This is a genomic window from Rhodococcus sp. MEB032 (assembly GCF_030208925.1).
In the GTDB taxonomy this organism is placed as follows: Bacteria; Actinomycetota; Actinomycetes; order Mycobacteriales; family Mycobacteriaceae; genus Rhodococcus_F; species Rhodococcus_F qingshengii.
Genome location: NZ_JARVSY010000003.1, coordinates 115344 through 171680 on the forward strand (window position 1 = coordinate 115344; position 56337 = coordinate 171680).

Consider the following 56337-nt stretch of genomic DNA (forward strand, 5'->3'; position numbering starts at 1 on the left):
CTCGGTCTGCTCTACGGCGCCCCCGCTGTCGGCGCTGTGGTCGGTTCCCTCACCAGCGGTTGGACCGGACGAGTCCACCGCAACGGCGCCGCGATGTTGATCTCTGTTGCGCTGATGCCTCTCGGCCTGGTGGTACTGGGTGCGTCGGGAGCAGCGATTGTCGCGTTCCTGGGCCTGGCCGGATTCGGCCTCGGCCGCGCACTCAACGACATTCTGAGATTTGCAGTCCTTCAACAGAACACTCCGGACGAATTGCGCGGACGCGTGTCCAGTCTGTGGATGGTGCAAGCCGTCACGGGTACGGCGATCGGTTCGATGGCAGCCGGGTTCCTCGGGCAGTGGCTCGAGCCTGGCGCCGCGCTACTGGTCTTGGGGCTCGCCGGTGTGACACTGGGCCTGGTGCTCCTGGCAGCATTGGGTTCGGTGCGCCGGGTAACTTCGGAGATCAACGAAGTCGATCTCTCCGAAAACACTGTGCCGGTGGGGAATGCTCCGCCGGAAAAGGAAGGTAGTTCATGAACCGAGGAGACCACCTCGCGACCATCGCCGAAGTTCTGGCGGGAACCACCGGCGCAAAAGTGCCGTACCCCATCGGCATTCGCGAACTCGAAGTTGTTCGCAGCGAAATGGTCGGGACCGGACTGTTGCGTCTGACCTTGGGTGGACCGGAGTTGGCGGGCTTCGAATCGCACGCTCCCGACGAGCATGTTCGCCTGGTCTACCCGGATGCAGACGGAACTTTACGTCTACCCGAACGCGACGGATTCAGCCTGAAGTGGCCTCGTCCATTGCCGATCTCGCGTGAGTACACCGTCCGTCGATACGACGCCAAGGCGGGGGAGCTGGACCTCGACTTCGCGCTCCACGAAGGTGGGTACGCCTCTGATTGGGCTCAGGCGGCGACCGTCGGCACTCGGGTGCACGTGGCAGGTCCGCCCGGTGGCGTCGTGGTTCCGTGGACGTACGACCGCTATCTGCTGGCCGGTGACATCACCGCCCTTCCTGCCATTGCTCGTTGGCTCGAGATGATGCCCGCTGCTGCCGCCGGGTGGGTGTTCGTCGAGATCACCGACCCTTCACAGGAAATCGAACTCACTGTTCCGGAAGGCGTCGAGGTGCGATGGCTGCACCGCGGTGACGTCCCAGCCGGTCACTCGGATCTGCTCGAGCAGGCAGTACGGACGGTCACCGTGCCCGAAGGTGAGCGTGTCTACGCCTGGATCTCCGGTGAGGCCACCAGTCTCAAGCCCATTCGCAGATTCGTGCGCGACGAACTCGGCCTGAGTTCGGGCGACCACCTGATCACGGGCTACTGGAAGCGCGGAGTCGCAGACTTCGATGAGGACGAGGACGACCACTGAACATCGGTTGATGCCGGTTTCGGCATCGTCACCGCGACAACGAGTCCGACAATCGCAACGATTGCCGCCACTCCGAAAGCTGTGGCGAATGCCGAGTGCTGGGGAAGGCCGCCGGATGAAGTCGCGCTCGCGATGATCCCGGCGGCAATTTGGGTTCCCACAGCAGAACCCAGCGATCTGGCGATCGTGACTATTGCCGTCGTGACACCTACGCGGTCTGCCGGTGCGCTGTCGGCGGAGATGACGAACACTGCCGTCGACGCGGCGGCAACGCCGGTACCCGCAAGGATCAGCACCACAACGATCTGCCACATCGTGGTTGCAAAGACCCCGACGGCGCCGCTCAGGCCGAGGAAGGCAACCCCCGCTACCGCAATGGCTTTCGTGCCGACCCGTTGTGCGAGCTTTCCGGAGATCACCGACGCGATGACCGCTGCGCCGTAACCGATGCACAGCAGGATTCCGATGGCACTTGTCGATGCACCGCGGCCGAATCCGCTCTCTGCCGGCACGGCGAGTTGTTGCGGAAGTAGATAGACAACAGCGCCGTAGGTGAACCCGAAAACCACGCCGACGACCACGGCGCTCCACATCGAACGATGCCGCATCATCGTCAGGTCGACCATCGGCTCGGTTGTCCGGCTCTGATACCTGGCCCAGATCGTGAACACGGCAGCGGAAGCGAGAACCAGCAGCATCGACGTCGGTGCGCCCCACCCGTTGCTCGATGCGCTCGCCAGCCACGCCGTCAGCGTCAACAATCCAAGAGCCAATCCGCCCGCTCCCGGCCAATCGAGTCGGCCGCCGACGTTCGACATGTGATCTCGTGGTGTGCTCACGGCAAAAGCAATTGCGCCGAGCAAAACGAACGCGGTCGGAACTGCATACATCGCGGTGCGTGAGACGTTTTCCGCGACGGGCCCGGACAATACGACTCCCAGAGCGCCGCCGGCCACAACGACAGCCCCGAGCAAACCCGTGGCCGTCTTCAGTCGGTCCGAGGACAAAGTGCGTCGTAGGACCACGAAGCTCACGGGAAGCAACCCGAGCCCGAATCCCTGGAGAAATTGGCCGAGGACGAACAGCGGGAAGATCGTTGCGAGAGCGGACACGCTGCCGCCCAGGACAACGATTGTCGTGATCGCGAGCAAGGTGGGGCGGGCGCCGTACACGTCGGCTATTCGCCCGGCCATCGGCGTGACGAGGACAGTGCTCAACGTCAGAGCGACGGATGCGAGCGCTCCGACGTCGGCCGTCACTCCGAAGTCTCTCTGTATCAGGGGGAGTGCGGGGACGATGATGCTTTCGAGCGCGGCCACGGCAGCGATCAGCAGGGTCAGGCTTGCGATAGTTGCTACCGGTCGCGGCTGATTGCCGGAGACGCTCTCTGTGGTCATCGTGCTCTCTTTCGATCGGGGAGTGAGGAGCTTATGGACGCGACGAAACGCCGCCCCTCCAAGAGCCCGGAAGGGTTGTGGCACTGGATATATCGGGCTGTGAAGTAGACCGTCTCGTTATTTCGTTACGCGTACCGTTATTGTGGAGAAATGTAATGGGATTCAGCGCACAAAGCAAGAGTCGGATGGGGTGGAAATGGTGCCATGTATCGCCAGATCGCAACGGGCAGACTTTTGCTGCTACCGTCAGTCGGTGTCAGGCGATGTGACGATGGGGCTCATTTCTCGATGAGCATGACGCTGGTCACCAAAATGCTTCTCCGAGCAGGGAGTTCATCTGCCGGACACATCCAAGGTCCCCGTTTGAATGCCGGGTTTGTTAGCTTTCTGCCTGTGACGCGACGTCACGGAAAGTTCACGAATCACGGAGGATCATCATGGGTTCTATTTCAACGATCATCGGAATCTTCGAGCTCTACAAGCTTCTCGAGCCGCTGCTGAGCTCGCTGAGCTGATTCAGGTGTGATTTCGCTGTTGAGCCGGGGCGCCGAGGGACTCGGCTCGACAGCGGATCTCGAGGATCCGGCGCGATCAGGACCCGTGGAACGGATGTCGGCACCGGCAGAATTCCATCGCTCCGGTGTAGTGGTCCATCACCAGGATTTCTGCACACCGAGCGGGCTGCGGTGCGAACCTGAGGCAGCGCTCGATCCACCCACGCTCCAGCGAAGGGGCGGGGTGCGCGCAGTTCCCGCATCGGCCGGGACGTTCGGCGACACGTACGGAACCGTAGTGCTCCGGGGGCATGCCAAACATCTTGGTGGTGCGATGTTTCCAGGGCAATGGTTCGGCTCGAGCGGAAGCTATGTCACGAAAGCCCGGCGGCGATATGCGAGGACCGAACCCGTTGAGCTGCGCTACCTGGCTCCCTGATAATCCGATTGCCCAGACTGAGTTTTTTGGTGCAAGTTGCGGCTACTGCGCTGACGCCCAGAAATTCTCGGACTATCTGGGCAACGATCATGCGGTGGTAACCGCGAACAGAATCCGATCCGGCTCGCGTTGCATACGGGTGATCGCGACGCGGCCTCCGATCCAAGCACCAAGTGCACCAATCGCAACAGCGACAGGGATGGCGAAATAGTTCACCGGGTTCGGTAGCAGCGCTCCTAGTAGCACGCCGGGCGCCGTTGTCGCGGCGAAGATGACGATGGCGAGGATGATCAGTCCGAAGGACGAGCCATTGAAGGATCCACGGGTGTTGAGGGAGAACGACTTCTTCATCTCCGGGACCGGGTAGGGGGCTTTGGCGGATATCGCTACTGCCAGTCCTGCACCGACTCCCATCATCGAAATGCCGACGGCGAGCGGCACGGCCAGTCGGTCGGTCCCGAGGTCCCCGAAGATCCGTACAGCAGCTGTTGCGACGACCACGAAGGGTGTCGTCACGATCGCCCACGCGATTTGTCGGCCCCGGACGTCAGCGGCAGCGGCTTCGGGGATCATCACCAGATGCCAGATCGATGCGCCGTCGAATCCGTACAGATTCGATCCGGCTGCCATTGCCAGGTAGATCAGGAACCAGGCACCCCATGCGGCGGAGAAGGGGATCGATGACGAGATCAGCGGTCCGAAGCCGGAGACCAAGGTCATGATGGCAACGGAGAGCAGTTGTGTTCGTCGGCGCATGTCTCCGTGCCAGAGCGAAAGCTCGCGAGAGATGACGGTGCCCAGTCGGGATGCGCGCCAACCGGTTCGAATGTCGCGGCCCTGGTTCTTCAATTGCACGGAAGTGGCGCCCGCTGATTCTGCGACCTTCCCGTTGAAGTAGCGAACGACCAGGCGTTGCCATGACCACAGCAGTGCGAGATCGACCAGCACCAGGGCGAGGACTGCTCCGGCGGCGAGGAGCCAGGCGCCTCCTGCTGCTGCGTCGACACTGGTGATTCCCCACGCGAACGGGATCGAATGCGCGACCGTGAGCGGCCACGTGACGTCGCCGTCCACGACCGTGCCGAGGCGACTCTGCAGCGGAAATTGCAGCAGATACAGTCCGCCGAAGAACGTGCCGAATGCCAACAGTCCCAGTTCGCGGCTGCGACGACTCCGCAGGAGCTGCGACATCGCCAGCATCGCGACCCGTGAGGTGCCGACAATGAGCAGGACCGTTGCGGGCCAAGCGATAATGGCCAATGGCAGTGCGGCAGGGTGGTGTGTAGCGGCATAAATTGGAATCGCTGCTGCAGCCAACGCGGTAATCGGCACGGTCATACCGACCAGCGACGTCGAGAACAGTGCTCTGGCGAGTCGGACGGGTTCCAGGGGGAGTAGCTGGAAATGTCTGGGGTGAAGATTGTCATCTGACAGACCAGACATGATCGGCATCAAGATCCACATCACGCCGATAGCCGAAAGTGCGAGACTGGTTGTGCCGCTGACGAGATCGGGAGAAACACCGTTCTTTCCCGAAGCTCGTAGGCACAGTAGCGCTGCCCCCAGAACCCCGAACAACGCTGCAATGACCTTGATTACAGCTCTTCCACCGGTGAACTGACGTTTGTAGAGGGTCATGCGCATGCGGAGAACAGTGCGCCACACAGAGACCGACGGGTTCCAGTGTGTCGGTGAAAAGCTGGTGGTGGTCATGCGCGCATCCATGACAGTCCGTCGGGACTGGGACTGCGGCTACCGACCAGGCGAACGAATGCCTCGTCGAGAGTGTTGCCTGCGCGCACCTCGTCGACCGTTCCTGAAGCCACGACGCGACCGTCTGCGATGACTCCGATGTGAGTACACAGTTGTTCGACAAGGGCCATCACGTGACTGGAAAGAATGACCGAGCCACCTGAGTGGACGAACGAGAGCAGAATGCTCCGAATTCCGGCCGAAGAAATGGGGTCGACAGCTTCGAACGGCTCATCCAGTACCAGTAAGCGAGGGCCGTGCAACAAGGCCGAGGCCAACCCGATTTTCTTCGTCATGCCCGCTGAATAATCGGCGATGACCGTTCCACCTGCATCGGCGAGATCGAGCGCGGCCAACAGTTCGTCGCGTCGTGACGCGATGACGTCCTCTGGCATACCGCGCAGTCGCCCGAAATAGGTGAGTAGTTCATGACCGGTGAACTGGGCGGGTAGCGCCAGACCGTCGGGTAGAACGCCGAGCAGACTCTTCGCTGCCACAGGGTCGTTCCACACGTCGTAGCCGTACACCAGGCTGCGACCGTAGTGCGGGCGAAGCAATCCGACAGCCATCGACAATGTGGTCGTTTTTCCCGCACCATTCGGGCCAACCAGACCGAACAACGAACCTGAGGGCACCGCAAGAGAAAGGTCGTTCACAGCAACTTTCGCGCCGAACGCCATGCAGAGGTGTTCCACTTGCAAAGCCATCGGTCCGGGAGGTAACTGTCCTGTCTCGGGGAGAGGGTGCATCGATCGAGGGTAACTGTCCGGAGCCATGTGCGCGGAGACGGAGCGGAGCGATGCAGGCTGCGTGCACCGAATGTCATTCCTAGGTGGGGGTTGCGACATGAGTCGCTGGTTCGCAAGGGGAGCGGATGGCAGGAGTCGAACCTGCGTGGACGGTTTTGCAGACCGCTGCCTTGCCGCTCGGCCACACCCGCATTGATCCAATTATGTTCGTAGTGAACAACAGTCGCCACCATTGTGATCAGGGTGAGTTGATCGCCGTGTGACGGATCGCAGGGACTGCGGGGGAAGTGCCGGGTCAGGCGCGGGAGAACACCGCGACCAGGAATTCGGAATCCTCCTTGAACGGGCGAAGATCCCACGTGGAGAGCAGCAGATCAGCCTCGAGGCCACTCGCGGTCGCGTCGGCGAGAAACTCGGGGAACTCGTAGCCACGGCCGGCACCGAATCCGATGACTACTCGGCCGCTCGGAGCGAGATGACGAGCAAATCCTGACAATACTGCTTGCCTGGTGGACGGCGCGAGAAACGCCACCACATTGCCTGCCGACACGATGACGTCGAAATCCGCCTCGACACCGCGGGCCGGCAGATCGAGTTCGGCGAGATCGCCGACAAGCCACGTCGGTCCGGGGTGGTCTTCTTCTGCGGCAGCGATGAGAACCGGGTCGACATCGACTCCGACAACCACATGCCCGACGTCGTGCAGATAACCGCCGAGTCGGCCAGGCCCGCACCCTGCATCGAGAACCCGGCCACCGCGTCCGAGCATCGCGTCGATCAAACGTGCTTCCCCGACAATGTCCTTGCCGTCCGCTCTCATGGAACGGAAACGCTCGACATATCGTGTGGAATGCGTCGAGTCGGCTGCAGTGATCTCTTCCCACTGGCTGGGGATGCGCTCGTTCGGGGCGTGTGCAGTCATCTTTCGAGGGTACCGACAGCTCACCGGGTGCCGACGACCGTCCCGTCTGCGGCATATCCGACGAGGGTTGGACGAGGGGACGTGAGCGACAGGGGAATCCATCCGTAGAAGCGGTCTTCGGCAAGAATTGTCGGATAGATCTGGCCGTCTGCGGTGTGAAGTTCGGCTCGGACAGCACCTCCCGCTCCTGCGTCGTAGGTCGCCTCGTGCGGACCGGCCTCGTACCCGGCGCCGCCCCCGAATGAATCCGCGCCGTACAAGTCAATTGATCTGCAGCCGTGTCCGAGGCCGATGAATTTCGACGGACCAACCTTGTCGATGTCGGCTGACGCCTCGAAAACCGGGGCGACGCACCTCCAGCCATTGGCGCCGTGGGCGACAAAGACGCTGAACAAGGTTCCGTCAGGTCCGGGAATGGACCCGACCCGCTCGGCGGTGGACGGATCTATTCCGCCGTTGGTTCCCGGCATCGTCTGCCAACCCGAGTACATGTCGGTGAACGCTTTCGGCATCATCCCCGTGGCAGCGGCGCAGCCCACCACCACTGCTGCGCAGATCGCCGCGACGAGAACGATGGCACCGACGCGACGGCGTGGAGCCTTGGTTGCCCCAATGTTGTTTTCGGTAGCCATGATTCGGGTGCGTACGGCATCTTGGACGTTCTCGGGCCAGAGTTCGGCGGAAACCGTATCGCTCGGCCGCAGCTTCTCGAGCGTGGTCAGCAGATCTTTGCTCATGGGGTACTCCCGTGTTCGGCGGCAGCGCAAGGTCGGGCGGTGTTCATCGGGATTACGGTGACGGATTCTGAAGTCAACCCGGCGCGCAATCGACGCCGAGCGCGAAAGAGACGAACATGCATGGCCGGAACCGAACACCCAGCGACCCGCGCGGCTTCGGTGGCGGTCAACCCGTCCCAGGCAGTCAGGAGCAGGGCTTCACGTTCGGTGACGGTGAGTGTTGCCAGTGCTTCGAGCAGTTCCGTGCGTTCGGTGACAGTGACGTCGGCGCCCGGCGTCGATGCCGCAATCTGCTCGATGCGTCCCATCTTCTCGGTGAGCGCGTCAAGGCGCCGAACGCTGCGACGGTTATTGTTCACGGTGTTTCGAGCCACCACCAACAGCCATGGCAGTGCCGGCTCGGGCACTTCGTCCAAGCGTCGCCAGGCAACGAGGAACGTCTCGGAGACAAACTCCTGCGCGCTGTGATGATCAACGTGGCGACAGGTATACGCGAACACCCGACCGGCGTAGGCGTCCCACAGGGCGGTGAACCGGTCTTCGCCGCTCGGCGGCGGTTGTTCCTCGGATTTCGGGGTCATATGAAGAGATGTCCGGCTGGTTGCTGATCCTTACAGCCGCTGAGCTAATGGACGGTTTGGCGTCTTACTCCGGCCGAGAACTCCCACTGTCAGAAGCAACAGAGCGAGGATGTACAGCGTCATGATCCAGATGCCCGCAGCGGCGGGCTGCCACTTGTTCGCCTGGCCGAGCAGGATGAGGGCGTCAGAGGTGAGGAACAGCGCGCCGCTGATACCGGTGATCGAGTTGTACGTCAGTGCGGTTGATGCGGTTCCCACCAGGATTGCGGCGTACACGGGGACGGCAATTCGAAGTTCAGGTTCGAGACCGGTCCAGGTGTACGACACAAGAGCGATCCCAGCGACGGTGTAAGCGCACAGAAACCATGGCCGCCTTCGTATCTCCCGAAGCGCGCCGTGTGAGAGAAAGAATCGGATGAAGCAGAGGTGACCGATCGCGAAGGCTGCCATCCCGATGACAAACGTGGTCTCCCAGATCAGGAACAAATCTCCGAAAGCACAGGCAATCAGCGCAGCAGCAACAATTCGAGGTCCGCGTCGGGCGACAACCCAGGCAGCCAGAATCGGAGCGAGCATGACCTTGGTGATCCCGTCCCAGGGCGCAGCATCAGCGGCATTGAGGATCAGATGGACAATCGCTACCGCTGAAAACCCGACGAACCATGGGGCCCGGATGATGCTCGGCAGCCCGGGGTCGAGGTCAGATTCACGCATCGGCTCAGTGTAGGAAGTCCGCTGCACGCTCGGCGAGGTCGAGCGCCGGCTGGGGGAGTATGCCGAGGATGAGCGTGACACCGGCGCCGAGGCCGATCACGCTGCTGGTCAGTGCACTCGGTACCACGACGGTCGGAGCGTCTGCGGCCGATTCGGTGAAGAACATCAACACGATCACTCGCACGTAGAAGTACGCGGCGATCGCGCTGCACAGGACGCCGACGATCACGAGAGGTGCGGCCCCGCCCTCGGCTGCCGCGCTGAACACCGCGAACTTTCCGATGAACCCACTGGTCAACGGGATCCCGGCGAAAGCCAACAGGAACAGTGCAAACACAACTCCGACCAGCGGTGAGCGCCGGCCCAATCCGGCCCAGCGCGAGAGCGTCGCGACCTCACCGTCTGCGTCCCGAACCAGACTCACGACGGCGAACGCGCCCACGGTGCTGAATCCGTAGGCTAGAAGGTAGAACATCGCCGAGGCCAGGCCGGCATCCGAATCCGCAACCGCAGCGGTCAGAATGAATCCGGTGTGCGCGATGGCCGAATACGCGAGCATCCGCTTCATATCGGTTTGCGTCACAGCGACGATCGATCCGACAACCATCGTGAGAATCGCGACTGCCCACATCAGTGGACGCCAGTTCACGTACTCGTTGGGCAGAGCCACATAGAAGACACGAAGGATGGCACCGAATGCGGCGATCTTGGTCGCGGTAGCCATGAAACTGGTGATCGGCGTCGGCGCCCCTTGATAGACATCGGGAATCCACGAATGGAACGGCACGGCACCGACTTTGAACAGTAATCCCACGGCCACGAGTGCTGTCCCGAGCCACAGGAAGGCATCGGTACCCGACCCGCTGCGTGCTGCGTCGGCGATACCGGAGAGCGTGACCGTCCCGGCATAGCCGTACAGCAATGCGATTCCGAAAACGAAGAACGCCGACGAAAATGCCCCGAGCAGAAAGTACTTGAGCGCAGCTTCCTGGGAGAGCAGGCGACGTCGGCGTGCCAGACCACACAGGAGATACAGAGGCAGTGAGAACACTTCGAGCGCAACGAACATCGTCAGCAGATCGTTGGACGCGGGAAAGAGGAGCATGCCGCCGACAGCGAAGAGGGTGAGCGGAAAGACCTCGGTCTGGGCGATACCGACCTTGACCGCTTCTTGTTCCGCAACACTTCCGGGGACGCTCGACGCTTGAGGGGTGAAACCGCCGAGCGCGTCGTGTTGCGCGATCACCTCGGCGGTGTTGCCCGAGCCTCGCTCGGCGATCAGCAGTACTGCGGGGATCGACACGAGAAGGATCGTGGCCTGCAGGAAAAGGGTCGGACCGTCGACCGCTACAGAACCCATCATCGCCGTCGACCGCGTGCCGGCGAGCAGAAGCACTGCCACGAATGCGGCCGCCAAGCCTGCGACACCGAGGACGAGTTGCACGGGGTATCGAAAACGCCGGGGTGCGAATGCCTCGATGAGTACGCCCACAACCGCAACACCGAACACGATCAACATTGGCGAGAGCAAGCTGTATTCGACACTGGGTGACGCCGTGCCGGCTGAGCCGAGGATGGTCACGTCGTTGAAGGAACTCATTTGTGGGCACCTCCTTCGTGGTCGGCGACGAGCGGGGTCGGAGCCTCGTCGACGACCGTATGGCTCACTGCAGGAGTGATGACGTCCAAGGCAGGCTTGGGGTAGATGCCGAGAAGCAACAAGAGTGCGATCAGAGGGGCGACCACCACGAGTTCGCGTCGAGCGAGGTCGCGGATCGTTCCCTGCTCTTCCTTCACAGGTCCGCCCATCATGCGCTGGTAGAGCCAGAGTATGTAGATCGCGGACAGGACAAGCGCGGCAGTCGCCGCGATAGCGGCCACGTGGTATCGCGAGTACGTCCCGATCAGCACCAGGAACTCACTGATGAACGGCGCGAGACCCGGCAGCGACAGCGTTGCCAGCCCCGCAACGAGGAATGTGCCGGCAAGTACGGGTGCAACTTTCTGGACGCCGCCGTACGCCGCGATCGATCGAGTACCTCGCTGCGAGACGAGGAATCCCGCAATCAAGAACAGAGCCGCAGTGGAGACTCCGTGATTGACCATGTACAGCGCGGAACCCGCCTGGCTCTGGCTGGTCATCGCGAAGATTCCGAGAATGATGAAGCCGAAGTGCGAAATCGACGTGTAGGCGATCAGTCTCATGACGTCTGTTTGCGCGATCGCCAGTATTGCGCCGTAGACGATCCCGATAACGGCGAGCGTGATGATCCACGGTGCAAAAGTCGACGACGACTCCGGGAACAGTTGCAGGCAGTAGCGAATCATCGCGAACGTGCCCACCTTGTCCACGACCGCCATCATCAGCACTGCTGTCGACGGAGTCGATTCCACCGCGGAGTCCGGCAACCAACTGTGCAGCGGCCAGAGCGGTGCTTTCACCGCGAACGCGAACATGAATCCGAGGAACAAGGCGTTGAGCACCCCGGGTCCAACACCGAGTTCACCGCTGTTTGCCGCTGAGGCGATCGCCCGGAAGTCGAAAGTGCCACTGGCGAAAGGACTCTCGTCGCGCGTGGTGACCACGTACAGGCCGATGACTGCAGCGAGCATGACCAGGCCGCCGAGGAGGTTGTAGAGCAGAAACTTCACGGCTGCGCGAGATCTGCCCACTCCGCCGAACCCGCCGATGAGGAAATACATCGGTATCAGCATTGCCTCGAAGAAAATGTAGAACAAGAGAATGTCCAAGGCGCTGAACGAAATCATCACCATGGACTCGACAACAAGGATCAGCGCGAAATAGGTGTGCGGCATTCTCTTGGGTGATTCCGCGTCTGCCGGGACGTCGTTCCAGCCCGCGATCAGTAGTAATGGCACCAGCACTGCGGTGAGAAGAACCAGAACGAGTGCGATCCCGTCGAGTCCGAGTGTGTAGCTGGTGCCGAAAGCCGGTATCCAGCTGTGGCTTTCGACAAATTGAAATTGTTCGCCGCCGCGGTCGAACGCAACTCCGAGAACGGCGGCGACCACCAGGACTGCCACGGACACAGCCAATGCGAGAGACTTCGCAAATTGGTACGACCGTGCCGGCAGAGCGAGGACAACACCCGCTCCGATGAGCGGAAGCAACCAGAGCACCGTCAGCGCGGGGAAGCCGGTATTGGTCACAGAGTCGCTCACCGCCGCTTCGATCACCACAGTGTCACCGCCATCATTGTCGCGACCACGAGTGTTGCTCCGACAAACATCACCAGCGCGTACGAGCGAACAAACCCGGTCTGTAGCTTCCGCGTGAGCGCGGACAGCCCGGTGACGACCACCGCAAAGCTGCCCACGACGCCGCCTATTCCCTTGGTGTCGAACACTTCCAACGACTTGGTGAGTTGTTGTCCAGGCTTCATGAACACCGTCTCGTTGAAGGCGTCACCGTACAGATCGCGGCGAGCCGCACCGGTCAACGGTGAAACCGGAGTCGGTGCCACAAGTGGAATCTCCCGGGTGGCGTACTCGCGATACGCAATCGCGACGCCGGCGGCAACTGCGAGCAGCGCCAGCGCGGTGATCGACCATGCGGGTATCTGCGGTTCGACGTGATGTGAGCCGACAACCGGTTCGAGCCAGTTCTGCAAGCTGGACCCGATGGTCAGGAGCATCCCGGCGCCGACGGACCCCACCGCCAGGATGATCATCGGAGACGTCATCACCGCCGGAGATTCGTGAGGTTTCTGGTTCTCCCAGCGGGCCTTCCCGAAGAAGGTCATCAGCATCACGCGGCTCATGTAGAAGGCAGTGAGGGCCGCACCCAACAGGGTGACGATGCCCAGCACAACACCCTTGACGCCACCCTCGCCGATCGCAACCTCGATGATCTTGTCCTTGGAGAAGAACCCGGCAAACGGCGGAACACCGATGATGGCAAGGTATCCGAGCCCGAACGTGACAAAAGTCAGTGGCATGAACGCTCGGAGCCCGCCGTAGCGCCGCATGTCGGTTTCGTCGTTCATCGCGTGCATCACCGAACCCGCACCGAGGAACAGGCCTGCCTTGAAGAATCCGTGGGTGATCAGATGAAGGATTGCGAAGGCGTATCCAGCTGGTCCGAGACCCGCTGCCAGGACCATGTATCCGATCTGACTCATGGTCGATGCGGCGAGCGCTTTCTTGATGTCGTCCTTCGCGCAGCCGATGATCGCACCGAACAGCAGCGTCACGGCACCGACGATGACAACCACGAGTTGAGCGTCGGGTGCGAGATCGAAGATCGGATTGGAGCGCACGATCAGGTAGACGCCGGCCGTGACCATCGTGGCCGCGTGAATCAGAGCCGAGACGGGGGTGGGGCCCTCCATCGCGTCGCCGAGCCACGACTGCAGTGGCACCTGCGCGGACTTCGCGCATGCAGCGAGGAGGAGCATCAGGCCGATCGCCGTCAGGACACCTTCGCTTGCACCAGACGCGTCGGCGAAGACGCTGCTGAACGAGAGCGAGCCGAACGTGCTGAACATCAACATCATCGCGATCATCAATCCGATGTCGCCCACCCGATTGACGACAAAAGCCTTCTTGGCAGCGGTCGCCGCCGACGGCTTGTGCTGCCAGAAACCGATCAGCAGGTACGACGCCAAACCGACGCCTTCCCAGCCGACGTAGAGCCCGAGGAAGTTGTCGGCGAGCACGAGGAGCAGCATCGCAGCGAGGAAGAGATTGAGGTAGGCGAAGAACTTACGACGCTCGGGGTCGTGCGCCATGTAGCCGACCGAGTAGATGTGGATCAGCGAACCTACACCGGTGATGAGCAGGACGAAACACATCGACAGTTGATCAAGCTGCAGTCCGAACTCGACCTGAAGACTGTCGACCGGGACCCAACTGAACAGGTGCTCGGTGACGGTGCGGTCGGCGGTGTCGCGGCCGAGCATGGAGATGAAAAACACCACTGCGACGACAAACGACGCGAGTGTCATGACGCAGGCGAATAGGTGGCCCCACGCGTTCGTGCGACGACCCGCCAGCAACAGGACAGCGGCGCCGCACAGGGGCAGGGCGGGGAGCAACCAGATGGCGGACGTGATTCCTCCTGACATGTCAGTACTTCAGCAGGTCTGCGTCGTCGACGGATACAGAACGCCGAGATCGGAAGATGATCATGATGATTGCCAGGCCGACGACTACTTCGGCAGCAGCTACCACCATCGTGAAGAAGGCGAAGATCTGGCCGTCCAGATTGCCGTGCATGCGCGCGAAGGTCACGAATGCCAGGTTGGCGGCGTTGAGCATCAATTCGATACACATGAACACCACGATGGCGTTGCGTCGCAGGAGGACTCCCGCAGCCCCGATGGTGAACAACAGGACCGACAGATACAGGTAATTCTCGGGATTCATCGCGCAGACTCCTCACCGGTACTCGGATCCGGGGATCGCGGAGTGAGTGCGCTGCTGACGGAGAGGGTCGAGAACGTTCCGTCGGGCAACAGTGCCGGCATGTCTACTGCGTTGTGACGTGCGTACACGCCGGGACTGGGGAGGGGAGTGGCCGAGCCCTTGTCGGGATTGCTCTCATCGCTGCCCAGGTACGCGAATCGTTGCTGCGAGAGTTCGCGTTGGCTGAGCGTGGATCCGATCTTCTCCCGATGCGCGAGCATCATTGCGCCAAGTGTCGCCGTGATCAGCAGTGCGCCGGTCAGTTCGAAGGCCCAGACGTAGCGGATGAAGATGAGATCGGCGAGAGCGTCGATGTTGCCCTGGTCGAGTCCGGTGAATCCGGTGAACCCCGAGATCGACGCATTTCCGAGGCCGCCGATAAGGAGTAGCCCGAATCCGACGCCGATCACGATCGCGCTGACGCGTTGTCCCCGTAGCGTTTCGACCAAGGAGTCCGAAGAATCCACGCCGACCAGCATCAGGACGAACAGGAACAACATCATCACTGCGCCGGTATAGACGACGACCTGGACGACACCCAGGAACAGTGCGCCCTGCACGATGTAGAAGACGGCCAGGATGATCATCGTCATTGCAAGGAAGAGCGCAGAGTAGACGGCCTTGGGGGCGGCGACCACGCCCAAAGCGCTGATCACCGCAAGGGTTCCGAGGATCCAGAACTGCACCGCCTCGCCGGTGGAGGTCGATGTCATCGTTCCCTCCGCCAGGATCGTGGTCGTGACCGACGCGATCATTTCTCGGTCTCCGGGTTCGGCTCTTGCTCGGGTGCTGGCTGTTCGGGAGCTGCTGTGATGTCGCCGCGGTAGTAGTCGTCCTGAGTTGTGCCGGGACGCAGCGCGTGTGGTGGCGCTGCCATGTCGGGTTTCAGGGGCGCGAGAAGGCGGTCCTTCTCGTAGATCAACCCGGCTCGGTTGTCGTCGGTCATCTCGTACTCGTTGGTCATGGTGAGAGCCCGAGTGGGGCAAGCCTCGACGCAGAGGCCACAGCCGATGCACCGCAGGTAGTTGATCTGATACACCCGCCCGTAACGCTCGCCGGGGGAGAACCGTTCTTCTTCGGTGTTGTCAGCACCCTCGACATAGATCGCGTCGGCGGGGCAAGCCCAGGCACACAGTTCGCAACCGATGCACTTCTCGAGTCCGTCCGCATACCGGTTGAGTTGATGGCGACCGTGGTATCCGGGCGCGGTGGGCCGCTTCTCCTCCGGATAGAACTCGGTCTCGGGTTTCTTGAACATTGTCGAGAGCGTCACTCCGAAACCCGCGATAGGTCCGAGGAAATCAGGCATGGGAGTCCTCCGATGTGTCGGAAACATCTGTCCGCCGCGGCGGTGGCACGTTCTGACCCGGTAGTTTTCGGGTCGGCAGCGTTTGACCAGGTAGGGGTGGAACCGGGAAGCCGCCCGACATCGCATCGAAAGGCCGGGTCCCCGAATCGGGCACCAACGCGGCGGTTCGGCGTCGGCTGCGGTAAGTCCCGGCCAACACGATCAGGAGCGCAGCTCCGAGAACCAGTGCGACGCAGAGAAGTACGACCCAGGTGTTGTAACCCTCGTTGCGGAAGGCACGAACAGTCGCGATCACCATCACCCACACCAAGGCAGCGGGGATGAGAATCTTCCATCCGAGATTCATGAACTGGTCGTAGCGCAACCGCGGAAGGGTACTGCGCAGCCAGATGAAGACGAAGAGGAAGCCCCACACCTTGGCGACAAACCACAGCACGGGCCACCAACCGGAATTGGCGCCGTCCCACAGGTTGAACGGGAACGGTGCGTGCCACCCGCCCAGGAACAGTGTCGTGGCCAGAGCGGACACCGTCACCATGTTCACGTACTCGGCCAGCATGAACATCGCGAACTTGAGTGAGGAGTACTCGGTGTGGAACCCACCCACCAGTTCACCCTCGGCCTCGGGAAGGTCGAAGGGAGCCCTGTTGGTTTCGCCGACCATGGCTGTCACGTAGATCAGGAAGGACGGCAGGAGGAGAAAGACGTACCAGGCACCTTGTTGGGCACTGACGATTCCGGACGTGGACATCGTTCCGGCGTAGAGGAAGACGGCGGCGAAGGACAGCCCCATTGCTACTTCGTAGGAGATGACCTGCGCGGTCGATCGAAGTGCGCCCAGTAGTGGATACGTCGATCCGGACGACCAGCCGGCAAGCACGATCCCGTACACACCGATTGAAGTTACGGCGAGGATGTAGAGAACTCCGACCGGCAGATCGGTCAGTTGCAGGGGTGAAAGGGTTCCGAAGATCGACACCTGCGGACCGAACGGGATGACGGCAAAGGCCATGAACGCGGGCACGACTGCGATGACGGGCGCGAGGAGATAAATCGGTTTGTCGGCGCCGGTCGGTGTGATGCCCTCCTTGAGGGCGAGCTTGATTCCGTCAGCGAGACTCTGGAGCATTCCACGGGGGCCGACGCGGTTCGGTCCGACACGCATCTGCATGCGTGCCATGACCTTTCGCTCCGCGTAAATTGCCACCAGCGGTGTGAGTACGAGGAACACGAAAATGGCGAGAGCCTTGCCGATCACCAACCACCACGGGTCGTGCCCGAACGCCGACAGGTCGACCGGAGCTGCCACGGTCCCGTATTCGTGGGTGGTCATTGCGCTCCAGCCTTCGCAATCTTCACCACGGAACCCGCGGTAACACAGAGCGTTTCGTAGATCGTGCTACCCGGTGAATTGAGTGGGAGCCAGACTGTTCGAGGCGGGAGTTCGGTGATCTCCAACGGTAATGTGATGGAACCGGATTCAGTCGACACCGCAACGTGATCGCCGTTGTCGGCGCCGATCTCGGCAGCGGTCTCGGCAGACAAACGTACGAGTGGGAGCCGTGCCGTACCCGCCAGGTTGGGCTCGCCGTCTTGCAATCGGCCGTTGTCGAGCAGCATTCGCCAACTCGACAACACTGCCTCGCCCAGTGCCGGTGTGGGGATGGTGCCTGACGGGACCTGAGGCGAGGTGGGGCGCGATCCGGACCAAGCGCCGAGGCGGTGTATCTCCGAGCGTGCGGAATCTGCGTCGGGTAGGCCCAGATCGATGCCCATCTCGGCTGCGATCGCGTGGAGAACGCGCTGATCCGGCATCACTCCTGTCGTTCTCAACGCGGTGTCGAACACGCGCTCGCGGCCTTCCCAGTCGAGGAAGGTTCCGGGCTTCTCGGCGACCGGTGCCACCGGGAAGACGACGTCGGCGAGTTCGGTGACTCCGCTGTGACGGATCTCCAAACTCACCACGAACCCTGCTGCTTCGATCGCGGCCCTTGCCTTCGCCGGGTTCGGGAGATCACTCAATTCGACGCCGCCGACAAGAAGGGCAGCAGTCGTCTGCCCCGGATCCAGCAGACTCGCGGCGTCGCGCCCGTCGGATGCCGGGATGGAGGCCCCCCACACTGATTCCACCTCCTGACGTGCTGCCGGGTCCGCAACGGGGCGTCCGCCGGGAAGCAATCCCGGTAGTGCGCCGGCCTCGACGGCGCCGCGATCACCAGCGCGGCGTGGGACCCAAGCCAAACAAGCTCCTGTCGCTTCGGCGAGACGTACCGCCGCGGCGAAGCCGCCCGCCACCTCACTGATTCGTTCGCCCAACAGGATCACTGCACCGGGCTGCCGGAGGAGCTGGCCCTCCTCATTTCCAGGGCGAGCCAACGAATCCATCAGAGCTGCTTCACTTCCGGGTACGGTCCGAAGCAAAGAGCCGCCCATCTTCTGCAGGCCGCGCGTAGCGAATGGCGCGCTGGAGAGCACCGTCGTCTTGCCGAAACGTGCGGCCTTGCGCAGCCGCAGGAAGATGATCGGTGACTCCTCCTCGGGCTCGAGAGCTACCAGCAATGCGGCCGGGGCCGACTCGAGGTCCTGGTACGTCACCGACTCTTCGAGTGTGCGGCCGGCGACGTGTGCTGAGAGGAAACCTGCCTCTTCGGCAGAATGAGCACGGATTCGGAAGTCGATGTTGTTGGTAGCGAGAGCAACTCGCGCGAACTTGCCGTAGGCGTAGGCGTCCTCCAAGGTAGAGCGTCCGCCGACGAGTACGCCTGCGTCACCGCGGGCCTGCGCGAAGGATCGCGCAACGAGGTCGAGTGCCATGGGCCACGACGCCGGAATCAATTCGCCGTCAGCGTTGCGGATCAGGGGAGTGGTGATCCGATCACCTTGGGTCGTGTACGTGAATGCGAAACGGCCCTTGTCGCAGTTCCATTCCTCGTTGACTTCGGGGTCGTCCCCGGCGAGACGGCGGAGAACCTTTCCGCGACGGTGGTCCGTGCGCTGAGCACATCCGTCGGCGCAGTGTTCACACACGCTGGGGCTGGACACCAGATCGAACGGTCGCGCCCGGAATCGGTATGCCGTACTGGTAAGCGCGCCGACCGGGCACACCTGGATGGTGTTGCCCGAGAAGTAGGACTCGAAGGGCTCGTTGGCGTAGATCCCGACCTGTTGAAGCGCGCCGCGCTCGAGGAGATCGATGAACGGGTCGCCGGCGATCTGGCCCGAAAACCGTGTGCATCTGGCGCAGAGGACGCAACGCTCGCGGTCGAGCAGGATTTCGGACGAGAGTGGGATGGGCTTGGGGTAGGTCCTTTTCTCCTCACCGAACCGGGATTCGGTGCGACCGGTCGACATCGCCTGGTTTTGAAGCGGACACTCGCCGCCCTTGTCACACACGGGGCAGTCCAGAGGGTGGTTGATGAGCAGGAGTTCCATCACCCCGCGCTGCGCCTTCTCCGCCACCGGTGACGTGAGCTGTGTGGTGACGACCATTCCGTCCGCAACCGGTGTCGTGCAGGACGCCACCGGCTTGCGTTGACCTTCGACCTCCACGATGCACTGTCGGCACGCCCCGACCGGGTCCAGAAGAGGATGATCGCAGAACCGCGGAATCTGTGTGCCGATCATCTCTGCAGCGCGAATGATCAACGTGCCCTTGGGTACCTGGAGTTCCCGGCCGTCGATGGTGAGGGTGACGAGATCAATCGGCGGTGCCGCATCGGTTCCAGTGGTGGCGTCGGCTGCAGTCATGAGACGAACGCTCCTGTCGCGAGAACGGACCGGCGAGGATCGAACGGGCATCCGTTGCCGTCGAAATGCGCTACGTATTCCTCGCGGAAGTACTTCAGGGAGGACATGATCGGGCTGGTCGCTCCGTCGCCCAACGCGCAGAAGGATTTTCCGAGGATGGTGTCCGAGATGTCGAGAAGTTTGGTGAGATCAGCTTCAGTACCTGTTCCGCCTTCGAGTCGCCGCAGGATCTGCACCAGCCAGTACGTGCCTTCGCGGCACGGCGTGCATTTACCGCAAGATTCGTGGGCGTAGAACTCGGTCCACCGCAGCACCGCGCGCACGATGCAGGTTGTGTCGTCGAATATCTGCAGTGCCTTGGTGCCGAGCATCGATCCCGCCGCGCCGACACCCTCGTAGTCGAGTGGGACATCGAGATGTTCGTCGGTGAAGATCGGAGTCGAGGATCCGCCGGGAGTCCAGAACTTGAGGGTGTGCCCGGTGCGAACGCCGCCCGCGTAATCGAGAAGTTCTCGCAACGTGATGCCGAGCGGCGCCTCGTACTGGCCGGGAGTGGTGACATGACCAGAGAGCGAGTACAACGTGAACCCCGGCGACTTCTCGCTTCCCATCGACCGGAACCACTCCGGGCCGCCCAGGACGATCGACGGCACACTCGCGATGGACTCGACGTTGTTGACGACGGTCGGGCAGGCGTAGAGGCCGGCGACGGCGGGGAATGGCGGCCGCAGTCGAGGCTGACCGCGTCGTCCCTCCAACGAATCGAGGAGGGCTGTCTCCTCACCACAGATGTACGCGCCTGCTCCGGCGTGCACGACGAGATCCAAGTCGAATCCCGAACCGAGGATGTTGCGGCCCAGGTATCCGGCCGCGTAGGCCTCGGCCACGGCGGTCTGCAGACGTCGCAGGACCGGGACCACCTCGCCCCGGACGTAGATGAACGCTTTGGCCGCTCGAATTGCATACGCCGCGATGATGACTCCCTCGACCAACGTGTGTGGGGTCGCCATCATCAACGGCATGTCCTTGCATGTGCCCGGTTCGGACTCGTCGGCATTGACGACGAGATAGTGAGGCTTGCCGTCTCCTGGCTTGTCTTCGGTGCTCTGTGGGATGAAACTCCACTTGAGGCCCGTCGGGAAACCGGCGCCACCGCGCCCACGAAGGCCCGCGTCCTTGACCGTTTCGATCACGGCGTCGGGGGACATGGCTAGCGCTTTGCGTAGGGCTTGGTAGCCGTCGTGACGAAGGTAGCTGTCGAGAGTCCACGAGTTCGGTTGATCCCAGTAGCGACTCAGGACGGGGGCGAGTGTCATGTCACTTCCCTTCGTCGGGAGCGTCGGCTGCTGAGGCCGAGCCGGGTGGGTTGTCGTCGTGAGATCGGCTGATACGCAGTCCGGCAAGAGTTGCCCCGCCGATTGTTTGTGCTTCGGCTGCTTCGATTCGCGTATCCGGGAAACCGGCCAAGGTGCGTGCGGTCTGCCGGAACGAACACAGTGTGGCACCGCGACTGGGTGTCACGCGCTCTCCGGCGCGGAGCGCATCGACGAGTGAGCGCGCCGATTCCGGAGTCTGGTTGTCGAAGAACTCCCAGTTGATCATCATGACGGGGGCGTAGTCGCACGCCGCATTGCACTCGATGTGTTCGAGGGTGATCTTGCCGTCGGACGTCGAGATGGAGTGTCCGCCTTCGTCTCTGGAGCCTGCTGACCCGAGATGCTCTTCGAGTGCTGCGAGGATGTCGTCTCCGCCCATGATCGCGCACAGCGTGTTGGTGCAGACTCCGACCAGATACTCACCCGTCGGACCACGGCGATACATCGAGTAGAAGGTGGAAACGGCGGCAACCTCGGCGCCGGTCAAACCCAGCTTGGCACTGCAGAAATCGATCCCGGCCGGGGTGATGTACCCGTCCTCGGACTGCACGAGATGAAGGAGCGGCAGGAGGGCTGATCGACTGGTGGTCGCCGCGGCGTCGGGCTCACGGTAACGAGCGATGACGGTTTCGGCATCGGCGTCGAGTCGGGCGAGTACGTCAGGCGGATAACTCGATCGTGCGCCAGGGCGTACCAGTTGCGTGGGCTCGTCCGGGCGCGGCCCGAGTTCGATGAACACCCGTGACGAGCCGTTCGGGCCGGTCATCGGTCCACTCCGCCCATGACGGGATCGATACTGGCAACCGAGGCGATCACGTCGGACACCATGCCTCCCTCGCACATCGCCGCTACCGCTTGAAGGTTGGTGAATGACGGATCCCGGAAATGGACGCGGTACGGCCGGGTTCCCCCGTCGCTGACCATGTGCACACCCAACTCGCCACGCGGGGACTCGACGGCGACGTACACCTGGCCGGGCGGCACGCGGATTCCTTCGGTGACCAGTTTGAAATGGTGAATCAGACCCTCCATGGACGACTCCATGATCTTCGCGATGTGCTTCTGCGAATTGCCGAGGCCATCCGGTCCGACAGCGAGATCGGCAGGCCAGGCGATCTTCTTGTCGTCCACCATGACCGGCCCCGGTTGCAGTTTGTCGAGGCACTGCTCGACGATCTTGAGGGACTCCTTCATCTCCTCGACACGGATGACGTACCTTCCGTAGCAATCGGATCCGTCGTACGTCACGACGTCGAACTCGTAGTTCTCGTAGCCGCAGTAGGGCTGCGCTCGACGCTGATCGTGGGGGAGACCCGTGGCGCGTAGGACCGGCCCCGTCACGCCGAGCGCCATGCAGCCGGTGAGATCGAGATATCCGATTCCCTGGGTGCGGGCTTTCCAGATGGAGTTGTCACTGAGCATCAGTTCGACGTCACGCAACCGTTTCGGTAGGACCTTCAACAGTTCTCGTACCTTCGCGACCGACCCGTCGGGTAGATCCTGAGCGAGACCACCAGGCCTGATGTAGGCGTGATTCATCCGCAGTCCGGTGATCGTCTCGAACACGTCCAGAATCAATTCGCGTTCGCGGAATCCGAACAGCATCGCCGTCACGGCGCCCAGTTCCATTCCACCGGTTGCCAGGGCGACAAGGTGCGACGAGATTCGATTGAGCTCCATCATCATCACGCGAATGACGGTGGCTCGCTCGGGAATGTCGTCGGTGATGCCGAGAAGTTTTTCGACTCCGAGGCAGTACGCGGTTTCGTTGAAGAACGGTGACAGGTAGTCCATTCGAGTAACGAAAGTGACGCCCTGCGTCCAGTTCCGGTATTCGAGATTCTTTTCGATTCCGGTGTGCAGGTAGCCGATTCCACACCGAGCTTCCACGACTGTCTCACCCTCGATTTCGAGAATGAGGCGCAAGACGCCGTGAGTGGACGGATGCTGCGGGCCCATGTTGACCACGATCCGTTCGGCCTCGCCGGTTCGCTGGCGAGCGGCCGCGGTGACGATGTCGTCCCAGTCCTGACCCGATGCTGTGACGACGGTTTCCGTCGTGGCACCGGAGTTGCTTCCTGTCGTCTCGTTCATCAGTTGTACGACCTACGCTCGTCGGGTGGAGGAGTCTGGGCGCCCTTGTACTCGACCGGGATACCGCCGAGCGGATAGTCCTTGCGCTGTGGGTGGCCCTTCCAGTCGTCGGGCATCTCGATACGGGTCAGGGCCGGGTGACCGTCGAAGACGATCCCGAAGAAGTCGTAGGTCTCACGCTCGTGCCAATCGTTGGTGGGGTATATCCCGACGATGGACGGAATATGTGGATCGGAGTCCGGCACGGACACTTCCAGTCTGATCCGGCGGTTGTGCGTGATCGAAGCAAATGGATACACGGCGTGGAGCTCGCGACCGGTGTCCTGTGGATAGTGGACTCCATCGACACCCAGGCAAAGTTCGAAGCGCAGTTCCGATTCGTCGCGCAGTCTGCGCGCGACCTGCGGGAGGTGAGACCGTTCGACATGCAGCGTCATCTCGTCTCGAAAGATCACTACCCGCTCGATTGCATCGGTGAAAGTGCTGCCCCCGCTGCGCAATGCGGCATCCAAGGAGTCCGCAACTTCGTCGAAGTATCCACCGAACGGTCGAGAGGCCTTGTCCTCTACTGAGATCGGCGGGGCGAGCCGGCTGTAGCCCGAGGTGTCACCACTGCCGCGGACCCCGAACATCCCCCTCGATCCGTTGTTGCCCGCGGTCATCGCAGAAGCCCCTTCATGTCGATGGTGGGGGTGGATGCCAGTGCGGCGCGCTCGGCTGCCGCGCGTGCCTCTTCGCGGTTCACGCCGAGGGGCATCTCCTGGATCTTTCGGTGCAGTTCGATGATCGCGTTCAGGAGCATCTCCGGCCGCGGCGGACAGCCGGGCAAGTAGATGTCGACCGGCACGATGTGGTCGACGCCCTGTACCACTGCGTAGTTGTTGAACATACCGCCGGACGACGCACACACACCCATGGCCAGAACCCATTTCGGCTCGGCCATCTGGTCGTAGACCTGACGAAGTACCGGCCCCATCTTTTGACTGACCCGCCCGGCCACGATCAGAAGGTCTGCCTGTCGCGGCGACGCGCGGAATGCCTCCATGCCGAACCGCGCCAGGTCGAAGCGACCTGACGTGGTTGCCATCATCTCGATCGCGCAGCACGCGAGCCCGAAGGTGGCAGGCCACAGTGATCCTTTGCGGGCATACCCTGCCAGGCCCTCGACAGTGGTCAGTAGAAATCCGCTGGGGAGCTTTTCTTCGAGACCCATATCCGACTCTTTTCAGTCGTAACAGCTGCGGTGTGACCGGTTTTGTCTGACGTATGTGTGCTGTACCTGTGTCCGCTGGCCTAGTCCCAACCGAGACCGCCTCGTCGCCATTCGTATGCGTATGCCACCGAGACGTTGACTATGAAAAGTCCCATCGCCGCGAGGCCGAACAAGCCGAGCGAATCGAAATGCACCGCCCACGGGTAGAGGAAAACGATCTCGATGTCGAAGATGATGAACAGCATTGCCGTCAGATAGAACTTGACGGGAAACCGCCCGCCACCGGCGGTACGGGGTGCCGGTTCGATTCCGCATTCGTAGGCTTCGAGTTTCGCCCTGTTGTACCGCTTCGGACCGACCACGGACGCGAGAACAACCGACACCACAGCGAAGGCCATCGCGATGACCCCGAGGACGAGAATGGGGATGTAAGCGTTCATGTCACCCGAACTCCTCTCCGCTGTGCGGATGTCCGCCCAGCCCGAAGGTGCCGTTCGATTTCGATACTGCCAGCAATTCGATACTTATGTGACCTGCGACACCCACACTAGGGGAGGCCTCCGACATTGGGTTCGTTTTCGGGGTGCCGAGTTTCGCTCTCGAAAGTCCGAAGTAGTCGGCGCCGCAACGAATCACCGCTGCAACGGGTGCTCACCGGCTCAGTTGTCGACGCAGAAGCGCGATGACGGTGGAAGCAAGTTCGATCGGATCTATCGGCTGCGGCACTGAGGCTTCCGCTCTCGACCACGACGCCAGCCACGCATCGTCGGGTCGACCGGTCAGTACGAGGATCGGTGGACAGTCGGCGATCTCGTCCTTGAGTTGTTTCGCGACGCCCATGCCGCCCGCCGGACTCGCCTCGCCGTCGAGAATGGCGAGGTCGATTCCGCCGGCATCGAGCTTGGCTACGACGATCGGTGCCGTCGCGACCTCGATGTAGTCGATGGTGGGCATCGACGGATGTGGGCGCTCTCCGAGAGCGAGCCGAACTTGCTCGCGCGTGTGTGCGTCGTCGCTGTAGACGAGGATGCGCACGGGTGCCATGGAGTTGGGCTCTGCGGTCTCGGCGGACACGCGGCCGACGTTACTCCGGGCGGTCCCCGGCTACCGGCGAATCTTCAACATCGGCAGGGACTTCCGCGAAAACACAGCTCGGCTTCACGGCAAACGGCCCCTACCCGGCGATGAACGCCGGAAGTAAGGGCCGCCTGAATTGCGTGTGCGCTCAGAAGTTTTCGACGAACTTCGTCAGGCCCTTGCTCGCTGTTTCCAGCGCCGTCTTCTGTGCCTTCTTCACCAGGAAGCCCGGCAGCGGGATCTTGGGATCGATGGTCAGTTCGAAGGTGACTTTGGTTCCACCGTCGGTGGGAGTCAAGACGTACGAGCCGTCCTGCTGGTTCTGCTGACCGCTCTCCACGAGGGTCCAGGTCACCTTCTCGTCGCCCTCGAAGGTGTAGTCGACTACCTGCTCGTCGTTGATTCCCAGAATGGACACGGCCATGCGAACGCGATGGGGGCGACCGTCGTCGTGGGTGCTCTCGATGGTGATCTTCTTGTGTGCAGACGACCACTCCGGCAGCCGATCGACGGCTGCTACGGCCTTCATCACCGTTTCCGGATCAGCCTTGATCTCGAATTCCTTGACGCCCGAAACGGCCATGAACGTGCTCCTTCTCGCCTTGCGGCAACGGTTCGTGATTACTGCAGTTGCGCAATTAGATCATTCGGTGATCGGGTTGGCGTCGAGCTAGTCCATGCCGTTCTTGCGCATCTGGTCCCGCAATGCGCCCTGGACGGCTTGTGAAACCCACGAGTTGAGGGAGACTCCGTTCTGATTGGCGGCCTCCTCGGCGCGGGCTTTGATCTGTTCCATCATCCTCAACGTCACCCGGCTGATATCTCCGCTGACGCCGTCGAACGAGTAGGTTGAGTCCTTCTTCTCGTCGTCTGCCTTCTCGTTTGCACCTTCGCCGCCTGTCGAGTTCGGCGGGCGAACGACGTCGACCAGTAATTCGCTTCCGTCGAGATTCACCTTGACCTCTCGGTCGCCCAGCTTCGCCCCGATCTCCTTGGCCAGTTCCGTCGCCGCGGCCAACAAGACCAGGCGGACCGAGGGTTCGATGGCGGCGGACAACGACGCCGCAATCCGGCGCGTGTGATCGTCGCCGAGTTCGGCTGCAGTGGCGAGGTCGTTCTGCAGCTTTGCGGTGTACTCCGAAATGTCCATGACACCACAATGGCGTCAAAAGTGACGTCAGTCAAGGATGTGATGACGTCACTCGGTATCGAGGGCGGTCGACCGCTATAGAGTTGCCCAGCACCTGAGGCGAACGGCGCCCGGGTTTCGTGCTGGTCGTTTCGTGCTTGTCGAGGAGTGGGTTGTGCCGAACACGGTGTCACTGAAAGTGCAGTTGGTGGCGAAGTCCGAGTTCTTCCCGCCCGAGGACATTCCGTGGGAGACGGACGCGGATGGTGGCGAAGCGCTGGTCGAGTTCTCCGGTCGAGCCTGCTACCAGAGTTGGTCCAAGCCGAATCCGCGAACCGCAACCAACGCCGGCTATCTGAGGCATCTGCTCGAGGTTGGACACGTTTCGGTGCTCGAGCATGCGACAGTGAGCTTCTACATCACCGGTATCTCGCGCTCGTGCACTCACGAATTGATTCGTCACCGGCACTTCTCGTACTCGCAACTCTCGCAGCGATTCGTCCGTGAGAACGATGCAAACGTCGTCGTGCCTCCTGCTGTCGAAGGTGATCCCGAGCTCGAAGCACTGTTTCTGAATGCCACCGACGAAAGCCGTCGCGCTTACGGGGAACTGCTGACTGCCCTCGAAGGGAAACTGCAATCGGTGCCCGGTGCCCCGATGCGGGGCAAGCAAGCCAGGCAGGCTGCGCGCTCGGTGCTGCCCAACGCCACCGAGACGCGCTTGGTCGTGACCGGAAACTATCGGGCCTGGCGGCACTTCGTCGAGATGCGTGCCACCGAACATGCGGATGTCGAGATCCGGCGAGTCGCGGTCGAGTGCCTGCGTCAGCTTCGTGATGTCGCGCCAAATGTGTTCGGGGACTACGAGATTCTTCGCGGAAGCGACGGATCGGAAATTGCCGTCAGCGCATTTGCGGCCGAGTCGTGACTCGTGTGCAGAAGTAAGAGCTGAACCGGGTAACCTTCTGACCATGACCTACGGTGATTCCGCTTCTCTTGTCGAGCGTCCGTTCGGCACCATTTCCGTTGCGATGGTGACCCCGTTCACTGCCGACGGGAAGTTGGACGTCGACGCGGGAGTGCGCCTCGCAGCCCATCTCGTCGACAACGGCTGTGACGGCCTCGTTCTTGCCGGTACCACCGGTGAATCTCCCACCACCACCGAGTCCGAGAAGCTCGACCTGCTCCGCGCAGTGATCGACGCCGTCGGTAACCGCGCGAAGATCGTTGCAGGCGCCGGCAGCAACGACACCGCTCACAGCGTCGAACTCGCACGTGACGCGGCTCGCGCCGGAGCGCACGGTCTGCTCGTCGTCACCCCGTATTACTCACGTCCGCCCCAGGCCGGACTGTTTGCACACTTCACCGCCGTCGCCAACGCGACCGACCTGCCCGTCATGTTGTACGACATTCCGCCCCGCTCCGTCGTTCCCATCGAGACCGAGACGATCCGCCGACTCGCCGAGCACCCGCGAATCAAGGCCGTCAAGGACGCCAAGGGCGACCTCAACGCCGGCGCAGAGTTGATCGGCACCACCGAGCTTCAGTTCTTCTCCGGCGACGACCCGCTGAATCTGCCGTGGCTCGCTGTGGGCGCCACCGGCTTCGTCAGCGTCATCGGCCATCTTGTTCCGGGTCGTCTCCGCGACCTTCACACCGCGTTCGTGTCCGGCGATATCGCCCGCGCGCGCGAGATAAACCTCAGTTTGATCCCTGTGATTCGTTCCGTTGCCCGCCTCGGCGGTGTCAGCGCTTCGAAGGCGGGTCTGCGACTCATCGGAATCGATGTCGGAGAACCACGCCTTCCGCAGGTTGCACCCACTAAAGAGCAGATCGACGGTCTTGCCGCCGATCTGCATGCGGCAGGAGTTTTGTAAATGACCCGTCCCCCCCGACGTCGTAGTGCCAGTCGTCAAGCCGGTCCGCCTTCGCCTCCGGCTCCCGAAACGGCCGCAAAGGCCGCACCGGTAGAGGCACCAGCTGCGCCGGCGGCAGAAGCGGCCCCCGCCGCAGCCGCCCCGCCCAAGAAGGCCGCAGCAACCAAATCTGCAGCAACCAAGTCCGCTGCCACCAAATCTGCTGCACCCAAGAAGTCGACCGAAGACAGGTCGCCGCGCAAATCTTCCGGCGGTAACCGACCGGCAGCATCGAAGTCGGGCAACGGGCGCGGAAACAAGCGCCCCGAGAACCGTCCGGCCGTCGATCCCACGGGTCGCCTCGGAACACCCCCGAAGGCGCCGGCATCGGGTCTGCGCATCGTCGCGCTGGGCGGCATCGGCGAAATCGGTCGCAACATGACGGTGTTCGAGCACCGTGGCAAGTTGCTGATCGTCGACTGCGGTGTGCTGTTCCCCGAGGACCAGCAGCCTGGCGTCGACCTGATCCTCCCGGACTTCCGCTACATCGAAGACCGTATGGACGACGTCGAAGCCGTCATCTTGACTCACGGACACGAGGACCACATCGGTGCTCTGCCGTTCTTGCTGCGTCTGCGCGCGGACATTCCGGTCATCGGCGCGAAGTTCACTCTCGCTCTCGTTGCCGCCAAGTGCCGCGAGCATCGCCTGCGTCCGAACCTGGTCGAGGTCGTCGAGGGAAACACCACCACTCATGGCCCGTTCGACTGCGAGTACTTCGCGGTCAACCACTCGATTCCCGACGCTCTCGCGATCGCGATTCGCACCGACGCCGGCGTCGTACTGCACACCGGTGACATCAAGCTCGATCAGCTGCCTCTCGACGGCCGCCTGACCGACCTCGCCGGATTCTCCCGCCTGGGCGACGAGGGCGTCGACCTGTTCCTCGTCGACTCGACGAACGCCGAAGTTCCGGGATTCGTCACGCCCGAGCGCGAAATCGGGGGAGTGCTCGACAACGTCATCGGCAAGGCGAAGCAGCGTGTCATCGTGGCATCGTTCGCCAGCCATGTGCATCGCATCCAGCAGGTCGTCGACGTAGCCGCTCGGTACAACCGCCGCATCGTCTTCGTCGGCCGCTCGATGGTCCGCAACATGCAGATCGCCCAGGATCTGGGCTACCTGACGGTGCCCGACGGCCTCGTCGTAGACATCGACACCGCCGCCACCCTTCCCGACGATCGCCTGGTGCTCATTTCGACGGGTTCGCAGGGTGAGCCGTTGGCAGCGCTCTCGCGGATGGCGCGCGGCGAACACCGTCAGATCAACATCCGCGCCAACGACCTGGTCGTTCTCGCGTCTTCGCTGATCCCGGGCAACGAGAACTCCGTTTTTGCCGTGGTCAACGGTTTGGCCAAGCGCGGTGCCACCGTCGTGACCCAGCAGAGCGCCAAGGTTCACGTCTCGGGCCACGCGTCCGCCGGTGAGTTGCTCTACCTGTACAACGCGGTTCGGCCCACCAATGCCATGCCCGTCCACGGTGAATGGCGGCACCTGCGTGCCAACGCCGCGCTGGCAAAGGCAACCGGCGTGCCGGAAGAGCGCATCGTATTGGCCGAGGACGGCGTCGTGGTCGACATGGTGGACGGCCTCGCCGAGATCGTCGGACGCGTACCGGTCGGACACGTCTACGTCGACGGTCTGTCCGTCGGCGACGTCGGTGAGCCGACGCTGTCCGATCGCCTCGTGCTCGGTGAGGGCGGCTTCATCGCGATCACCATCGTCATCAACGAGTCGACGGGCCGTGCGGTCAGCACCCCCGAGGTGTCCGGTCGCGGCTTCTCCGACGATCCGACAGCGCTCAAGGCTGCCGCGGATCTCGTGGAATCGGACCTGGCCCGGTTGGCGAGCGAAGGCGTCATCGACGCTCATCGCATCGCGCAGTCGGTGCGCCGCGTCGTCGGGCGCTGGGTCGCGGACAAGTACCGCCGCCGTCCGATGATCATTCCGACGGTCATCGCGGTTCCGTAGATTCGGCACAGCAGGTCGCTTCCGCTCGAACCCGGTCCGGTTCGAGTACTTTGGCGAAGGTGACCTTCGCTCATGACGAACGACTCGCCCTGGTGGACAGCATGGTCGAATTCGGCCCCGATGCTCCGACACTGTGTGGGGAGTGGACCAATCGTGACCTGGCAGCACATCTGATAGTCCGGGAGCGGCGTCTCGACGCCGCTCCCGGAATCATGTTGAGCCCTCTTGCCGGTCACACCGAGAGCGTGCGTAAGGCCGCAGCGGCGCGTCCGTGGGAGGAGATCCTCGACGACGTTCGGAGTGGGCCGCCTCGGTGGTCGCCGATGTACTGGCTCGACGCGCAGGTGAATACCACGGAAATGTTCGTCCACCACGAAGATGTACGACGCGCACATCTGAACTGGGCGCCGCGTCCGTTGTCGGAGGGTCGGCAGGCTCAGCTGTGGAAGTACGCCCGGCAGATCGGCAAGATGGGTTACCGCAAAGCCGCTGTCGAGGTCATTTTCGAACTTCCGTCCGGCGAGAGTGCGGTCGTCCACAAATCCGGCTCTCGCAGTGTTGTCCTGCAGGGTGAACCCGCCGAGTTGCTGCTGCACGCTTTCGGTCGCAACGAGGTGAAGATCGAAGCCAAAGGTGAACTGGCCGACGTTCAATCCGTGATGGCGCTCGATCGCAGTTTCTGATGGCCCCCTTCTGCCGGAGCCGAGCTCGACAGACGGGTTGTGAAGATCACGTTTCGCACTCGCCACCAGTGTTGCTGGTGTTGCGGATGGTCCAGATGGGGTCGCACAGACTAGCCTGAACTCCATGGCAGGTAAGTCGAGCGCCCGGGGATCCAGTACAAGCACGTCCACGTCCAGGGCATCGACCAGGTCGTCAGCCTCTACTCCGAGCGCGCGCGCAACCGCAAAACCTCGTGCCTCGCGCACCACGCGAACCGTATCGACTCCTCGAAATGTCACGACTTCGGCCAGGGCTGGTGGGCGCCCCGCGTCGGGCAAAGGCTCCAAGCCGGCGCCCAAGAAGGCGTCCGGTACGTCGTCGGCCGCGCGCCGCCCGGTATCGAAAACCTCTCAGCGGGCCAGCCCGTTGGCCGCTGTGGGCAAGGGAATCGGAGCCGGGTGGTCCCTGGCTGCCCGCGGCGTCGGCGCCACCACACGCACCGTCAGTAAGGTCGGCGAGATCGAAGCCGGCCACCGCCGCGACGGAATAGCGCTCGGCCTGATCGCATTCAGCGTCGTCATCGCCGGTGGCGTCTGGTTCAAGGCCGGTGGTCCGATCGGCGGCGGCATCGACACCCTCGTGCGGGCGATCTTCGGCGCGGCCTCGGCCGTGCTCCCCATCGTCGGCGTCGGCCTCGCGATCCTGTTGATGCGCACCGAACCGAAACCTGAGATCCGGCCCCGACTGATCATGGGATCCTTGCTGGTCGGTCTGCCGGCGCTCGGCCTCTGGCACATCATCTCGGGTTCACCGACAGACGCCACCGGTCGCTCCAACGGCGCAGGGTTTGTCGGATACGTCGTGGGCGGCCCGCTCACCAACGGGCTCACCGTCTGGCTGTCTGCGCCGCTGCTGGTCATCGCCGCCGGATTCGGAATCCTCCTTCTGACCGGAACGACTCTGCGTGAGGTGCCGAGCAAGTTCCAGTCCTTCTTCGGCGCCTCGTATCGCTCGGATGAATACGGCGACTACGGATCCGAATTCGACGAGGACGGTGAGCACCACTACGGCGAATCTGCTTACGATCCTTCACTGTTCGACGCCGACGGCTACCCGGTCGACACCTACGCTGAGCCGCCGCTCAAGCCCGCCAAGCGGCCCAGCCGACGCGCACCGATCGACAACTACCCGACGGACGAGTTCGAGTCGGGCGACAAGAAGACCGAAGTCCTCGGCCTGTGGAACGCCGACGACACCGCAGTACCCGACGAGCCCGTCGCGGCTGCGGCAGCGCCCGTGGTGGAGACTCCGGCGCCGCGCCCCAAGGTGCCTGCGCGTTCGGTCCCCATCGCCAAGCCCGTGCCGAAACCCGAACCGGAGCCGGAGGAGAAGGAACACTTCGTCACCGATCGGGTCACCGACGGCGACTACAACCTCCCGCCGACGACGTTGCTGATCGAGGGAGACCCGCCCAAGCTCCGCAGTTCTGCGAACGACGCGATGATCGAGGCGATCAGCGAAGTCCTCGAACAGTTCAAGATCGATGCCGCTGTTACCGGTTTCACCCGCGGACCGACGGTGACGCGCTACGAGGTCGAACTCGGCCCAGGCGTGAAGGTCGAGAAGATCACCGCGCTCGCCCGCAACATCGCGTACGCCGTGGCAACCGACAACGTCCGCCTCCTGGCCCCCATTCCGGGTAAGTCCGCGGTGGGTATCGAGGTACCGAACTCCGACCGCGAAATGGTCCGCCTCGCCGACGTTTTGAACGCGCCGAGCACCCGACGCGATCACCATCCGCTGGTGATCGGTCTGGGTAAGGACATCGAAGGTGACTTCGTCAGTGCGAACCTCGCGAAGATGCCCCACCTTCTGGTGGCAGGCTCGACCGGCTCGGGTAAGTCGAGCTTCGTGAACTCGATGCTCGTCTCGTTGCTCACCCGAGCAACGCCGGAAGAAGTACGGATGATCCTCATCGACCCCAAGATGGTCGAGCTCACGCCGTACGAAGGTATCCCGCACCTGATCACGCCTATCATCACTCAGCCGAAGAAGGCAGCGGCAGCGCTGGCCTGGTTGGTCGAGGAGATGGAACAGCGCTACCAGGACATGCAGGCCAACCGGGTGCGTCATATCGACGACTTCAACTCCAAGGTCAAGTCCGGCGAAATCACCGCCCCGCTGGGCAGCGAGCGCGTCTACCGTCCGTACCCCTACATCCTCGCGATCGTGGACGAGCTGGCAGACCTCATGATGACCGCGCCGCGCGACGTCGAAGAAGCAATCGTCCGCATCACGCAGAAAGCCCGTGCTGCCGGTATCCACCTGGTGCTGGCAACGCAGCGCCCGTCCGTCGACGTCGTCACCGGCCTGATCAAGACCAACGTGCCTTCGCGTCTGGCGTTCGCGACGTCTTCACTGACGGACTCGCGAGTCATCCTCGATCAGCCCGGCGCCGAGAAGCTCATCGGTATGGGTGACGGCCTGTTCCTGCCCATGGGCGCGGGTAAGCCGACCCGTATGCAGGGCGCGTTCATCACCGACGAGGAAATCTCGGCGGTTGTCGACTTCGCGAAAAACCAGGCCGAGCCCGAGTACACCGAAGGTGTCACCGCACAGAAGGCAGGGGAGAAGAAAGACGTCGACCCCGACATCGGCGACGACATGGATGTCCTCCTGCAGGCCGTGGAATTGGTCATCACGAGTCAATTCGGTTCGACGTCGATGTTGCAGCGCAAGCTACGAGTCGGGTTCGCCAAGGCCGGCAGACTGATGGACCTCATGGAAAACCGCGGCGTCGTCGGACCCAGCGAGGGCTCGAAGGCACGCGAGGTGCTCATGAAGCCCGAGGAGCTCGACGGTCTGCTGTGGTCGATTCGCGGTGGCGACCCGGACGAGGCACCCGCAGACGAGTAGCGACACCTCGGCGGACAAGCCGTCGACAGACGACCGGAGGAACCCGTGCATGTGACGCCGTTGGCTTGGGGAATCACGATCGTGGTGATCCTCGGCCTGTTCGTCTTCGACTTCTTCGCCCACGTCCGCACTCCGCATGCGCCCACGTTCCGGGAGTCGGCATTCTGGTCGACGGTCTACATTTCGATCGCCATCGTCTTCGGCCTCGTCGTGATGTGGATCTGGGGCACCACGTACGGCGGTGAGTACTTCGCCGGCTACGTCACGGAGAAGGCGCTCTCGGTCGACAATCTGTTCGTCTTCGTGATCATCATGTCGACGTTCGCCGTCCCGCGAGAGTTCCAGCAGAAAGTCCTGCTGATCGGCATCGTCCTCGCATTGGTGATGCGCGGAATCTTCATCGGAGTCGGTGCGGCCGCCATCAATGCGTACAGCTGGGTGTTCTACCTCTTCGGTGCGTTCCTGATCTACACCGCGTACACCCTGATCCGCGATCACGGGCATGAGAAGGAAGCCGAGGAGAAGCGCGACAGTCGCATCATCTCACTCGTGAAGCGGGTGCTGCCGACAACCGAGGAATACGACGGGGACAAACTGATCACCCGGATCGACGGCAAGCGCGTCGTGACACCGTTGTTGTTGGCGCTCATCGCAATCGGGTTTGCCGACGTGCTCTTCGCGCTCGATTCGATTCCGGCGATCTACGGTCTGACCCAGGAACCGTATCTGGTGTTCACCGCCAACGCCTTCGCGCTGATGGGTCTACGGCAGCTGTACTTCCTGATCGGTGGGTTGCTCGAACGGCTGGTCTATCTCTCGTACGGGCTCTCGATAATCCTGGCGTTCATCGGTGTGAAATTGGTACTTCACGCGTTGCACGAGAACACCCTCTCGTTCGTCAACGGAGGTGAACACGTCTCCGTCCCGGAAATCTCCACGGCACTCTCACTCGGAGTGATCATCGGAGTATTGGCGGTGACGACGGTCGCGAGCCTGTTGAAGACTCGCGACCGGGCGGGGGAGTAAGCCGGGGCCGGGGCTCTCAGGCGCTGAACTGACCCAACACCGGAACCCACTCGGTGATCCGGACCTTCTCGATCAAATCGGCGATCGCGAACGGATCGTGGGTGAAGAGGAGGGAAACGGTGTCGGCGTCTGCGGCGTCGACGATGATCAGCGCGCCGTTTCCATCTGCAAACGGGCCGGATGACAAGACGATCGAGCGGGAAACCAGATCCGCGAGCCACGCGCGGTGATCGCTACGGACTTCGTCGCGCTGAGCGTTCTTCTCGGGCGCGTAGGTGTATTCGACGAGGAACAACGACATCGTGAACCGCTTTCGGGGCTGGTGATCGAGAGGGTGGTGTGTGAAGAGTCTGAACGGTTCAGAGAGTCAGGAGCATGCGAGTATTGCCGAGTGTGTTGGGTTTCACATAGCTCAGATCGAGGAACTCGGCGACGCCGGCGTCGTAGGACCGACACATTTCCGCATAGACCTCGGCGGTGACGGGGGTGCCGTCGATCTCCGCGAATCCGTGACGGTGGAAGAACTCGGTCTCGAACGTCAAAACGAACAACCGTTCCAACTCCAATTCCTTGGCGACCTCGATGAGTTTGTCGACGACGTGGAAACCTGCGCCCTGGCCTTTGGCAGTCGGATCGACTGCGACGGTGCGGATCTCACCCAGGTCCGCCCACAGCACATGCAGTGCGCCGCAAGCGATTACCTGGCCGCCTCGCTCGGCGACCCAGAACTCCTGGACTGCCTCGTACAGCGTCACGAGATTCTTCTCGAGGAGGATCTTGCCGGCGTAGATGTCGATCAGACGCTTGATTTCGGGGATGTCCGACGTTCGCGCGCGACGCACGATCAACTGGCTCTCGGGATAGGTCGGCGCGGTCGAAGTCATGTGGTGCACATTAGTCAATGGCCCTACCGATATTCTAAGTCGCGTGCCTGTCCGCCCCACGCAATTCCCGCGCCGCTCGGCTTTGTCCCGGGTTCGGCTCACCGCCTGTGCGGTGATCCGATGAGTACCCCGCGCGATCAGACCGACGCCCATCGCGCCGCCGTCGGCCCGTCCGACGGCACACCTGTCGCGGACAACCCGGTTCCGTTGCTGAACATCGCGAACATTCTCACGATGGTCCGAATGGTTCTCGTTCCGGTTTTTCTCGTTGTTCTGTTCGTCGACGGCGGACACTCGACGTGGTGGCGTCTCGGGGCAATGGGCGTGTTCATCGTCGCCGCGATCACGGATCGGATCGACGGCCAATTGGCTCGGAAGTACGGTCTGGTCACCGATTTCGGCAAACTCATGGACCCGATCGCGGACAAGGCACTGATCGGCGCCGCGCTGATCGGTCTTTCGGTTCTCGGTGACCTGTCGTGGTGGGTGACCGGAATAATCATCGCCCGAGAACTCGGAATCACGCTGTTGCGGTTCGCGGTACTGCGGCACGCGGTCATCCCGGCGGGCAAGGGCGGCAAGCTCAAAACCCTCGTGCAGGCCGTCGCGATCGGGTTCTACCTGTGCCCGCTGCCGAGCAGTTGGGACATCGTCAGCGGATTGCTGATGGCTGCTGCCGTCGTGCTGACGGTGGCGACGGGAATCGAATACATCGTGCAGGCGATCAGGCTTCGCGCCGGAGTTCGCGCAGTCGAGTCATGACGGACCCGCTGCTCGCACTCGGAGTGGTCGAACTCGTCGACGCCCTTGGCGCCGCGAGGCAGACTGTCGCCGCCGCCGAATCTCTGACGGCTGGCTTGTTCACGGCTGCGGTCGCGTCCGTGCCAGGGTCGAGCGCGGTGCTGCGTGGGGGTCTGGTCGTGTACGCGACCGACCTGAAAGCAACACTGGCCGGTGTGGATCCAAGCCGCCTGGCAACGGACGGCCCCGTGTCCGAGAGCACGGCGGTGGCATTGGCGCTCGGTGCCCGGACGAAGTGCGGTGCGGACTGGGGTATCGGTCTGACCGGAGTCGCCGGTCCGAGTGAGCAGGACGGACACCCGGTCGGAACAGTGTTTCTCGGTATCGCCGGCCCTGACGGAACCAAATGCGAACCGCTCGCGCTCGGCGGCGAACGGTGGGAGATTCGGACAACCGCGGTCGCGACTGCCGTGTCGCGGTTACGTGATCGTGTCGCAGAGCGTGCGGCACGATAGGCTCGGGAACCAATCGGATGTGTTCGGACGTTGACGATTGTGAAGACGTACGACCATGCACGATGAGGTCACGGATGAAGGAGGAGCGAGATGGCGCTGCTATTGCGTGAGGCAATCGGTGACAGTCTCCGGCGTACGCGCGTTTCGCAGAGCCGCACGCTACGTGAGGTGTCGAACAGCGCGCGTGTGAGCTTGGGCTATCTGTCCGAAGTGGAACGTGGACGTAAGGAAGCATCGAGCGAACTGTTGGCGGCGATCTGTGATGCGCTCGCAGTCCCACTGTCCGACGTGCTGGTCGACGTGAGCGAGACCCTGGCCACGAAGAAGAGCGCTCCGGTAGCTGGTCGACAGGTCGCCGAACCCGCCGTGTCGGCTTCCGGTTCGGTCTCGGCTTCCGGTTCGCCGACAATCGCACGCGATACCCGCGTCGTGATTCCGGCACCGAACGCTCGAAGGTTGGCGGCGGCGTAGCCACTACCGGCCGTAACCGATAGATTTTGTACGTAACCGCCGGTTTCCAGCAGGTGGGGTCAGAGCAGATAGGGCGCAGCCCTTGTTTCGGTGCGCGACGGTCGCGCTCCGGGTCGCGTTCGGCGCGGCGCATCAGATGGAGGCAGGATCAAACCAATGGCTAATCCTTTCGTCAAGGGCTGGAAGTACCTGATGGCGCTCTTCAATTCGAAGATCGATGAGAAGGCAGATCCAAAGGTTCAGATTCAGCAGGCGATCGAGGACGCACAGCGCCAGCATCAGGCGTTGTCCCAGCAGGCTGCGTCGGTGATCGGTAATCAGCGTCAACTCGAGATGAAGCTCAGCCGTCAACTCGACGAGGTCGAAAAGCTCAACGCCAACGCGCGCCAGGCCGTCAACCTCGCCGATCAGGCCGCTGCTGCCGGCGACAACGACAAGGCGATCCAGTACACCAACGCTGCCGAAGCTTTTGCGGCCCAGTTGGTGACGGCCGAGCAGGGCGTCGAAGATCTGAAGGCACTGCACGACCAGTCCTTGCAGGCCGCCGCTCAGGCCAAGAAGGCTGTCGAGCAGAACGCGATGACTCTGCAGGCAAAGGTTGCCGAGCGCACCAAGCTGCTCAGCCAGCTGGAGCAGGCCAAGATGCAGGAGCGCGTGAGCGAGTCCCTTCGGTCCATGGACAGCACGCTGTCGGCTCCCGGCAACACACCCAGCCTCGATGCTGTGCGCGACAAGATCGAGCGGCGTTACGCCGACGCACTCGGCTCTGCCGAGCTCGCCCAGAACTCCGTTCAAGGCCGCATGATGGAGGTCCAGCAGGCCTCGGTCCAGATGGCAGGGCACAGTCGCCTCGAGCAGATTCGTGCTTCCATGAAGGGCGAGGCACTGCCTTCCGGCGGCGCAGCAGCCACTCCTGCGACGCCGTCCGTCGAGAAGCAGCCCCCGGCTGCCGGTCAGACCGGGCAGTAGCCGAATCCTCGATGTCGGCAGTGATGCTCTGATGTTTTCTTCACGAGACGGTCGATCTGGGCGCGAGCCCCGGTCGGCCGTTCCCGTTTCCGTATCCGGCGCCTTCGGAGCGTTGGGACGCACCGCGGGCACATTGCGCGAGGTCGGACTGTCTGCGGCGGATGCCGCTCGGCGGTGGCAAGACCCGCGCGCCAAATTCGAGCGCAAACGTGCCCGTGCACGTCGACGCGCTCAGCGTTGGGGTTTCATGTCCGGCGGATCAGTGGTCGGCACGGCCGGCCTTGCTGTTGCGTCGGCCCCCGAGTGGTCGGTGGTCGTGGCAGGCGGGGGAGCGGCACTGTTCGCGGTTCCCGCCGTCATCGCGGTCGGCCGCTACCGTTCGATGAGTTCCGGCCCACCGCCGTCGGCGCCGATTCGCCGGCGCTTGCCACCGTCGTCGTCTCGCGCGTTCATCCCGATGTCTCGCCTCATCGGCGCCGAGACTTCGTTGTTCGAGATCTTGAGTGTGCTCAGGCGCGCCGACACCATCGACCCCGGTGAGTTGGACGAAATCACTGTTACCGCCGATTCGGCATTGAGAGCGATGTTCGCGGTGTCTTCGGATGTCGTCGCGATGGAACGCGCCGTGGCCGCTACACCCAAGGTGACCGAACCTCTTGATCCCACCATCGACGGCGCAGTTCGTGAGTTGCAGTCGGGGTTGGATCAGTACGAGGATCTGGTGACCTCCGCAGCTGCATTGACAGCGCCTCACAGCCCTTCGGCTCTGGTGGGATTCAACCGAGAACTCTCGGCGCTGCACGCGGCCGCCGAGCGACTCTCGGCGCTTGCCGACGCCATCGGTGAGGTGGACGACATCACCCGCAAGTACAACTGATCGGTCCTCGCGCCTGATCGATGCACCTGTTCGAAATCTCAGTCGTCGGCGCCGCGGGCCGCCAACGCTTCACCCATTGCGTCCGCGGTCATCAGGGTGCCGACGATGACCGGAACTGCGAAGGATCGCAGCGAGAATCCGAGCCCTCGCGCCTTGCGTGCCTCGGACACCTGTGTGATGACCTCGAACATCAGCGGGATGCACCGGATCGTCATTGCGAGGAGCAAAGCGATCCGTTCGGGATTGACCCCGAAGCGTCGCAAGGGTGTCAGGAACCGGGTGATCGCGTCGAGCATCTCGGAGATCCGTGTGGTCAGACCCATGATCGCCGCGAAGGCGATCGAGATGATCAGAACCCCGCACACGACGGCCGCTCGCTGCCATCCCGCGACTACCAGCTGGAACGCCCCGATGAAGAGCAACATCCACAGCGCCGGACGCAGCTGCCGGATCGCAGTCATCGGAGGAATGCGCGCAATCGCGTACAGGGCCACAACGACGATCGTGGGAACTGCCAGTTGCCACGGCTCACGAACGAAGATCGAGACGGCGAGGATGGCCACGACCAAGGCGAAGAGCTTGATCCCCGTCGGCATCCGGTGCAGGAGCGATGTACCCGGCCGGTAGACGCCGAGAGTGGTCACGAGACCAACGACCGGTAATGGCCGATCGAGTCGGCGGGGGAGCCGTCGGCGACGACACGGCCTTGGTCGACAACCAACACCCGTTCGAATGATTCGAGGAGATCGAGTTGGTGGGTCACGACGATCAGTTGCTGATCGAGTGACTCGAACACCGAGGTGATCAGCCGAGAGTTGCGAAGATCGAGGAGCGTGGTGGGCTCGTCGGCGACGAGTACGTTCGGTTCCGTCACCATGATGGCCGCGAGCGCGAGTAGCTGCTTCTGCCCGCCCGAAAGCTGGTGGGTGGGATGGTCGGCGTGCCCGGCGAGGCCGTAGCGTTCGAGCACCGAGGCCACCTTTGCGGCGCGCTCGGCTTTGCCCAATCCGCTACGGCGGAGCGAGAATTCGATGTCCTCGGCAACCGTCGGCATCACGATCTGGTGGTTGGGATCGGTGAAGACGAATCCGACCTGCTTGCGTACGTCGCGGCCCTTCTTCGCCGTGTCCAAGCCGTTGACGTGGACGTGTCCTTCCGTCGGAACGACCAGTCCGTTGATCATGCGAGCGAGCGTCGACTTGCCGCTTCCGTTCGCACCCACGATTCCGATTCGCTGCTCGCTCAGTCGCAGATCTATCTGCTGCAGGACCGTTCGTTCACCGAAGCTGTGTCCGACGTTCTCGAAGACGATCTCACTCATCGGAGATCAATTCGCCACCACGGTCTTGTTCGACGAGATCACCGAGTCGCGCAGTAGTGCCGGGTATGCCCGGTGAACCTGGGACGCGACCAACGCGGTGACGACTGCTTTTGCGGCGTCGAGCGGGATGAAGGCGGCGTTGGCCGACCATGCGGCAACGAAGCTCATGTGTCCGCGGACCATCATTCCAACGATGCCGAACGCGTAGAGAACGACGACGCCGCCGAGAAGGTTGATGCCGATGCCCGCGATGATCCGGTACTTGGGCAGCATCTTGGCGGTCAGCCATCCGATGACAAATGCCGTCGGGATCCAACCGATGAGGAATCCGGCTGTCGGGCTCGATAGAGACACGAGTGCGGTGCGACCGCCGGCAAGGACCGGTAGACCGACCAATCCCAGAGCAATGACCGTCAGGACGGCGAGAACACCCTTGCGCGGTCCGAGTAGAGCGCCGGCCATCATGACGCCCATGGACTGAAGGGTGATCGGCACGCCGGAAATGCCGATGTTGATCGACCCGGGTAGGCCCAGCGCGATGATGAGTGCGGCGAAGACGGCTACATGCGCGAGATCGCGAGCGGGGAAACGGGTCGTAGACACTGCGGACGTGCTCCTTCGGCATACGGGATCGAACTTCGCGAGTTTACGCCAGGAGCAGGCACCCATGGGTTGGACACCTGACCTGCGTGAGGGCCGGTCTCGGGGTGAACCCTGATCTTTACCTGAACTTGCCGCTGAGCTGCTGCTTTGTCACGCCAGACCTGTCAGGCTGGTTCTACGGACGACGCAGCACCTGTCCGATTCGACTGATTATTCAACGGCACGTTGGAGGTAAGCATGTTTTGGAAGATCGTCTTGGCCGTCGTACTGGTGTGGGTCGCACTCGCGGTGGTCGGTGCGCTGATCAAGGGGCTTTTCTGGGTTCTGGTGGTCGGCGCTGTCGGCTTCGGAATCTACTTCCTGGTGAAGGCGATGTCGGGAAGTGACGACAATTCGCCCGCTTCGCGGTTCTGACGGGCAAGATCTGCCCTATGGAAAACTTCCCCGAGGACTGGCAGCGCGCGATTGTCATCGTGGCGCATCCCGATGACATCGAATACGGCGCAGCCGCAGCAGTGGCGCAGTGGACCGATCGCGGCAAAGACGTGCGATATATCCTGGCCACGCGCGGCGAGGCCGGAATCGCCGGTCTGTCGCCCGAGGAGTCCGGCCCGATCCGCGAGGAAGAAGAGCGTCGCTCGGCCGCGATCGTCGGTGTCGGTGAGGTGGAGTTCCTCGGCCTGCCCGACGGTCGTCTCGTGGAAGGCTTGGAGTTGCGCTCGACTCTCGCCGCAGCAATTCGCCGCCACCGTCCGGAATTGGTGGTGACGATGAACTTCTCCCACACCTGGGGCCCCGGCTATCTGAACAGCGCAGATCACCGTGCACTCGGGATCAGCGTTCTCGACGCAACTGCCGACGCAGCGAACGAATGGATCTTTCCCTCATTGACAGCGCAGGGACTGGCGCCGTGGTCCGGTGTTCGGTGGGTTGCGGTCAATACGATGACTCCCACACACTGCGTCGACGTGACGTCGACGGTCGATCGCGCCGTGGATTCGCTCGCGGAACATGCGCGATATCTGGCGGCGCTGAGTTCCACGCCGATCCGGGAACAGGCGCGCGCACAGATCGACATGGTCAGCGGACCGAAGCCTGGTTTCGACGCCGAGCGAGCAGTTGGTTTCGAGTTGTACTATTTCTGATGATCTCTGAGCGAGAGAAATCGCAAGTCCCGACGGGATTACCGGTGACTTGTCCGGTATTGTGTTACACACGATGGTAATCCGTAACGCAGATGACTCAATTGCCCCTCGCAAGGCAGATGGTCAGCGCATCCCCAGCCGCGAGATCGACGACGTGATTCTCGACGCAGCAAGGTCGTGTGTCCTCGATTTCGGAATGCAGCGAACCACACTTGCCGAGATCTCGCGTCGGGCCGGCGTGAGCCGACCGACGGTCTACCGGCGATGGCCGGACACGCGAGCTGTCGTCGCGGACCTGCTCACCCGGGAGATCCGATCGGTGCTGCCCGAGGTGACCTTCAACGGGTCTGCCGGCACGTTGCTCGTGGAGGCGATCGGTGACGTCGTCGGCCAGATTCGCGACCATCCGCTCTTCGTGAAAATTCGGCAAGCCGATCAAGAATTGCTGACGACCTACATCGTGGACCGGCTCGGCGCGAGCCAGAAGTCGATTCTCGAGCTGATCACATCCGTTGTCGCGGCCGGCCAACAGGATGGTTCGATTCGCGAGGGAAGCGTCAACGAGATCGCGGCGATGGTTCTACTGATGGCTCAGTCCGTCGTCATTTCTGCGCCGACTCTCGAGCCGGAGCTTTCCTCCGATGCGTCGGTCGAGCAACTTCGATATGCGGTCGCTGCTTATCTGGCACCCGTCAAGAATTCGGGAGAATAGCTGTGAGCCCCCTAGATTCAGCAGGCAGCGATTCAGCGCTCAACGCACAACGGCGTACTCGTGAACTCGAGCAGTTGGCGAACGGCGATTCGGTCGACGTCCTGGTGATCGGCGGCGGAATCACCGGTGTCGGTGTCGCTCTCGACGCCGTGACTCGTGGGCTCAGTGTTGCGCTGGTCGAAAAGCACGACCTCGCGTTCGGCACCAGCCGCTGGAGTTCGAAACTCGCACACGGCGGCCTTCGGTACCTGGCTTCCGGCAATGTCGGTATAGCGCGTGAAAGTGCGGTCGAGCGCGGCATCCTCATGACGCGCACCGCGCCGCACCTCGTTCGCGCCATGCCTCAACTCGTACCGCTGTTGCCCGAAACGTCGTTCTTCGGGAAGGCCCTGGTGCGTACCGGTTTCCTGGCCGGTGACGCTCTGCGCATGTCGGCGCGAACCCCGGCTTCGGTGCTGCCCAGATCACGGACGGTCAGCGCTGCTCGAGCGCGCGAATTGGCTCCCGCGGTCAAGCGGGAAAACCTACGAGGCGCCTTGACCGCGTTCGACGGGCAGCTCATCGACGACGCCCGCCTCGTCGTCGGTATCGCCAGAACCGCAGCGTCGCACGGCGCGCGAATCCTGACGCGCGTCGGTGCTTACGACGTATCCGGAACGTCGGCCACCTTGCGCGACGAGTTGACCGGATCCGAGTTCTTGATGCGTGCCCGCGTCGTGGTCAATGCGACCGGTGTCTGGGCTGATCAGGTCGACTCCAGCATCACCCTGCGCCCCAGCCGCGGGACGCACCTGGTGCTCGATGCAGCGCGATTGGGGAACCCCACGGCAGCACTGACCGTGCCGATTCCCGGCGAGACCAACCGTTTCGTCTTCGCCCTGCCCGCCCAGCTCGGCCGGATCTACCTCGGGTTGACCGACGAAGCAGCGCCGGGACCGGTGCCTGACGTACCGACGGCGTCCGAGGACGAGATCGGCTTCCTGCTCGACACCGTGAACACGGCGTTGGAAGCTCCGCTGACCCGTGGGGACGTCTTGGGGACCTTCGCGGGTCTGCGTCCGCTGCTGGACACTGGTGAAGGCTCGACGGCCGACCTCTCGCGCAATCACGCTGTAGTCCGTTCGGACTCGGGCTTGGTCACGGTGGTAGGCGGAAAACTCACGACGTACCGCAAGATGGCCGAAGACGCCGTCGACGCTGCGGTCGAGGTCGGGTCGCTGAGCGCCGGGGCATGTCGGACACGCGCGTTGCCGCTGGTAGGCGCTGCATCACCGGCGGAATTGAAGAAGATCAAGGCACCCGCGTCATTGGTGGCGCGATACGGCACCGAGGCCGAGGTCGTTGCCGCGGCGAGCGGCGATCGTCTCCGGTCGGTTGCGGACTTGGAGATCTGCGGTGCCGAGTTCGATTTCGCGGTGTCGCATGAAGGCGCCCTCGACGTCGCCGACGTCCTCGATCGCAGGACGAGAATCGGATTGGTGGCTTCGGATCGCGAACGCGCACTGGGTGCGGCGGAACAGGCCTTTCACTCGGTGTGACACTCTGATCCGGTGCGTGTAGCCGTTGTTGCCGGGCCGGACCCGGGTCATGCTTTTCCCGCAATAGCGTTGTCGCTGGCGTTGATCCAGGCCGGCGACGAACCGATCCTGTACACGGGGACCCGGTGGGTCGAGGCAGCACGAGCAGCCGGCGTGGAAGCCGAGCCGCTCAAGGGCTTGGCCCCGCGGCCGGGAGACGACGATCTTGATGCAGGCGCTCGGATTCATTCGCGCGCCGCCTATATTTCCACCGAACTGCTTCCCGACCTGAAGTCCATCTCCCCGGATCTCGTCGTTTCCGACATCCTCACTGCCGGAGGCGGATTGGCCGCCGAAAGACTTGGCATCCCCTGGGTGGAACTCTCGCCTCACCCGCTGTACTCACCTTCACGGGGGTTGCCGCCGATCGGCAGTGGGCTCGCGCCCGGCGTCGGAATTCGTGGTCGACTCCGCGATACCCTGATGCGCGCAGCGACGGGACGTTCGATCAAGCAAGGGTTGGCCCAGCGATCCCAGGCCCGTGTCGGTGTCGGACTGCCCGCTCTGGATCCCGGTCCGCAAGCGCGGCTGATCGCAACACTTCCGGCACTCGAAGTGCCTCGCCCCGACTGGCCGGAGCGCGCACACGTCGTCGGACCGCTTCTCTGGGAGCCGACCGAAGTCATTCTGGATCCACCGCCAGGTGACGAACCGCTGGTCATGGTGGCGCCGTCCACGGCGCACACCGGCGCAGTGGGAATGTTCGAGGGCACCGTCGAAGGACTCGACGGCGCCGGTGTGCGGCTGATCGCGTCGATGCTCGACGGGGCTGAAGGTGAGCATCCTGATTGGGTTCGTGCAGGTCTCGGACGCCAGGACGCGATGCTGCGTGACGCGTCGGTATTGGTATGCGGCGGCGGGCACGGCATGTTGGCGAAGGCCCTGCTGGCCGGCGTGCCGACGGTCGTCGTTCCCGGGGGCGGGGACCAGTGGGAGTTGGCCAATCGCGCTGCGCGGGCAGGCACGTCGGTGATCGTGCGGCCCGCAGATGCTCAGTCGATTCGCGATGCGGTACTGCAGGTGCTCTCCGACGGACGATTCGCGGAAGCTGCGAAGTCTGCTGCCGCGACTGCGTCGCAGGTCACCGATCCGGTGGCGGTGTGCCGACAGGTGGTCAACGGTGGTGTGACGGCGTGAGCACGTTGCGCCTGAATGCAGGTGCACCGCTCTGTGGACTACGGTGGCGGCTGTGCGGTTGACCGAATTTCATGAAATGGTGCGCGAAGAGTTCGGGCAGGTACGAGGCGACTCGATGCTGATCGACCATGTACTCCAGAGTCTCGACGGAATGACTGCCGCGGAGGCCGTCGAAGCAGGCTGGGAGCCTCGCGAGGTGTGGCGTGCGCTCTGTGTGGAGTTCGACGTACCACCCGCCCGCCGCTGATTCTTCGGCGTGTCGAACGTCTCCCATCTTCTGTTCGAACACGTGTTCGTCTATGCTGAAGCTGTTCGGTGGTGACGCTCCTTTGGTAACTGCGAACTTTCGATGTTCTACAAACGCGGTGACCTACAAACGCGGTGATCGACAAGCGCTAAAGCAAGATCGAAAAGTCTGTCGGTGGCCGGATCTACTCTGATCGCAACACACCAACAGGGTCGGCTCAGGCAGGCGCTGAAGAGACGGAGTCTGCTCAGGCAGGCACTGAAGACTGAAACAAGGATGGGGATCACGATGGCACCACAGGCACCTGATCGGGACAAGGCACTCGACCTCGCGTTGGCGCAGATCGACAAGAACTTCGGCAAGGGTTCGGTGATGCGCCTGGGTGAGGGTGTCCGCCAGCCCATCGCCGTCATTCCCACCGGTTCCATCGCGCTCGACGTCGCGCTGGGTATCGGCGGACTGCCGCGTGGCCGCGTCATCGAGATCTACGGCCCGGAATCTTCGGGTAAGACCACCGTGGCACTGCACGCAGTTGCCAATGCTCAGGCCAACGGCGGCATCGCGGCGTTCATCGACGCGGAGCACGCACTCGATCCCGACTATGCAGCCAAGCTGGGCGTCGACACCGATGCACTCCTGGTCTCACAGCCCGATACGGGTGAGCAGGCCCTCGAAATCACCGACATGCTGATCCGTTCAGGCGCCCTCGACATCGTCGTGATCGACTCCGTGGCCGCTCTTGTTCCTCGCGCCGAGATCGAAGGCGAGATGGGTGACAGCCACGTCGGTTTGCAGGCTCGACTGATGAGCCAGGCGCTGCGCAAGATCACCGGTGCCATGAACAACTCGGGCACCACCGTCATCTTCATCAACCAGCTTCGCGAGAAGATCGGCGTGATGTTCGGTTCTCCCGAAACCACCACCGGTGGTAAGGCACTGAAGTTCTACGCTTCGGTCCGCCTCGACATCCGTCGTATCGAAACTCTCAAGGACGGTACCGACGCAGTGGGTAACCGCACTCGCGTCAAGGTCGTCAAGAACAAGGTCGCGCCGCCGTTCAAGCAGGCCGAGTTCGACATTCTCTACGGCCAGGGCATCAGCAAGGAAGGCTCGCTCATCGACATGGGTGTCGAGCACGGGTTCATCCGCAAGTCCGGCTCCTGGTACACCTACGAAGGTGACCAGTTGGGTCAGGGCAAGGAAAATGCTCGTAAGTTCTTGCTGGAGAACACCGATATCCGCGACGAGATCGAGAAGAAGATCAAGGAAAAGCTCGGTATCGGTGCTGACGTCACTGCAACCGACGAAGCTCCCGCCGACTTCTGAGTTCAGTCATGAGCTTCGACGACGGTGGCAACGGCGAGAATGCTCGTGAAGAGTACGGCGCTCCTCGGCGTCGATCCCGTCAACGATCCGAGAAGCCGTCGCAACGCGCAGAAGGTGGGACGGAGGCGCAGGCCAAAGATGCTTGCCTACGCCTCCTGACCGACCGGGCGCGCAGTCGTTCCGAGCTGGAAACAAAGCTGAGCGGGCGCGGCTTCGAGCCCGAGATCATTGCCAAGGTCCTCGATCGACTCCAAGAAATCGGGTTGATCGACGACGCGGACTTCGCGAACCAATGGGTTCATTCGCGGCACACGTACTCGGGCAAGGGAAAGCGTGCGCTTGCAGTCGAGTTGCGGCTCAAAGGAATCGACCAGGACACCGCTTCCGAAGCGTTGTCACAGATCGATCCGGAAGACGAGCGCGAGCGAGCAGCGGAGCTGGTTCGGCGGAAGCTGAAGAACAAGCCCGTCGATGATCGCGACAAGGTCACGCGTCGACTGGTCTCGATGCTGGCACGCAAAGGATATTCAGCTGGGATGTCGTACGAGGTGGTCAAAGCCGAGATGGCGGCGGTCACCGACTCGTAGCGAAGTGCAGCATTCAGAACAACAGGGCGGGGGTACCACCGAAATTCGGTGGTACCCCCGCCCTGTTGTGTATTCACGCTAACGCGGCTGGATTCGACTCACGGCTCCATCTGATTCACGGCTTGGTCAGGTCCATACCCGGAACCGAAACAGCTGGGTCGGCGGACGGAGCCGCGATGGGGCCCTTGCCCTTTCGCTTCCCGGACCGCAGGCGCTTCTCCACCTTGGTTGCCAGGAAGGTCAGAGCCGAGTTGAGAGCGATCATGATCGCGGCGACCACGATGAGCGCCGGCAGGAAGTTTCCGTAGAAGGTGCCGAGCTGTTGGGCCTGACGCACCAGCTCGACATATCCGATCAGGTAACCGAGGGCGGAGTCCTTCAACGCCACGACCATCTGTGAAATCAGGGCCGGGAGCATGGCGGTAACCGCCTGGGGGAGCAGGATCGTCACCATGATCTGCGTCTTGCGCATACCAAGTGCCTTGGCGGCCTCACTTTGCCCTCGTGGGAGTGAGTTGATTCCGGCACGGACGATCTCGGCGATCACAGAACCGTTGTACAGAGTCAGACCCACGACGACTGCCGCGAGTGCGAGGTACTTGGACTTGAAGACCTCGTATTCGGCGAACACCTGATACGAGAAGATCATCAGAATCAGAACCGGTACTGCTCGGAACAATTCGACGATGACGCCGCAAATCTTCCGAATGATGTTGTGCTCGGAGAGTCGGCCGATACCCAGTGCAGAACCGAGGATGAGCGCGAAGACGATGGACATCGCAGCCGCGATCAGCGTTCCCCGGATGCCGGGTATCAGATACGTTGTCCACGACGTGGATTCGAGGAACGGATCCCACTTCGCTGCTGTCAGCTGGCCCTTTTCGTCGAGTGCGCGGTAGATGACGTAACCGATTGCGACCATGAGTGCAGCGACGACAAGGGACGCGAATCGGTAGAGATTTCGCGCTCTCGGACCTGGCGCGTCGTAGAGGACTGTTGCGCGGTTGCTCATCGTGAAACCTCGAATCGCTTGCTCAGCTTGCCGAAGATCAAGCCCATGGGAAGTGTCAGGATCACGAAACCGACAGCGAAGATTCCACCGACGACGAAGATCGCCGCTTCGTTTTCGATCATCTTCTTCATCAGCGCTGACGCTTCGGATACGCCGATCACCGCGGCGATGGTCGAGTTCTTGGTCAGTGCGATCAGCACGCTACCCAGCGGTGCTGTGACCGCGCGAAATGCCTGAGGCAGGACGATCAGCCGAAGATTTTGTGCAAACGACAGACCGAGTGATCGGCCCGCTTCGGCCTGGCCGACCGGAACGGTATTGATTCCCGATCGAAGTGACTCACACACGAACGCGGCGGTATAGACACTGAGGCCGAGTACTGCGAGTCGGAAGTTGTTGTCTGTCAAGAACGTCGGTGAGTCCGACTTGGCGAGATTGACTCCGAGCGTCTGCGACAGACCGAACAGACAGAACAGCAGAATCAGTGTCAGGGGGGTGTTGCGGAACACGGTCACGTACGCGGTACCCAGGAATCGGGCGACCGGAACCGGTGACACGCGCATGGCCGCGATCAGGACACCGATGATGACGGCGCCGATCGCGGAGAAGAACGTCAGCTGGATCGTGGTCCAGAAGGCTTCCAGAATCTGGTCGCCGTACTTGCTCAGAAGGTTCACTTGCCGTCTCCCCAGATCACGGGATCTCCGTTGGTGGCGTCACGCGCTGCGGCTCCCGAAGTGGGGAGCCGCAGCGAGATTGACGGTGAAAAAAGCAGGTCAGTAACGATCAACGGTGGGCGGGGCCGGGATGGGGTAGCCCGAAGCACCAACGGTGTTGTTGAAGGCTTCTTCCCACGCGCCGGTGGAGATCATCTTCTCGATGGCATCGTTGATCTTGCCGCGACCCTCGGAATCGTCCTTGGCCAGGCCGACACCGTACTTTTCGGTCGTGAACGGTTCTCCGACGACCTTCAGCTCGCCCGGGTACTGGGCAGCGTAGCCGGCGAGGATGATGTCGTCGGTGGTGACAGCGTCGACAGCGCCGTTGCGCAGAGCCTCGACACAAGCGGAGTAGGTGTCGAGCGGCTGGAGCTGGACGTCCTTGGCGTAGTTGTCCTGGATGTTCTGCGCCGGAGTCGAACCCGACACCGAGCAGAGCTTCTTGCCGCCGGTCAGGGAATCGGGGCCGGTGATGTCGGTGTTGTCGGAGCGAACGAGCAGCGACTGGCCTGCGATGAAGTACGGGCCGCCGAAGCTGACCTTTTCCTTGCGCGTGTCGGTGATCGAGTATGTCGCGACGATGTAGTCGACCTCGCCGTTCTGGATCAGGGTCTCGCGCTGGGCTGACGGAGATTCCTTGAAGGTGATGCCTTCGGGCTTTACGCCCAGTTCGTTTGCGATGTAACGGGCTACCTCGACGTCGAAGCCGGAGAAGGTGCCGTCAGGGTTGCGCTGACCGAGGCCGGGCTGATCGAACTTGATGCCGACGGTGAGAGTGCCGTCGGAAGCGCTCTCGGTGATCGACTTGTTCTCCTCGCCGCCGCCACAGGCCGTGGCAGCGAACGCGATGGCCATGATTCCGATTCCGAAACGGACGGAACTATTGATCTTCATGAAGATCCTCTCAGTTGTCGACACACGAACAGTGCAGTCGAGATGAACGGTGCAGCCGAGGTGAACGGTGCAGTCGAGCAAGTTGTCTTGTGGACGAGGACAGGACTGTCGGAGGGGAGACTGTAATCAGTGCGTGAGGATCTTGCCGAGGAAGTCCTTGGCCCGATCCGACTTCGGATGGGTGAAGAACTCTTCGGGCGTGGTGTCTTCGACGACCTGGCCGTCAGCCATGAACAGCACACGATCGCCGGCTTTGCGGGCGAATCCCATCTCGTGCGTGACCACGAGCATGGTCATGCCTTCCTTGGCGAGGGAAGTCATGACGTCGAGAACCTCGTTGACCATCTCGGGGTCGAGAGCGGAGGTGGGCTCGTCGAACAACATCACCTTCGGCTGCATCGCAAGAGCGCGAGCAATCGCGACACGCTGTTGCTGACCGCCGGAAAGCTGCGCCGGGTACTTGTCGGCCTGATTGGCGATACCGACGCGCTCGAGCAATGCCTGCGCCGTCTTCTTGGCTTCGTCCTTCTTCGCCTTGCGGACCTTCATCGGTGCGAGCATGACGTTCTCGAGGATCGTCTTGTGTGCGAACAGGTTGAAGGACTGAAAGACCATCCCGACGTCGGCACGAAGTGCGGCAAGTGCTTTGCCCTCCTCGGGGAGCGTCTTTCCGTCGACGGCGATGGTGCCGGAGTCGATGGGTTCGAGGCGATTGATGGTGCGGCACAGAGTCGACTTACCGGAGCCCGACGGACCGAGGACGATCACCACTTGGCCCTTGGGTACCTCGAGATTGACCTCTTGCAGGACGTGAAGTTCCCCGAAGTGTTTGTTCACCGAGGTCATCGAAATCATGGATGTGGAATCGCCGGAGGTGGTCGGCGTCGTCGCATCGTCGGCTTGGGTCATAAACGAGAACCTTAGGCGTAGTTTGCGTCGACGCCCGTGATTTCGCCATGGTTCTTGCCATATGTAATGGAAATTTTACTGTGACGACGTTTATGTCGCGTTTCGGCTGTTTATCAGGGCGTTATTACACGTCGTAGTGGACGTGAGCTAGGCTGAAGCGTGTCACTGATCGACGAAATGTCCCCTGCACTTCCGGAGCCGACTGCAGTTCCGGAGCCGACGGCGAAGTCTGTTCGCACCTACGAGGTGCGGACGTACGGCTGTCAGATGAACGTCCACGATTCCGAGCGACTGTCCGGTCTGCTCGAGGACGCCGGGTATTCGAAGGCGGAGACCGGAACCGATCCTGATCTTGTCGTCTTCAACACGTGTGCGGTCCGCGAGAACGCGGACAACAAGTTGTACGGCAACCTCAGCCAGCTCGCCCCGAACAAGGAGGCGAACCCCGACATGCAGATCGCGGTCGGCGGGTGCCTGGCGCAGAAGGATCGTGACACCGTCGTCAAGAAGGCGCCGTTCGTCGATGTCGTCTTCGGCACTCACAACATCGGCTCGCTTCCCGCGCTGCTCGACCGTGCGCGTCACAATCAGCGCGCCGAGGTCGAAATCCTCGACGCACTCGAGGCGTTTCCGTCGACACTGCCAGCCAAACGCGAATCTGCTTATGCAGGTTGGGTTTCCATCTCGGTGGGCTGCAACAACACGTGTACGTTCTGCATCGTTCCGGCCCTGCGTGGCAAGGAAGTGGATCGACGTCCCGGCGACATTCTGGCCGAGGTGCAGGCACTCGTCGACGAGGGTGTCTCGGAAGTGACCCTGCTGGGACAGAACGTCAACGCCTACGGCGTGTCGTTCGCCGATCCGGAGCAACCGCGCGATCGCGGAGCCTTCGCCTCCCTCTTGAAGGCATGTGGACACATCGACGGCCTCGAACGGGTCAGGTTCACATCGCCGCACCCGGCAGAATTCACCGACGACGTCATCGAAGCGATGGCAACCACTCCCAACGTCTGCCCGCAGCTGCACATGCCGTTGCAGTCCGGTTCGGACAAGGTTCTCAAAGCGATGAAGCGCTCGTACCGCAAGTCGAAGTACCTCGGGATCATCGAGAAGGTGCGCGCCGCAATGCCGCACGCCGCCATCACCACGGACATCATCGTCGGGTTCCCGGGGGAGACGGAGGAGGATTTCGAGGAGACGCTGGACGTCGTGCGTAAGGCGCGATTCTCCAACGCCTACACCTTCCAGTACTCCAAGCGCCCGGGCACGCCGGCGGCGGAGATGGCCGATCAGCTTCCCAAAGAGGTTGTCCAGGAACGCTACATGCGATTGCTCGCCGTTCAGGAAGAAGTGAACATCGAGGAGAATCGCAAGCTCGTCGGCACCGAGGTCGAACTCTTGGTGGCAGCGGGGGAGGGTCGGAAGAACGCGGCGACTCAACGTCTCAGTGGTCGCGCGCGAGACGGTCGCCTGGTGCATTTCCGCCCCGAGGGAAACCTCGACGGCACAATCCGACCCGGTGACGTGGTGACGGTCGTCGTCACCCACGGAGCCCCTCATCACCTCGTGGCAGATGACGGAGTGCTCACGCACCGTCGGACCCGCGCCGGTGATTCGTTCGAAAAGGGCATCACACCCAAGACCCCGCCCATCGGCGTAGGTCTCGGACTACCGAAGATCGGTGCCCCGGCCCCACAACCCGTCCAGATGGGATGCAACGCATGACCTCGCAACACGAGAACACGACACCACAGCCGGGCGACGACGCCTTCGAGGGCTACCGCAAGGATCTCGACGACGCGGAACGCAAGGTCGCGGGAGAAATCGATCCGGGTGTGCGCGCCATGGTTGTCGCGGTTGCGGTGCTCGTGCTGGTCGGCACCCTTGCACTGCCCCATGCGGGAGTTGCGAACGGCTGGGATGTGCTCGCGTACAACCAGGACGCGGAAACCGAACGGATTGCACTGTTCTCACGCTTGTTCGTGTGGTTCGTCGTCATCTTCGGCATCGGATTCTCGATGCTCGCGCTGGTCACGCGGCGTTGGAGTCTGGCCTGGGTCGCACTCGCCGGCAGTGCCGTGGCGAGCGCTCTCGGCATGATGGCCGTCTGGTCGCGTCAGACCATTCCCGCCGGTTTCAATGTGGCAGGACCGTCGATCGGGCTGATCATCGGATGGTTTGCCGTCGTGTTCTTGACGTTCCATTGGCTCAAGGTGGTCTGGACACGAACCAACATTCAGCTCGCTGCCGAGGAGCAACGCCGGATCGCTGCGGCCGAAGCCGAGAAGCATCAGGAATGGAACGTCGGCTGACACAGCAGGCCGTCCGTCCAAAGCACAAGACAACGCCGGCTGACTCCTTTCGGAGTCAGCCGGCGTTTTTGTTGTCTTTACAGCTCGTCGTCGATTACTCGTTGACGGCGCTTTCGGCAGCTTCGGCCCACTCACGCCACTGCTTGGCCTGAGCGAGAGCCTTCTCGGCGTCCTTCGTCTTGCCGGCAGCCTGAGCCTTGGCGGCCTGCTCCTCGAACTGGCTCACCCGCTCCTTGAACTGCGCGACCCGGGCAAGTGCTTCCGGATCGGTGCGACGCCACTCGGCGTCGACCGCGTCGCGCACCTTGGTTTCGATGGCCCGGAGCTTCGCTTCGAGTTCCTGCATTCGGTCGCGCGGCACCTTGCCGATCGCGTCCCACTTCTCCTGCAGGTCGCGAAGCGCTGCACGAGCATTCTCGAGTCCGTGCGCCGGGTCGATGTTCGCGTTCGCAGCGAGCAGCTCTTCCTTCGCGACTGCGTTCTGCTCGAATTCGGCGTCGCGCTCGGATGCAGCAGCGTTGCGCGCGGCGAAGAACACGTCCTGAGCGCCCTTGAAGCGCTTCCACAGGTTGTCGTCGGCCTCGCGCGGTGCGCGGCCGGCAGCCTTCCACTCGCTGAGCAGATCGCGGAATTCCCCGGCGGTCTGTCCCCATTCAGTGGAGGTCGACAGCTTCTCGGCGCGCTCGACCAGTTCTTCCTTCGTCGAACGGGCGCTCGCACGATCCCGGTCGAGTTCGGCGAAGTGCGCTCCACGTCGTCGGTTGAAGGACTCGCGAGCCTTGGAGTACCGCTTCCACAGCGCGTCGTCGACCTTGCGGTCGATTCCGCGAATCGTCTTCCACTCGTCGAGAATCTCGCGCAGTCGATCACCCGCGGTCTTCCACTGGGTCGACTCCGAGCCGATCTGCTCGGCCTCGACTGCGAGGGCTTCCTTGCGGGCGGTGCTTGCCGCGCGCGACTGTTCCTTCTCTTCCTTCGCGTGCGCTGCGGCCTCGTCGGAACCGGCAACGATCACGTCGAGTCGGCGAGCCAAAGCGTCGAGGTCACCGATCACTGCAGCGGTCGAGAGGGATTCGGACAGAGCGATGGCGGCAGCCTTGGTCTTCTTGGCGTCTCCGGCGCCCGACGTCAGTCGCGCCTCGAGTAGCGAGACCTCGGTCGCGAGGTCGTCGTAGCGACGACCGAAATGGGCGAGGCCCTCGGTGGCGTCGCCGGCCTGCCACGAACCGATCTGACGTTCACCGTCAGCGGTCTTCACCCAGGCGGTTCCGTCTTCCTCGACGCGTCCGAACTTGCTCGGGTCGCTGGCCGGTGCGGCGGTGACGGCATGCGAGGCTGCTGGTCCGGGGCGAGGTGCTCCGGGGCGGGGCGCACCGGGGCGTGGTCCACCAGGTTTGGGAGCGCCGGGTTTGGGTGCTGCCGGGCTCGGGCTGGCCGAACTGCTGTCGGCGCCGGTGGTGGGTTCACTGTTCTCGGTCATCGGTCCTCGTCTCTGCCGCGCGTCACGGCTGCCTGATCGCATTCCTGGTTCCATTGAACCCGGTACTCACGTTCTCCGACTATTGAATCAGGTAAGAGGGTGTGAGGTCGCCACCTCGGGGTCGACTAGCGTGGCAACTGTGTTGACTTCCGCTGTTCTCGTCCCCTCGGCGCCGTTACTCGTGCCGGAATTGTCCGGTGATTCGGCCGAGTCCGCTCAGGTGCGTGCTGCAGCGACAACCGCCGTGAGCCGGCTCGCTCACGAGGCGGTGCACTGGGTGGGCGTCGGTGTCGGCCCCGAGAATGCAGAACCCGAGAAAGCAGCAGGCGAACTCTGGCGATCGGGCGTCGGACGTGGGCAGATCGGTACGTTCGCTGGATTCGGCGCCGATGTCCGGACGTCACTGGACGCGGATGCGGCAGGCGAACCGGTGCCATCTCTCGAACTGTGCGCCCTTGTTGCCGGCTGGTTGCGTGGCCGAACAGACGTGGAGATAACCGTCGACATGCACGTCGTCAGTGCAAAGGCGTCGGCGAATGAATGTCGTGAATTCGGGCAGCAGCTGCGCAAGCAACTCGACAGCGACAACCGACCGCAAGGGCTTCTGATCGTTGCTGACGGTGCGTCCACGCTGACGGCAAAGGCGCCAGGAAGCTTCGACGAGCGCGCCGCGGGTGTGCAGTCGGCCATCGACGACGCCCTGACGGCCGGGGACCCGGAGGCGCTGCTTGCTCTCGATCCGCGGCTCTGCCGCAGTGTCGGAGCCCAGGGGCGCGCGGCGTGGCAGGTCCTGGCCGGTGTCTTTACGTGCTCGTCTCGGTCGGCCCATCCTCGCGCGACGGTCGACTACAGCGATGCGCCGTTCGGCGTCGGTTACCACGTCGGGACG

60 protein-coding genes and 1 tRNA gene (3 of these 61 only partly in view) are annotated in these 56337 nt (G+C 62.6%); 26 read left to right on the forward strand and 35 right to left on the reverse strand.

Features of this window, described 5'->3' with window-relative positions; translation table 11 throughout:
- Both entS and QRN54_RS05065 read left to right on the forward strand, forming a co-directional pair.
- Positions 1-519, forward strand: partial view of an enterobactin transporter EntS gene (entS, locus tag QRN54_RS05060; protein WP_007735127.1) — the end only. 783 nt of this gene lie to the left of the window's left edge; the window shows 519 of its 1302 coding nt (coding positions 784-1302); its start codon lies off the left edge, out of view; the stop codon is at positions 517-519.
- A complete protein-coding gene (locus QRN54_RS05065) occupies positions 516-1361 on the forward strand; it encodes a siderophore-interacting protein (RefSeq protein WP_285181693.1) in 846 nt (281 codons plus the stop codon). The genes entS and QRN54_RS05065 overlap by 4 nt, the downstream gene beginning before the upstream one ends.
- Here the strand turns inward: QRN54_RS05065 and QRN54_RS05070 are convergent.
- Positions 1310-2758 (reverse strand): MFS transporter, encoded by a 1449-nt coding sequence (locus QRN54_RS05070; RefSeq protein WP_285181694.1) that lies wholly within the window; start codon positions 2756-2758, stop codon positions 1310-1312. The two genes, QRN54_RS05065 and QRN54_RS05070, sit on opposite strands and share 52 nt — an antisense overlap.
- Before the next feature lie 522 nt (positions 2759-3280).
- Between QRN54_RS05070 and QRN54_RS05075 the strand changes: the two genes are divergently transcribed.
- The gene (locus QRN54_RS05075; RefSeq protein ID WP_064444517.1) at positions 3281-3691 is read left to right on the forward strand and encodes a hypothetical protein; all 411 of its coding nucleotides are present in this window, start codon (positions 3281-3283) and stop codon (positions 3689-3691) included.
- 87 nt (positions 3692-3778) lie between these two features.
- On the opposite strand, the gene QRN54_RS05080 is transcribed toward QRN54_RS05075, so the two are convergent.
- The 24 genes from QRN54_RS05080 to QRN54_RS05195 all read right to left on the reverse strand — a co-directional run bounded on the left by QRN54_RS05080 (position 3779) and on the right by QRN54_RS05195 (position 26539).
- Complete coding sequence (locus tag QRN54_RS05080; protein WP_058038847.1) at positions 3779-5404, reverse strand: hypothetical protein; 1626 nt, start codon at positions 5402-5404, stop codon at positions 3779-3781.
- Positions 5401-6192 carry an ABC transporter ATP-binding protein gene (locus tag QRN54_RS05085; RefSeq protein WP_051649609.1) on the reverse strand — a complete coding sequence of 264 codons (792 nt, stop codon included), beginning with the start codon at positions 6190-6192 and terminating at the stop codon, positions 5401-5403. Before QRN54_RS05085 ends, QRN54_RS05080 begins: the two co-directional genes overlap by 4 nt.
- Before the next feature lie 120 nt (positions 6193-6312).
- A tRNA-Cys gene (locus QRN54_RS05090) sits at positions 6313-6383 on the reverse strand.
- Positions 6384-6487: 104 nt separating this feature from the next.
- Positions 6488-7114 carry a class I SAM-dependent methyltransferase gene (locus QRN54_RS05095; RefSeq protein WP_003942244.1) on the reverse strand — a complete coding sequence of 209 codons (627 nt, stop codon included), beginning with the start codon at positions 7112-7114 and terminating at the stop codon, positions 6488-6490.
- Positions 7115-7134: 20 nt separating this feature from the next.
- Positions 7135-7851, reverse strand: coding sequence for a hypothetical protein (locus QRN54_RS05100; RefSeq protein ID WP_285181695.1), 717 nt, complete (start codon positions 7849-7851; stop codon positions 7135-7137).
- Entirely contained in the window at positions 7848-8432 is a 585-nt protein-coding gene (locus QRN54_RS05105) for an RNA polymerase sigma factor (RefSeq protein ID WP_285181696.1), read from the reverse strand. The genes QRN54_RS05100 and QRN54_RS05105 overlap by 4 nt, the downstream gene beginning before the upstream one ends.
- Before the next feature lie 30 nt (positions 8433-8462).
- Positions 8463-9146 (reverse strand): lysoplasmalogenase, encoded by a 684-nt coding sequence (locus QRN54_RS05110; RefSeq protein WP_285181697.1) that lies wholly within the window; start codon positions 9144-9146, stop codon positions 8463-8465.
- A gap of 4 nt (positions 9147-9150) precedes the next feature.
- On the reverse strand, positions 9151-10746 hold the full coding sequence (gene nuoN, locus QRN54_RS05115) for an NADH-quinone oxidoreductase subunit NuoN (protein WP_285181698.1): 1596 nt from the start codon (positions 10744-10746) through the stop codon (positions 9151-9153).
- The gene (locus QRN54_RS05120) at positions 10743-12347 is read right to left on the reverse strand and encodes an NADH-quinone oxidoreductase subunit M (protein ID WP_218680326.1); all 1605 of its coding nucleotides are present in this window, start codon (positions 12345-12347) and stop codon (positions 10743-10745) included. Before QRN54_RS05120 ends, nuoN begins: the two co-directional genes overlap by 4 nt.
- On the reverse strand, positions 12341-14233 hold the full coding sequence (gene nuoL, locus QRN54_RS05125) for an NADH-quinone oxidoreductase subunit L (protein ID WP_285181699.1): 1893 nt from the start codon (positions 14231-14233) through the stop codon (positions 12341-12343). The genes QRN54_RS05120 and nuoL overlap by 7 nt, the downstream gene beginning before the upstream one ends.
- A gap of 1 nt (position 14234) precedes the next feature.
- On the reverse strand, positions 14235-14534 hold the full coding sequence (gene nuoK, locus QRN54_RS05130; protein ID WP_003942238.1) for an NADH-quinone oxidoreductase subunit NuoK: 300 nt from the start codon (positions 14532-14534) through the stop codon (positions 14235-14237).
- Entirely contained in the window at positions 14531-15328 is a 798-nt protein-coding gene (locus QRN54_RS05135) for an NADH-quinone oxidoreductase subunit J (protein WP_064444521.1), read from the reverse strand. The genes nuoK and QRN54_RS05135 overlap by 4 nt, the downstream gene beginning before the upstream one ends.
- Complete coding sequence (gene nuoI / locus QRN54_RS05140; protein ID WP_007735146.1) at positions 15325-15882, reverse strand: NADH-quinone oxidoreductase subunit NuoI; 558 nt, start codon at positions 15880-15882, stop codon at positions 15325-15327. Before nuoI ends, QRN54_RS05135 begins: the two co-directional genes overlap by 4 nt.
- Positions 15875-17215 carry an NADH-quinone oxidoreductase subunit NuoH gene (gene nuoH, locus QRN54_RS05145; protein ID WP_054827146.1) on the reverse strand — a complete coding sequence of 447 codons (1341 nt, stop codon included), beginning with the start codon at positions 17213-17215 and terminating at the stop codon, positions 15875-15877. Before nuoH ends, nuoI begins: the two co-directional genes overlap by 8 nt.
- Positions 17212-19629: an NADH-quinone oxidoreductase subunit G gene (locus QRN54_RS05150; protein ID WP_285181701.1), complete on the reverse strand. Its 2418-nt coding sequence runs from the start codon at positions 19627-19629 to the stop codon at positions 17212-17214. The genes nuoH and QRN54_RS05150 overlap by 4 nt, the downstream gene beginning before the upstream one ends.
- Positions 19626-20945, reverse strand: a complete 1320-nt coding sequence (nuoF, locus tag QRN54_RS05155) for an NADH-quinone oxidoreductase subunit NuoF (RefSeq protein ID WP_007735149.1) — start codon at positions 20943-20945, stop codon at positions 19626-19628. The genes QRN54_RS05150 and nuoF overlap by 4 nt, the downstream gene beginning before the upstream one ends.
- 1 nt (position 20946) lies before the next feature.
- The gene (gene nuoE, locus QRN54_RS05160; RefSeq protein WP_047271447.1) at positions 20947-21771 is read right to left on the reverse strand and encodes an NADH-quinone oxidoreductase subunit NuoE; all 825 of its coding nucleotides are present in this window, start codon (positions 21769-21771) and stop codon (positions 20947-20949) included.
- A complete protein-coding gene (nuoD, locus tag QRN54_RS05165; protein ID WP_214514353.1) occupies positions 21768-23099 on the reverse strand; it encodes an NADH dehydrogenase (quinone) subunit D in 1332 nt (443 codons plus the stop codon). The genes nuoE and nuoD overlap by 4 nt, the downstream gene beginning before the upstream one ends.
- Positions 23099-23761: an NADH-quinone oxidoreductase subunit C gene (locus QRN54_RS05170; protein WP_007735151.1), complete on the reverse strand. Its 663-nt coding sequence runs from the start codon at positions 23759-23761 to the stop codon at positions 23099-23101. The genes nuoD and QRN54_RS05170 overlap by 1 nt, the downstream gene beginning before the upstream one ends.
- Entirely contained in the window at positions 23758-24312 is a 555-nt protein-coding gene (locus QRN54_RS05175; protein ID WP_003942234.1) for a NuoB/complex I 20 kDa subunit family protein, read from the reverse strand. Before QRN54_RS05175 ends, QRN54_RS05170 begins: the two co-directional genes overlap by 4 nt.
- 80 nt (positions 24313-24392) lie before the next feature.
- Complete coding sequence (locus tag QRN54_RS05180; RefSeq protein WP_003942165.1) at positions 24393-24752, reverse strand: NADH-quinone oxidoreductase subunit A; 360 nt, start codon at positions 24750-24752, stop codon at positions 24393-24395.
- A 211-nt stretch (positions 24753-24963) separates the two neighbouring features.
- Complete coding sequence (locus tag QRN54_RS05185; protein WP_042450864.1) at positions 24964-25356, reverse strand: Rv3143 family two-component system response regulator; 393 nt, start codon at positions 25354-25356, stop codon at positions 24964-24966.
- A gap of 181 nt (positions 25357-25537) precedes the next feature.
- Positions 25538-25972, reverse strand: coding sequence for an SRPBCC family protein (locus tag QRN54_RS05190; RefSeq protein WP_003942203.1), 435 nt, complete (start codon positions 25970-25972; stop codon positions 25538-25540).
- Between the two features lie 87 nt (positions 25973-26059).
- On the reverse strand, positions 26060-26539 hold the full coding sequence (locus QRN54_RS05195) for a toxin-antitoxin system HicB family antitoxin (RefSeq protein ID WP_214514352.1): 480 nt from the start codon (positions 26537-26539) through the stop codon (positions 26060-26062).
- A gap of 154 nt (positions 26540-26693) precedes the next feature.
- Between QRN54_RS05195 and thyX the strand changes: the two genes are divergently transcribed.
- The 6 genes from thyX to QRN54_RS05225 all read left to right on the forward strand — a co-directional run bounded on the left by thyX (position 26694) and on the right by QRN54_RS05225 (position 35010).
- The gene (thyX, locus tag QRN54_RS05200; RefSeq protein WP_003942250.1) at positions 26694-27446 is read left to right on the forward strand and encodes an FAD-dependent thymidylate synthase; all 753 of its coding nucleotides are present in this window, start codon (positions 26694-26696) and stop codon (positions 27444-27446) included.
- 43 nt (positions 27447-27489) lie between these two features.
- On the forward strand, positions 27490-28395 hold the full coding sequence (dapA, locus tag QRN54_RS05205) for a 4-hydroxy-tetrahydrodipicolinate synthase (protein WP_003942142.1): 906 nt from the start codon (positions 27490-27492) through the stop codon (positions 28393-28395).
- On the forward strand, positions 28396-30405 hold the full coding sequence (locus QRN54_RS05210; RefSeq protein ID WP_003942231.1) for a ribonuclease J: 2010 nt from the start codon (positions 28396-28398) through the stop codon (positions 30403-30405).
- 59 nt (positions 30406-30464) lie between these two features.
- Positions 30465-31088 carry a TIGR03085 family metal-binding protein gene (locus QRN54_RS05215; RefSeq protein ID WP_003942175.1) on the forward strand — a complete coding sequence of 208 codons (624 nt, stop codon included), beginning with the start codon at positions 30465-30467 and terminating at the stop codon, positions 31086-31088.
- Positions 31089-31212: 124 nt separating this feature from the next.
- Positions 31213-33984, forward strand: a complete 2772-nt coding sequence (locus tag QRN54_RS05220; protein WP_218748348.1) for a DNA translocase FtsK — start codon at positions 31213-31215, stop codon at positions 33982-33984.
- A gap of 45 nt (positions 33985-34029) precedes the next feature.
- Positions 34030-35010, forward strand: coding sequence for a TerC family protein (locus QRN54_RS05225; protein ID WP_019748181.1), 981 nt, complete (start codon positions 34030-34032; stop codon positions 35008-35010).
- Positions 35011-35026: 16 nt separating this feature from the next.
- Here QRN54_RS05225 and QRN54_RS05230 read toward each other — a convergent pair whose 3' ends face one another.
- Entirely contained in the window at positions 35027-35311 is a 285-nt protein-coding gene (locus QRN54_RS05230; protein WP_003942124.1) for a YciI family protein, read from the reverse strand.
- 58 nt (positions 35312-35369) lie between these two features.
- Complete coding sequence (locus QRN54_RS05235) at positions 35370-35894, reverse strand: amino-acid N-acetyltransferase (protein WP_285181702.1); 525 nt, start codon at positions 35892-35894, stop codon at positions 35370-35372.
- Positions 35895-36014: 120 nt separating this feature from the next.
- Here QRN54_RS05235 and pgsA point away from each other — a divergent pair, with 120 nt between their 5' ends.
- The 5 genes from pgsA (at position 36015) to pspM (ending at position 39467) form a co-directional block, all read left to right on the forward strand.
- Positions 36015-36656 carry a CDP-diacylglycerol--glycerol-3-phosphate 3-phosphatidyltransferase gene (pgsA, locus tag QRN54_RS05240; RefSeq protein ID WP_020969465.1) on the forward strand — a complete coding sequence of 214 codons (642 nt, stop codon included), beginning with the start codon at positions 36015-36017 and terminating at the stop codon, positions 36654-36656.
- On the forward strand, positions 36653-37150 hold the full coding sequence (locus QRN54_RS05245) for a CinA family protein (protein WP_058038694.1): 498 nt from the start codon (positions 36653-36655) through the stop codon (positions 37148-37150). Before pgsA ends, QRN54_RS05245 begins: the two co-directional genes overlap by 4 nt.
- A 90-nt stretch (positions 37151-37240) precedes the next feature.
- Positions 37241-37621 carry a helix-turn-helix domain-containing protein gene (locus QRN54_RS05250; RefSeq protein ID WP_003942191.1) on the forward strand — a complete coding sequence of 127 codons (381 nt, stop codon included), beginning with the start codon at positions 37241-37243 and terminating at the stop codon, positions 37619-37621.
- A gap of 156 nt (positions 37622-37777) precedes the next feature.
- Positions 37778-38590 carry a phage shock protein PspA gene (gene pspA, locus QRN54_RS05255; RefSeq protein WP_003942098.1) on the forward strand — a complete coding sequence of 271 codons (813 nt, stop codon included), beginning with the start codon at positions 37778-37780 and terminating at the stop codon, positions 38588-38590.
- 31 nt (positions 38591-38621) lie between these two features.
- A complete protein-coding gene (gene pspM / locus QRN54_RS05260) occupies positions 38622-39467 on the forward strand; it encodes a phage shock envelope stress response protein PspM (RefSeq protein WP_256931972.1) in 846 nt (281 codons plus the stop codon).
- A gap of 38 nt (positions 39468-39505) precedes the next feature.
- On the opposite strand, the gene QRN54_RS05265 is transcribed toward pspM, so the two are convergent.
- Genes QRN54_RS05265 through QRN54_RS05275 form a run of 3 tightly spaced genes read right to left on the reverse strand, consistent with a single transcriptional unit; the run spans position 39506 to position 41391 of the window.
- On the reverse strand, positions 39506-40111 hold the full coding sequence (locus QRN54_RS05265) for an energy-coupling factor transporter transmembrane component T family protein (protein ID WP_081557782.1): 606 nt from the start codon (positions 40109-40111) through the stop codon (positions 39506-39508).
- Positions 40108-40788 (reverse strand): energy-coupling factor ABC transporter ATP-binding protein, encoded by a 681-nt coding sequence (locus QRN54_RS05270; protein WP_081557783.1) that lies wholly within the window; start codon positions 40786-40788, stop codon positions 40108-40110. The genes QRN54_RS05265 and QRN54_RS05270 overlap by 4 nt, the downstream gene beginning before the upstream one ends.
- 6 nt (positions 40789-40794) lie before the next feature.
- A complete protein-coding gene (locus QRN54_RS05275) occupies positions 40795-41391 on the reverse strand; it encodes a biotin transporter BioY (RefSeq protein ID WP_007735162.1) in 597 nt (198 codons plus the stop codon).
- Positions 41392-41616: 225 nt separating this feature from the next.
- On the opposite strand from QRN54_RS05275, the gene QRN54_RS05280 reads away from it, so the two are divergent.
- The 8 genes from QRN54_RS05280 (at position 41617) to recX (ending at position 48122) form a co-directional block, all read left to right on the forward strand.
- Entirely contained in the window at positions 41617-41805 is a 189-nt protein-coding gene (locus QRN54_RS05280; protein WP_020907519.1) for a hypothetical protein, read from the forward strand.
- Positions 41806-41822: 17 nt separating this feature from the next.
- On the forward strand, positions 41823-42536 hold the full coding sequence (locus QRN54_RS05285) for a PIG-L deacetylase family protein (protein WP_063316521.1): 714 nt from the start codon (positions 41823-41825) through the stop codon (positions 42534-42536).
- A 73-nt stretch (positions 42537-42609) separates the two neighbouring features.
- Positions 42610-43248 (forward strand): TetR/AcrR family transcriptional regulator, encoded by a 639-nt coding sequence (locus QRN54_RS05290; RefSeq protein ID WP_003942216.1) that lies wholly within the window; start codon positions 42610-42612, stop codon positions 43246-43248.
- A gap of 2 nt (positions 43249-43250) precedes the next feature.
- Positions 43251-44786 (forward strand): glycerol-3-phosphate dehydrogenase/oxidase, encoded by a 1536-nt coding sequence (locus QRN54_RS05295; protein ID WP_285181704.1) that lies wholly within the window; start codon positions 43251-43253, stop codon positions 44784-44786.
- Between the two features lie 12 nt (positions 44787-44798).
- Positions 44799-45962, forward strand: coding sequence for a glycosyltransferase (locus QRN54_RS05300; RefSeq protein ID WP_285181705.1), 1164 nt, complete (start codon positions 44799-44801; stop codon positions 45960-45962).
- Between the two features lie 52 nt (positions 45963-46014).
- A complete protein-coding gene (locus QRN54_RS05305) occupies positions 46015-46209 on the forward strand; it encodes a DUF3046 domain-containing protein (protein WP_003942185.1) in 195 nt (64 codons plus the stop codon).
- Positions 46210-46497: 288 nt separating this feature from the next.
- On the forward strand, positions 46498-47535 hold the full coding sequence (gene recA, locus QRN54_RS05310) for a recombinase RecA (RefSeq protein ID WP_007735170.1): 1038 nt from the start codon (positions 46498-46500) through the stop codon (positions 47533-47535).
- 8 nt (positions 47536-47543) lie between these two features.
- The gene (gene recX, locus QRN54_RS05315; RefSeq protein ID WP_285181706.1) at positions 47544-48122 is read left to right on the forward strand and encodes a recombination regulator RecX; all 579 of its coding nucleotides are present in this window, start codon (positions 47544-47546) and stop codon (positions 48120-48122) included.
- A gap of 115 nt (positions 48123-48237) precedes the next feature.
- On the opposite strand, the gene QRN54_RS05320 is transcribed toward recX, so the two are convergent.
- The 4 genes from QRN54_RS05320 to gluA form a co-directional block, all read right to left on the reverse strand.
- A complete protein-coding gene (locus tag QRN54_RS05320) occupies positions 48238-49134 on the reverse strand; it encodes an amino acid ABC transporter permease (protein ID WP_007735172.1) in 897 nt (298 codons plus the stop codon).
- Positions 49131-49811, reverse strand: coding sequence for an amino acid ABC transporter permease (locus tag QRN54_RS05325; protein WP_019748198.1), 681 nt, complete (start codon positions 49809-49811; stop codon positions 49131-49133). The genes QRN54_RS05320 and QRN54_RS05325 overlap by 4 nt, the downstream gene beginning before the upstream one ends.
- Before the next feature lie 99 nt (positions 49812-49910).
- Positions 49911-50747, reverse strand: a complete 837-nt coding sequence (locus QRN54_RS05330) for a glutamate ABC transporter substrate-binding protein (protein ID WP_285181707.1) — start codon at positions 50745-50747, stop codon at positions 49911-49913.
- A 126-nt stretch (positions 50748-50873) separates the two neighbouring features.
- Positions 50874-51602: a glutamate ABC transporter ATP-binding protein GluA gene (gene gluA / locus QRN54_RS05335; RefSeq protein WP_007735175.1), complete on the reverse strand. Its 729-nt coding sequence runs from the start codon at positions 51600-51602 to the stop codon at positions 50874-50876.
- 231 nt (positions 51603-51833) lie between these two features.
- Here gluA and miaB point away from each other — a divergent pair, with 231 nt between their 5' ends.
- Both miaB and QRN54_RS05345 read left to right on the forward strand, forming a co-directional pair.
- Positions 51834-53381: a tRNA (N6-isopentenyl adenosine(37)-C2)-methylthiotransferase MiaB gene (gene miaB / locus QRN54_RS05340; RefSeq protein ID WP_047271495.1), complete on the forward strand. Its 1548-nt coding sequence runs from the start codon at positions 51834-51836 to the stop codon at positions 53379-53381.
- Positions 53378-53968 (forward strand): Rv2732c family membrane protein, encoded by a 591-nt coding sequence (locus QRN54_RS05345; RefSeq protein WP_003942155.1) that lies wholly within the window; start codon positions 53378-53380, stop codon positions 53966-53968. Before miaB ends, QRN54_RS05345 begins: the two co-directional genes overlap by 4 nt.
- A 94-nt stretch (positions 53969-54062) precedes the next feature.
- On the opposite strand, the gene QRN54_RS05350 is transcribed toward QRN54_RS05345, so the two are convergent.
- Entirely contained in the window at positions 54063-55448 is a 1386-nt protein-coding gene (locus QRN54_RS05350) for a DUF349 domain-containing protein (protein ID WP_003942193.1), read from the reverse strand.
- A 139-nt stretch (positions 55449-55587) separates the two neighbouring features.
- Between QRN54_RS05350 and QRN54_RS05355 the strand changes: the two genes are divergently transcribed.
- Positions 55588-56337, forward strand: partial view of a class III extradiol dioxygenase subunit B-like domain-containing protein gene (locus QRN54_RS05355; RefSeq protein WP_054188530.1) — the 5' portion only. 12 nt of this gene lie beyond the right edge of the window; only the first 750 of its 762 coding nucleotides appear in the window; its start codon is at positions 55588-55590; its stop codon lies beyond the right edge, outside the window.
- Position 56337, forward strand: partial view of a tRNA (adenosine(37)-N6)-dimethylallyltransferase MiaA gene (gene miaA, locus QRN54_RS05360; protein ID WP_007735177.1) — a 1-nt sliver only. 935 nt of this gene lie beyond the right edge of the window; only 1 of the gene's 936 nt is visible here; the start codon is cut by the window's right edge — 1 of its three bases falls inside, at position 56337; its stop codon lies off the right edge, out of view. The genes QRN54_RS05355 and miaA overlap by 13 nt, the downstream gene beginning before the upstream one ends.

Bases quoted from the DNA above. Each gene is read 5' to 3' on its own strand.
- QRN54_RS05170 (WP_007735151.1), bottom strand. From the start codon at position 23,761: ATGACCGCGGGCAACAACGGATCGAGGGGGATGTTCGGGGTCCGCGGC.
- QRN54_RS05220 (WP_218748348.1), top strand. From the start codon at position 31,213: ATGGCAGGTAAGTCGAGCGCCCGGGGATCCAGTACAAGCACGTCCACG.
- QRN54_RS05180 (WP_003942165.1), bottom strand. From the start codon at position 24,752: ATGAACGCTTACATCCCCATTCTCGTCCTCGGGGTCATCGCGATGGCC.
- QRN54_RS05330 (WP_285181707.1), bottom strand. From the start codon at position 50,747: ATGAAGATCAATAGTTCCGTCCGTTTCGGAATCGGAATCATGGCCATC.
- gluA (WP_007735175.1), bottom strand. From the start codon at position 51,602: ATGATTTCGATGACCTCGGTGAACAAACACTTCGGGGAACTTCACGTC.
- QRN54_RS05320 (WP_007735172.1), bottom strand. From the start codon at position 49,134: ATGAGCAACCGCGCAACAGTCCTCTACGACGCGCCAGGTCCGAGAGCG.
- nuoD (WP_214514353.1), bottom strand. From the start codon at position 23,099: ATGAACGAGACGACAGGAAGCAACTCCGGTGCCACGACGGAAACCGTC.
- QRN54_RS05135 (WP_064444521.1), bottom strand. From the start codon at position 15,328: ATGATCGCGTCGGTCACGACCACGATCCTGGCGGAGGGAACGATGACA.
- QRN54_RS05105 (WP_285181696.1), bottom strand. From the start codon at position 8,432: ATGACCCCGAAATCCGAGGAACAACCGCCGCCGAGCGGCGAAGACCGG.
- QRN54_RS05070 (WP_285181694.1), bottom strand. From the start codon at position 2,758: ATGACCACAGAGAGCGTCTCCGGCAATCAGCCGCGACCGGTAGCAACT.
- QRN54_RS05350 (WP_003942193.1), bottom strand. From the start codon at position 55,448: ATGACCGAGAACAGTGAACCCACCACCGGCGCCGACAGCAGTTCGGCC.
- QRN54_RS05110 (WP_285181697.1), bottom strand. From the start codon at position 9,146: ATGCGTGAATCTGACCTCGACCCCGGGCTGCCGAGCATCATCCGGGCC.
- QRN54_RS05190 (WP_003942203.1), bottom strand. From the start codon at position 25,972: ATGGCCGTTTCGGGCGTCAAGGAATTCGAGATCAAGGCTGATCCGGAA.
- QRN54_RS05150 (WP_285181701.1), bottom strand. From the start codon at position 19,629: ATGACTGCAGCCGACGCCACCACTGGAACCGATGCGGCACCGCCGATT.
- miaB (WP_047271495.1), top strand. From the start codon at position 51,834: ATGTCCCCTGCACTTCCGGAGCCGACTGCAGTTCCGGAGCCGACGGCG.
- QRN54_RS05270 (WP_081557783.1), bottom strand. From the start codon at position 40,788: ATGAGTGAGATCGTCTTCGAGAACGTCGGACACAGCTTCGGTGAACGA.
- nuoF (WP_007735149.1), bottom strand. From the start codon at position 20,945: ATGACACTCGCCCCCGTCCTGAGTCGCTACTGGGATCAACCGAACTCG.
- QRN54_RS05345 (WP_003942155.1), top strand. From the start codon at position 53,378: ATGACCTCGCAACACGAGAACACGACACCACAGCCGGGCGACGACGCC.
- nuoI (WP_007735146.1), bottom strand. From the start codon at position 15,882: ATGCCTGATTTCCTCGGACCTATCGCGGGTTTCGGAGTGACGCTCTCG.
- QRN54_RS05250 (WP_003942191.1), top strand. From the start codon at position 37,241: ATGGCGCTGCTATTGCGTGAGGCAATCGGTGACAGTCTCCGGCGTACG.
- pgsA (WP_020969465.1), top strand. From the start codon at position 36,015: ATGAGTACCCCGCGCGATCAGACCGACGCCCATCGCGCCGCCGTCGGC.
- QRN54_RS05285 (WP_063316521.1), top strand. From the start codon at position 41,823: ATGGAAAACTTCCCCGAGGACTGGCAGCGCGCGATTGTCATCGTGGCG.
- QRN54_RS05085 (WP_051649609.1), bottom strand. From the start codon at position 6,192: ATGCACCCTCTCCCCGAGACAGGACAGTTACCTCCCGGACCGATGGCT.
- pspA (WP_003942098.1), top strand. From the start codon at position 37,778: ATGGCTAATCCTTTCGTCAAGGGCTGGAAGTACCTGATGGCGCTCTTC.
- nuoN (WP_285181698.1), bottom strand. From the start codon at position 10,746: ATGAGTTCCTTCAACGACGTGACCATCCTCGGCTCAGCCGGCACGGCG.
- QRN54_RS05195 (WP_214514352.1), bottom strand. From the start codon at position 26,539: ATGGACATTTCGGAGTACACCGCAAAGCTGCAGAACGACCTCGCCACT.
- QRN54_RS05080 (WP_058038847.1), bottom strand. From the start codon at position 5,404: ATGACCACCACCAGCTTTTCACCGACACACTGGAACCCGTCGGTCTCT.
- recA (WP_007735170.1), top strand. From the start codon at position 46,498: ATGGCACCACAGGCACCTGATCGGGACAAGGCACTCGACCTCGCGTTG.
- nuoH (WP_054827146.1), bottom strand. From the start codon at position 17,215: ATGACCACCCACGAATACGGGACCGTGGCAGCTCCGGTCGACCTGTCG.
- dapA (WP_003942142.1), top strand. From the start codon at position 27,490: ATGACCTACGGTGATTCCGCTTCTCTTGTCGAGCGTCCGTTCGGCACC.
- QRN54_RS05245 (WP_058038694.1), top strand. From the start codon at position 36,653: ATGACGGACCCGCTGCTCGCACTCGGAGTGGTCGAACTCGTCGACGCC.
- QRN54_RS05235 (WP_285181702.1), bottom strand. From the start codon at position 35,894: ATGACTTCGACCGCGCCGACCTATCCCGAGAGCCAGTTGATCGTGCGT.
- QRN54_RS05210 (WP_003942231.1), top strand. From the start codon at position 28,396: ATGACCCGTCCCCCCCGACGTCGTAGTGCCAGTCGTCAAGCCGGTCCG.
- QRN54_RS05065 (WP_285181693.1), top strand. From the start codon at position 516: ATGAACCGAGGAGACCACCTCGCGACCATCGCCGAAGTTCTGGCGGGA.
- QRN54_RS05185 (WP_042450864.1), bottom strand. From the start codon at position 25,356: ATGGCACCCGTGCGCATCCTCGTCTACAGCGACGACGCACACACGCGC.
- nuoE (WP_047271447.1), bottom strand. From the start codon at position 21,771: ATGACCGGCCCGAACGGCTCGTCACGGGTGTTCATCGAACTCGGGCCG.
- QRN54_RS05100 (WP_285181695.1), bottom strand. From the start codon at position 7,851: ATGAGCAAAGATCTGCTGACCACGCTCGAGAAGCTGCGGCCGAGCGAT.
- pspM (WP_256931972.1), top strand. From the start codon at position 38,622: ATGTTTTCTTCACGAGACGGTCGATCTGGGCGCGAGCCCCGGTCGGCC.
- QRN54_RS05095 (WP_003942244.1), bottom strand. From the start codon at position 7,114: ATGACTGCACACGCCCCGAACGAGCGCATCCCCAGCCAGTGGGAAGAG.
- QRN54_RS05230 (WP_003942124.1), bottom strand. From the start codon at position 35,311: ATGTCGTTGTTCCTCGTCGAATACACCTACGCGCCCGAGAAGAACGCT.
- nuoL (WP_285181699.1), bottom strand. From the start codon at position 14,233: ATGTCAGGAGGAATCACGTCCGCCATCTGGTTGCTCCCCGCCCTGCCC.
- QRN54_RS05175 (WP_003942234.1), bottom strand. From the start codon at position 24,312: ATGGGTCTCGAAGAAAAGCTCCCCAGCGGATTTCTACTGACCACTGTC.
- QRN54_RS05290 (WP_003942216.1), top strand. From the start codon at position 42,610: ATGGTAATCCGTAACGCAGATGACTCAATTGCCCCTCGCAAGGCAGAT.
- recX (WP_285181706.1), top strand. From the start codon at position 47,544: ATGAGCTTCGACGACGGTGGCAACGGCGAGAATGCTCGTGAAGAGTAC.
- nuoK (WP_003942238.1), bottom strand. From the start codon at position 14,534: ATGAATCCCGAGAATTACCTGTATCTGTCGGTCCTGTTGTTCACCATC.